General features: G+C 72.8%; 48 protein-coding genes (1 of these 48 only partly in view). 15 read left to right on the forward strand and 33 right to left on the reverse strand.

Going from position 1 to position 57,201, the window contains the following annotated elements; genetic code table 11:
* The coding region (locus tag PUR61_RS40835; protein WP_329880120.1) for a transposase at positions 1-144 on the reverse strand (144 nt) is incomplete at its 3' end.
* A gap of 597 nt (positions 145-741) precedes the next feature.
* Here PUR61_RS40835 and PUR61_RS40840 point away from each other — a divergent pair.
* On the forward strand, positions 742-1,080 hold the full coding sequence (locus PUR61_RS40840; protein ID WP_329885019.1) for an RNA polymerase-binding protein RbpA: 339 nt from the start codon (positions 742-744) through the stop codon (positions 1,078-1,080).
* Positions 1,081-1,630: 550 nt separating this feature from the next.
* Here PUR61_RS40840 and PUR61_RS40845 read toward each other — a convergent pair.
* Entirely contained in the window at positions 1,631-1,915 is a 285-nt protein-coding gene (locus PUR61_RS40845) for a helix-turn-helix domain-containing protein (protein ID WP_329885068.1), read from the reverse strand.
* A gap of 1,249 nt (positions 1,916-3,164) precedes the next feature.
* The gene (locus tag PUR61_RS40850; protein WP_329885020.1) at positions 3,165-3,497 is read right to left on the reverse strand and encodes a MerR family transcriptional regulator; all 333 of its coding nucleotides are present in this window, start codon (positions 3,495-3,497) and stop codon (positions 3,165-3,167) included.
* A gap of 920 nt (positions 3,498-4,417) precedes the next feature.
* Here PUR61_RS40850 and PUR61_RS40855 point away from each other — a divergent pair.
* The gene (locus PUR61_RS40855; RefSeq protein WP_329885021.1) at positions 4,418-4,624 is read left to right on the forward strand and encodes a hypothetical protein; all 207 of its coding nucleotides are present in this window, start codon (positions 4,418-4,420) and stop codon (positions 4,622-4,624) included.
* A 636-nt stretch (positions 4,625-5,260) separates the two neighbouring features.
* On the opposite strand, the gene PUR61_RS40860 is transcribed toward PUR61_RS40855, so the two are convergent.
* Positions 5,261-6,256 carry a 2-hydroxyacid dehydrogenase gene (locus tag PUR61_RS40860; RefSeq protein WP_329885022.1) on the reverse strand — a complete coding sequence of 332 codons (996 nt, stop codon included), beginning with the start codon at positions 6,254-6,256 and terminating at the stop codon, positions 5,261-5,263.
* 321 nt (positions 6,257-6,577) lie between these two features.
* On the opposite strand from PUR61_RS40860, the gene melC1 reads away from it, so the two are divergent.
* Together melC1 and melC2 are read left to right on the forward strand one after the other, a co-directional pair.
* Positions 6,578-6,985 carry an apotyrosinase chaperone MelC1 gene (melC1, locus tag PUR61_RS40865; protein WP_329885023.1) on the forward strand — a complete coding sequence of 136 codons (408 nt, stop codon included), beginning with the start codon at positions 6,578-6,580 and terminating at the stop codon, positions 6,983-6,985.
* A gap of 45 nt (positions 6,986-7,030) precedes the next feature.
* Entirely contained in the window at positions 7,031-7,858 is an 828-nt protein-coding gene (gene melC2 / locus PUR61_RS40870; protein WP_329885024.1) for a tyrosinase MelC2, read from the forward strand.
* Positions 7,859-7,968: 110 nt separating this feature from the next.
* On the opposite strand, the gene PUR61_RS40875 is transcribed toward melC2, so the two are convergent.
* The 7 genes from PUR61_RS40875 to asnB form a co-directional block, all read right to left on the reverse strand.
* Positions 7,969-8,994 carry a 6-phosphofructokinase gene (locus PUR61_RS40875; RefSeq protein ID WP_329885025.1) on the reverse strand — a complete coding sequence of 342 codons (1,026 nt, stop codon included), beginning with the start codon at positions 8,992-8,994 and terminating at the stop codon, positions 7,969-7,971.
* A gap of 359 nt (positions 8,995-9,353) precedes the next feature.
* Positions 9,354-10,082 (reverse strand): type 1 glutamine amidotransferase, encoded by a 729-nt coding sequence (locus PUR61_RS40880; RefSeq protein ID WP_329885026.1) that lies wholly within the window; start codon positions 10,080-10,082, stop codon positions 9,354-9,356.
* Positions 10,083-10,134: 52 nt separating this feature from the next.
* Positions 10,135-11,397, reverse strand: a complete 1,263-nt coding sequence (locus PUR61_RS40885; protein ID WP_329885027.1) for a MurT ligase domain-containing protein — start codon at positions 11,395-11,397, stop codon at positions 10,135-10,137.
* A 458-nt stretch (positions 11,398-11,855) separates the two neighbouring features.
* Positions 11,856-13,307, reverse strand: coding sequence for a GNAT family N-acetyltransferase (locus PUR61_RS40890; protein WP_329885028.1), 1,452 nt, complete (start codon positions 13,305-13,307; stop codon positions 11,856-11,858).
* Positions 13,308-13,363: 56 nt separating this feature from the next.
* Positions 13,364-14,863: a pyridoxal phosphate-dependent decarboxylase family protein gene (locus tag PUR61_RS40895; RefSeq protein ID WP_329885029.1), complete on the reverse strand. Its 1,500-nt coding sequence runs from the start codon at positions 14,861-14,863 to the stop codon at positions 13,364-13,366.
* A 118-nt stretch (positions 14,864-14,981) separates the two neighbouring features.
* On the reverse strand, positions 14,982-16,112 hold the full coding sequence (locus tag PUR61_RS40900; protein WP_329885030.1) for a hypothetical protein: 1,131 nt from the start codon (positions 16,110-16,112) through the stop codon (positions 14,982-14,984).
* 303 nt (positions 16,113-16,415) lie between these two features.
* Complete coding sequence (gene asnB / locus PUR61_RS40905) at positions 16,416-18,266, reverse strand: asparagine synthase (glutamine-hydrolyzing) (RefSeq protein ID WP_329885031.1); 1,851 nt, start codon at positions 18,264-18,266, stop codon at positions 16,416-16,418.
* 316 nt (positions 18,267-18,582) lie between these two features.
* Between asnB and PUR61_RS40910 the strand changes: the two genes are divergently transcribed.
* The 3 genes from PUR61_RS40910 to PUR61_RS40920 all read left to right on the forward strand — a co-directional run bounded on the left by PUR61_RS40910 (position 18,583) and on the right by PUR61_RS40920 (position 21,343).
* Positions 18,583-18,867: a hypothetical protein gene (locus PUR61_RS40910; protein ID WP_327683601.1), complete on the forward strand. Its 285-nt coding sequence runs from the start codon at positions 18,583-18,585 to the stop codon at positions 18,865-18,867.
* Positions 18,868-18,989: 122 nt separating this feature from the next.
* Positions 18,990-20,816 (forward strand): glutamine--fructose-6-phosphate transaminase (isomerizing), encoded by a 1,827-nt coding sequence (gene glmS, locus PUR61_RS40915; RefSeq protein WP_329885032.1) that lies wholly within the window; start codon positions 18,990-18,992, stop codon positions 20,814-20,816.
* Positions 20,817-21,139: 323 nt separating this feature from the next.
* Positions 21,140-21,343: a cold-shock protein gene (locus PUR61_RS40920; RefSeq protein ID WP_042388274.1), complete on the forward strand. Its 204-nt coding sequence runs from the start codon at positions 21,140-21,142 to the stop codon at positions 21,341-21,343.
* Positions 21,344-21,472: 129 nt separating this feature from the next.
* Here PUR61_RS40920 and PUR61_RS40925 read toward each other — a convergent pair whose 3' ends face one another.
* The 5 genes from PUR61_RS40925 to PUR61_RS40945 all read right to left on the reverse strand — a co-directional run bounded on the left by PUR61_RS40925 (position 21,473) and on the right by PUR61_RS40945 (position 28,894).
* Entirely contained in the window at positions 21,473-23,119 is a 1,647-nt protein-coding gene (locus tag PUR61_RS40925; protein WP_329885033.1) for an amidohydrolase, read from the reverse strand.
* Positions 23,116-24,549: an APC family permease gene (locus PUR61_RS40930; RefSeq protein ID WP_329885034.1), complete on the reverse strand. Its 1,434-nt coding sequence runs from the start codon at positions 24,547-24,549 to the stop codon at positions 23,116-23,118. The genes PUR61_RS40925 and PUR61_RS40930 overlap by 4 nt, the downstream gene beginning before the upstream one ends.
* Positions 24,550-24,664: 115 nt before the next feature.
* Positions 24,665-25,609: an Lrp/AsnC family transcriptional regulator gene (locus PUR61_RS40935; RefSeq protein WP_329885035.1), complete on the reverse strand. Its 945-nt coding sequence runs from the start codon at positions 25,607-25,609 to the stop codon at positions 24,665-24,667.
* A gap of 129 nt (positions 25,610-25,738) precedes the next feature.
* Positions 25,739-26,917 carry a serine hydrolase domain-containing protein gene (locus PUR61_RS40940; RefSeq protein ID WP_329885036.1) on the reverse strand — a complete coding sequence of 393 codons (1,179 nt, stop codon included), beginning with the start codon at positions 26,915-26,917 and terminating at the stop codon, positions 25,739-25,741.
* A gap of 186 nt (positions 26,918-27,103) precedes the next feature.
* On the reverse strand, positions 27,104-28,894 hold the full coding sequence (locus PUR61_RS40945; RefSeq protein WP_329885037.1) for a glycoside hydrolase family 35 protein: 1,791 nt from the start codon (positions 28,892-28,894) through the stop codon (positions 27,104-27,106).
* Between the two features lie 300 nt (positions 28,895-29,194).
* Here PUR61_RS40945 and PUR61_RS40950 point away from each other — a divergent pair, with 300 nt between their 5' ends.
* Positions 29,195-30,595, forward strand: a complete 1,401-nt coding sequence (locus PUR61_RS40950; protein ID WP_329885038.1) for an amidase — start codon at positions 29,195-29,197, stop codon at positions 30,593-30,595.
* A 103-nt stretch (positions 30,596-30,698) separates the two neighbouring features.
* Here the strand turns inward: PUR61_RS40950 and PUR61_RS40955 are convergent, their stop codons facing one another.
* The 5 genes from PUR61_RS40955 to PUR61_RS40975 form a co-directional block, all read right to left on the reverse strand.
* Positions 30,699-32,780, reverse strand: coding sequence for an FUSC family protein (locus tag PUR61_RS40955; RefSeq protein ID WP_329885039.1), 2,082 nt, complete (start codon positions 32,778-32,780; stop codon positions 30,699-30,701).
* 162 nt (positions 32,781-32,942) lie between these two features.
* Positions 32,943-34,295 (reverse strand): MFS transporter, encoded by a 1,353-nt coding sequence (locus PUR61_RS40960; RefSeq protein ID WP_329885040.1) that lies wholly within the window; start codon positions 34,293-34,295, stop codon positions 32,943-32,945.
* Complete coding sequence (locus PUR61_RS40965) at positions 34,292-35,056, reverse strand: ArsR/SmtB family transcription factor (RefSeq protein WP_329885041.1); 765 nt, start codon at positions 35,054-35,056, stop codon at positions 34,292-34,294. Before PUR61_RS40965 ends, PUR61_RS40960 begins: the two co-directional genes overlap by 4 nt.
* Positions 35,057-35,190: 134 nt before the next feature.
* A complete protein-coding gene (locus PUR61_RS40970) occupies positions 35,191-35,610 on the reverse strand; it encodes a MerR family transcriptional regulator (protein ID WP_329885042.1) in 420 nt (139 codons plus the stop codon).
* Positions 35,611-35,639: 29 nt separating this feature from the next.
* Positions 35,640-36,680, reverse strand: a complete 1,041-nt coding sequence (locus PUR61_RS40975) for an MDR family NADP-dependent oxidoreductase (protein ID WP_329885043.1) — start codon at positions 36,678-36,680, stop codon at positions 35,640-35,642.
* A 339-nt stretch (positions 36,681-37,019) separates the two neighbouring features.
* Here PUR61_RS40975 and PUR61_RS40980 point away from each other — a divergent pair, with 339 nt between their 5' ends.
* Positions 37,020-37,763 (forward strand): PIG-L deacetylase family protein, encoded by a 744-nt coding sequence (locus PUR61_RS40980; RefSeq protein ID WP_329885044.1) that lies wholly within the window; start codon positions 37,020-37,022, stop codon positions 37,761-37,763.
* 266 nt (positions 37,764-38,029) lie between these two features.
* Here PUR61_RS40980 and PUR61_RS40985 read toward each other — a convergent pair whose 3' ends face one another.
* The 3 genes from PUR61_RS40985 to PUR61_RS40995 all read right to left on the reverse strand — a co-directional run bounded on the left by PUR61_RS40985 (position 38,030) and on the right by PUR61_RS40995 (position 39,913).
* Positions 38,030-38,785, reverse strand: a complete 756-nt coding sequence (locus PUR61_RS40985; protein WP_329885045.1) for a DedA family protein — start codon at positions 38,783-38,785, stop codon at positions 38,030-38,032.
* Between the two features lie 47 nt (positions 38,786-38,832).
* Positions 38,833-39,027 (reverse strand): DUF1918 domain-containing protein, encoded by a 195-nt coding sequence (locus PUR61_RS40990; RefSeq protein WP_329885046.1) that lies wholly within the window; start codon positions 39,025-39,027, stop codon positions 38,833-38,835.
* Positions 39,028-39,235: 208 nt separating this feature from the next.
* Positions 39,236-39,913, reverse strand: a complete 678-nt coding sequence (locus tag PUR61_RS40995; RefSeq protein ID WP_329885047.1) for a TetR/AcrR family transcriptional regulator — start codon at positions 39,911-39,913, stop codon at positions 39,236-39,238.
* Between the two features lie 258 nt (positions 39,914-40,171).
* Between PUR61_RS40995 and PUR61_RS41000 the strand changes: the two genes are divergently transcribed.
* Positions 40,172-40,567, forward strand: coding sequence for an STAS domain-containing protein (locus PUR61_RS41000; RefSeq protein ID WP_329885048.1), 396 nt, complete (start codon positions 40,172-40,174; stop codon positions 40,565-40,567).
* A gap of 127 nt (positions 40,568-40,694) precedes the next feature.
* On the opposite strand, the gene PUR61_RS41005 is transcribed toward PUR61_RS41000, so the two are convergent.
* A complete protein-coding gene (locus tag PUR61_RS41005; RefSeq protein WP_329885049.1) occupies positions 40,695-41,672 on the reverse strand; it encodes a hypothetical protein in 978 nt (325 codons plus the stop codon).
* A 124-nt stretch (positions 41,673-41,796) separates the two neighbouring features.
* Positions 41,797-42,669 (reverse strand): class A beta-lactamase, encoded by an 873-nt coding sequence (gene bla, locus PUR61_RS41010; protein ID WP_329885069.1) that lies wholly within the window; start codon positions 42,667-42,669, stop codon positions 41,797-41,799.
* Positions 42,670-43,219: 550 nt separating this feature from the next.
* Here bla and PUR61_RS41015 point away from each other — a divergent pair.
* Both PUR61_RS41015 and PUR61_RS41020 read left to right on the forward strand, forming a co-directional pair.
* Positions 43,220-44,188, forward strand: a complete 969-nt coding sequence (locus PUR61_RS41015; RefSeq protein ID WP_329885050.1) for a hypothetical protein — start codon at positions 43,220-43,222, stop codon at positions 44,186-44,188.
* Positions 44,185-45,213, forward strand: coding sequence for a hypothetical protein (locus tag PUR61_RS41020; protein ID WP_329885051.1), 1,029 nt, complete (start codon positions 44,185-44,187; stop codon positions 45,211-45,213). The genes PUR61_RS41015 and PUR61_RS41020 overlap by 4 nt, the downstream gene beginning before the upstream one ends.
* Before the next feature lie 66 nt (positions 45,214-45,279).
* On the opposite strand, the gene PUR61_RS41025 is transcribed toward PUR61_RS41020, so the two are convergent.
* Together PUR61_RS41025 and PUR61_RS41030 are read right to left on the reverse strand one after the other, a co-directional pair.
* The gene (locus tag PUR61_RS41025; RefSeq protein WP_329885052.1) at positions 45,280-46,653 is read right to left on the reverse strand and encodes a hypothetical protein; all 1,374 of its coding nucleotides are present in this window, start codon (positions 46,651-46,653) and stop codon (positions 45,280-45,282) included.
* The gene (locus tag PUR61_RS41030) at positions 46,641-47,489 is read right to left on the reverse strand and encodes a hypothetical protein (RefSeq protein WP_329885053.1); all 849 of its coding nucleotides are present in this window, start codon (positions 47,487-47,489) and stop codon (positions 46,641-46,643) included. Before PUR61_RS41030 ends, PUR61_RS41025 begins: the two co-directional genes overlap by 13 nt.
* A 481-nt stretch (positions 47,490-47,970) precedes the next feature.
* Here PUR61_RS41030 and PUR61_RS41035 point away from each other — a divergent pair, with 481 nt between their 5' ends.
* Both PUR61_RS41035 and PUR61_RS41040 read left to right on the forward strand, forming a co-directional pair.
* A complete protein-coding gene (locus tag PUR61_RS41035; RefSeq protein ID WP_329885054.1) occupies positions 47,971-49,218 on the forward strand; it encodes an RCC1 domain-containing protein in 1,248 nt (415 codons plus the stop codon).
* A gap of 33 nt (positions 49,219-49,251) precedes the next feature.
* Positions 49,252-50,496 carry an RCC1 domain-containing protein gene (locus PUR61_RS41040; RefSeq protein WP_329885055.1) on the forward strand — a complete coding sequence of 415 codons (1,245 nt, stop codon included), beginning with the start codon at positions 49,252-49,254 and terminating at the stop codon, positions 50,494-50,496.
* 80 nt (positions 50,497-50,576) lie between these two features.
* Here PUR61_RS41040 and PUR61_RS41045 read toward each other — a convergent pair whose 3' ends face one another.
* Positions 50,577-51,032, reverse strand: coding sequence for a hypothetical protein (locus tag PUR61_RS41045; RefSeq protein WP_443035328.1), 456 nt, complete (start codon positions 51,030-51,032; stop codon positions 50,577-50,579).
* A gap of 400 nt (positions 51,033-51,432) precedes the next feature.
* On the opposite strand from PUR61_RS41045, the gene PUR61_RS41050 reads away from it, so the two are divergent.
* Positions 51,433-52,785, forward strand: coding sequence for a GH1 family beta-glucosidase (locus PUR61_RS41050; RefSeq protein WP_329885056.1), 1,353 nt, complete (start codon positions 51,433-51,435; stop codon positions 52,783-52,785).
* 165 nt (positions 52,786-52,950) lie between these two features.
* Here PUR61_RS41050 and PUR61_RS41055 read toward each other — a convergent pair whose 3' ends face one another.
* The 4 genes in view from PUR61_RS41055 to PUR61_RS41070 are tightly spaced (at most 20 nt apart) and all read right to left on the reverse strand, a layout consistent with a single transcriptional unit that may run on beyond the window.
* Positions 52,951-53,292 carry a CU044_2847 family protein gene (locus tag PUR61_RS41055; RefSeq protein WP_329885057.1) on the reverse strand — a complete coding sequence of 114 codons (342 nt, stop codon included), beginning with the start codon at positions 53,290-53,292 and terminating at the stop codon, positions 52,951-52,953.
* A 20-nt stretch (positions 53,293-53,312) separates the two neighbouring features.
* Positions 53,313-54,662 (reverse strand): ABC transporter substrate-binding protein, encoded by a 1,350-nt coding sequence (locus tag PUR61_RS41060; RefSeq protein WP_329885058.1) that lies wholly within the window; start codon positions 54,660-54,662, stop codon positions 53,313-53,315.
* Entirely contained in the window at positions 54,659-55,798 is a 1,140-nt protein-coding gene (locus PUR61_RS41065) for a hypothetical protein (protein WP_329885059.1), read from the reverse strand. The genes PUR61_RS41060 and PUR61_RS41065 overlap by 4 nt, the downstream gene beginning before the upstream one ends.
* On the reverse strand, positions 55,795-57,201 hold the 3' portion of the coding sequence (locus PUR61_RS41070; protein ID WP_329885060.1) for a vWA domain-containing protein. The gene runs 84 nt beyond the window's last position; 1,407 of the gene's 1,491 nt are visible here — the last part of the coding sequence; its start codon lies beyond the right edge, outside the window; it ends in the stop codon at positions 55,795-55,797. The genes PUR61_RS41065 and PUR61_RS41070 overlap by 4 nt, the downstream gene beginning before the upstream one ends.

Here is a 57,201-nt window from a genome sequence, read left to right on the forward strand (position 1 = left end):
CCGGTGCACACCGGTCCGCACCCGGTGCAGGATCCCGTCGATCACCTGCCGATGGTCCCGCCACCGACCACAACGCCTGTTGCCGACCGGCAGGAACGGCCGCAGCCGTTCCCACTCGGCATCCGTCAGATCACCCCGCCCGATGCCCCGACCAACGAGCACGGTGGGCGATAGTCACATGATCGACCGGACAAGTCCTAGACGATCGGCAGGATGTGCTCGCGCTGCGCCCAGTGGGGCGAGTGGGCGCCGGCGGACACGGGCTAGGCATCTTCCTGCGGGCGATGTGCGGCTTCGGCCCTTCGGATCGGCGGCCCGGTACGCGGCAACAGCTCGCTGCCGCAACTCGGGCGGGTACTTCATCGGTGCAGCCATGGCGGAGGCTTCCTTCTCACGGCCTATCAGGCCATGTCCGGCAACCTTCCGCACCTCGGGGGAGAGACGCAAGGGTTGGCCACAATAGCCGGGCAGACCGGGCTACGACGATCCAGGGACCAGGATGACCCGCCGCCCGTTCGGCGGAAAGGCTGTAACAGCCTTTCTCGCCCGGTAGACCAAGGCCGCGGTGCCGGCCGCCGAACCCCGCCTACGCTGCCGGCTGCTTCGTCTCCGGATGTCCAGTGAGGCGTGGTTGTCCTCGGTGGTGCCGGCGCTCTGCTGCGCGGAGGAGTGGTCGTCGTACGCTGAGCGCTCCTCGCGGGGTGTCCGGGAGGGGTGGGTACGGTGGCGAGGAGAGCGAACGTGGCGCAGGGACATGGCGGTCTGAGGGGTGCACGGATCGGGTCGGGCCCGATGGGTGAGTCCGAGCGTGGTGACCTGGCGCCCCGCGTTGCGGTGTCGTTCTGGTGCGGCAACGGCCACCACAGCCGGCCCCGCTTCGCGGTCGGGGTCGAGGCCCCGGAGCTGTGGGACTGCCGCCGGTGCGGCCTGCCCGCCGGCACCGACCCCGACAACACCCCGGAAGCGCCCGGCAGCACGCCTTTCAAGACCCACTTCGCCTACGTGCTCCAACGCCGCACCCGCGAAGACGGCGAAATACTCCTCAACGAGGCACTGGCCAAACTCCGCGGCACGTTCTGACCGCTGACCGCTGACCGCCGCACCAGCCAGTGAACAGCCACCACCATCCGGCCTCGCCGGCGGGCACAGCCTGACGGCGAGGCCCGAACGTGCTCGGGATGCGGCGACGCCGCTCCCCCCTCCCCGGTCAGGGCGCGGCGCGGCTCTGGTGGCTCGGCAGTGTGTCGAACCGCGGTGTGGACGCTGCGGCGGGCGCGACAGCGATCCTGTTGGGGGCTGTTAGGGCGAGGATCTGCACAGGCTGGTATCGCTGGGTTCTGCTGTCGGCCCAACCGATCCGGCCCTCAATGGGACGGCTGCCCGGCCGGTGGGAGCGCGGGGCGTGGGCCGGCCGACGGCAAAAAGCCGGGGCCGGGCCCACACCGCGGGGCACGCGTCATGAATTCGGGCAGAACGGTGGCCGATGAACGGCCCCGAGTGAACTCAAGGGAGCGCCCGGGCCGCGCCGCCGGGCAGCCCCGAAGTGGTCCTCGCGAGCGGTGTGCGTGGCGGTGAGGGCTTGGCGTGCACCGCTGACCGCTCCCCGCCGGCGGGCCGGGCGGGCTGGGGGTCAGGTGTCGGCGGCGGGAGGCTGCCCGGTCGGGCGGCCTTCGCGGAGCTGTTCGTTGATGCGCAGGGCTTCTTCGAGTTGGTCTTCGAGGATGATGATGCGGCAGGCGGCGTCGACGGCGGTGCCCTGGTCGACGAGGTCGCGGGCGCGCATCGCGATCCGCAGTTGGTAGCGGGAGAAGCGCCGATGCCCCCCGTCGGAGCGTAGGGGGGTGATGAGGCCCTGCTCGCCGAGGGCGCGTAGGAAGCCGGCCGTGGTTCCGGTCATGGCGGCGGCGCGGCCCATGGTGTAGGCGGGGTAGTCGTCGTCATCGAACGAGCTGACGGCGTCGGGGGTGGTGGGTCGGTTGATGGTCGTGGTCACTGCACCTCTTCGAATCCGGTTCTGGGAACGCGTGGAGGGGCCCCGGCGCCATTGCGGCTCCGGGGCCCCGAAGGGGAACAACACCATCTACCGGCCCTGGGCCGGTCCTTGTGTCCGCACTGCCCCATCGGATGGAGCGTGCGGGGATCGCGTATGCGTGACCGGAAACCACCATCTTTCCTACCGTGGGGTCTGCGGTGTCCGCCCGGACGAGGACTGCTCATCTGACGGGCCGGGCGATCCTGATGGCGCTTGCGCCCTCCGTTTCATCCTCTGCATCACTGACAACTGCTGGTACTGCGTACTGCCACCTGCTGGCACTGCTTGGTGTCCGTACCGGCCCACCATCGCCGGCAGCCAGCCCCGTCGCCGATCCTGCTCAACCTTCGTGGCTTGGAACCCCGCTGCCGGACAGCTCGGCACGCGCGCCCGCAGCACGGCGCCTTTACCGAGATCCAGCGCACCTCAACCACCGGTGACTGCGATCCAACTTCACCTGCTGTACTGCGCCTACTTCGGTACTGCTCGGTGGTGGCCCCTGATCACTGCGGGCCACCCGGCCCGGCTACCAGTCCCGTCGCCGTACTGCGCCAACCCTGGCTTCGGAACTCCGCAACCGCACCGAGAGTTGCGAACTCTCCACCGCCAGTTCGTGTCTGGCGGGCCTCGCTGACTGCTTGCTACGGGAGAAACACTAACCACACCCTGCACCAATGTCTACTCCGGGCAGCATAGATTTTGCCGTGTTCGAAGCGCAGGTAGCCTTCCGGCTCACACGCAGGAGTGAACTCGACCCACCGCACCAGGGGCAACGCGCAGCCGGGTGGAGACGGGAACCGCCTGAGGCGACAGCAGTCCGCACACACGTCCCAGCTCCCCTGGGGGTGGGAGGTGGCGTTGCGGGGGCAGGCGGGGCTGCTCCGGGTCGGCTGCACGATGGTGGCCGGCGGCTTGTTCCGGGACCGTGGGGCGGGCGTTCGTGGCGGATGTTCAAAGGACGTGGTCGACGCCGACCACGTCCAGGCGGATCGGCGGAGCCTCGGAGGGGCGCCCCACTCTTTGCTCCGGTTGGCGCCGCTCCAGTCCGATACCCGGTCGGCGCAGCTGAGCGGGTCGCCGTGCCGCGCCGGTGGGGTTGGCGCCACCGCCTCTGCGGCGGCGCCGGTGCTGTTCAGATGCTGCTGTGCTGCCTGCGGGAACGGTCGAGTTGTTCGCTGGTGCGCCGGGCCCTGTCGAGTTGGTCTTCGAGGATGATGATGCGGCAGGCGGCGTCGACGGCGGTGCCCTGGTCGACGAGGTCGCGGGCGCGCATCGCGATCCGCAGTTGGCGGCGAGAGAAGCGACGATGGCCGCCGCCGGAGCGCGCAGGGGTGATCAGGCCGTGCTCGCCGAGGGAGCGCAGGAAGCCCGCGGTGGTGCCGGTCATCTCGGCTGCGCAGCCCGTGGTGTAGGCGGGGTAGTCGTCATCGTCGAGGCCAAGGGGGTGGTGGATGGTTGTGGTCACTGCACCTCTTCATATGAGAGTCGGCTTCCTATGGTGGGCGGGGACGCGGGAGGGGCCCCGGTGCCGTATCGGCTCCGGGGCCCCGAAGGGGAACTTCACCATCTACCGGCCCTGAGCCGGTCCTTGTGTCCGCAACTCCTCGGGGGAGGAGGATCGCGGGGATCGCAAATGCGTGACCGGAAACCACCAACCTTCGTACCTTGAGGGGTCTGCGGTGTCCGCCCGGACAGCAACTGCTCAACTCCACGCCCGGGCGATCCTGATGGCGCTAGCGCCCTCCGTCTCTTCCTCTACAGCACTGCACATCCTGCGAACTGCTGGTACTGCACCTGCTGGTCCTACGTGATTCACACCTGTACTGCTTGGTGCTGCGAACTGCATTGGTACCGCTGTGGTGTCCCTGAAGGCCCACCACCTGTCCGGCAGCCAGCCCCGTCGCCTGCCCTGCTCAACCTGCTTGGCTTAGAACCCCACTGCCGGATCTCCCAGCACGCGCGCCCGCAGCCGGCGCCTTTGCTGGAGACCTCGCACACCTCAACCACCGGTGACTGCGACGCAACGTCAACTTCACCTACTCGTCATGCACTACTTCTTGTCCTGCGGTACCGGCTGGCGGCGGCCCCTGATCACTGCGGGCCACCCGGCCCGGCCGCCAGCCCTGCCGCCGTACTGCACCAACCCTGGCTTCAGGACTCCGCAACCGCACCGAGACTTGCGAACGTCCGTACTGCTACCGCCAGTTCGTGTCTGGCGGGCCCCGCTGACTGCTTGCTGCGAGAGAAACACTAACCAGACCCTTCGCCAATGTCTACTCTGCCCGGCATAGATTTTTCGGTGTTCGAAGGGGAGGTAGCCTGCGGCCCGCACGTAGAAGCGACCCACGCCCCGGCCGACCAGGGGCAACGAGCAGGCGGGTGACCATGGAAGACGCACAGAATGTGGCGACGGCTCGCACGCCCGTCCACACGCAAGCATCCCTACTGACCGCCCTGGCCGAGGCCGTCCACGACCGCGACGAACGTGCGCTGCGCAGGCTCCTGGCCCGCTTCGCCGAACAGGCCACCCTCGCCGACCTCCCCGCCCTGCGCCGAGCCCTCCAGCCCCGCACCCGTGATGGCAAGCGATAGAACCCCACCCCACCCCGAGTCAGGGACCTCGGGAACGGAGACGGGGGACTCGCCATCGGCCGGGGCCGCAAAGCAGGGAAGGCCTTGCCGCAGGTTGCCCACTCGGGCGAGGCGTGCGCCACGGCGCCGACTCCCGTCACTTGCCCACCAGAGTGGGCTGCCGCTTTGCGTCGCCTTCGTGAGGACCAAGCCGTGGCCAAGGCGGGGGGCTTCGAGTCGGCCGCCGCGAAGGCATGCTCGGGCGGGCATCTATGGACGAACGTGAACCCGACTGGGTATCGAGCGGGTTCGAGTCCGATCGACCTTGGATCCTCACGCTGAGCGTCAACGTCCCATGTTTTTAGCGCAGTTGAGCAACAAAAAAGCCGAGGCCCGCAGGCGTCGGCTGTCGACAATAGTTGAACCCCTTGACTGGGGGGCAAGGGGTTGTCGATGACAGTCGGGTGGCGGGATGGCGCTCGAGATGCCCGGAGCAGCCTTCGCTGTCTCTGAGCGTGGTCGGTGGCCCGTGCGGAGTTGCGTCATGGGTTGGTCTCGGCCGGGAATCGTGGGCCGTGGTCTTCCCGAGGACGGGGATTCGGTCGTGCTGGTGTGTCGCGTGGCGTGTGGTCGTCGGAGGCGTCGTGGCCTGTCGGGTCAGTTCTTCGGGACGAGGACGTTCTCGCCGCGGCGCCCGGCGGCGTAGTCGTCCACGTTGCGGACGGTGGCGTCGATGATCTGGCCGACCGCGGTGCGGGTGAAGTAGGCCTGGTGCGAGGTGACCAGCACCTGGGGGAAGGTGACCAGGCGGGCGAGGGTGTCGTCGGCGATCCCCTGGATCGAGCGGTCGGTGAAGAAGACGCCGGTCTCCTCCTCGTAGACGTCCAGGCCGACGCCGGAGAGCCGGCCGGCCCGCAGCGTCTCGACCAGGGCCGCGCTGTCGACCAGGCCGCCGCGGCTGGAGTTGACGAGGATGGCGTCGTCCTTCATCCGGGCCAGCGCGGCGGCGTCGATCAGGTGGTGGGTGGCGGGCAGCAGCGGGACGTGCAGGCTGACCAGGTCGGCGCGGGAGAGGAGCTCGGGCAGTTCGGTGTAGGTCATGCCGAGATCCAGACAGGCCGGGTTGGGGGCGATGTCCCAGCCGAGCAGCTCGGTGCCGAAGCCGTGCGCGATCCGGGCGAAGCACTCGCCGATCTTGCCGGTGCCGATCACGCCGACCGTCATGCCGTGCACGTCCCGGCCGAGCAGGCCGTCCAGGCGGAAGTCGAACTCGCGCGAGCGGCTCGCGGCGCGGGTGAGGCGGCGGTTGACGGCCAGGGCCAGCGTCCAGGCGTGCTCGGCGACCGCGTAGGGGCTGTAGAAGGAGACCCGGGCGACCGTCAGTCCCAGCTCGGCGGCGGCCTCCAGGTCGATGTTGTTGAAACCGGTGGAGCGCTGGGCGATCAGCTCGGTCCCGCCGGCGGCGAGCAGGGCGAGTGTCTCGGCGTCCAGCTCGGCGTTGACGCTGCTGCTCACCGCAGGGTGGCCGGCGGCCAGCGGGGCGGTGTCGCGGTTGAGGAAGAGGTCCAGGCAGCGCAGTTCGTGCCGGTCTGCGAACGCCTCCTCCAGGAGCGGCCGCTCGTCCGCCTGGACGCCGTACGCGAGGATCTTCATCGGCTGTTTCCTTCCCGGGTGGCCTGCGCCGGCGGTGGTCCGGCGCATCGTCACGCTAGCCGGACGTGACGGGCGTCGCACCGTGCGGCCCGCCGGTGTCCGTCCGTTCCGGTTCGAGGCCCGTTCGGTCGCGACCGAAATTTGACTGGATTCGTACGCAACCATCCACACCCCCGCCGAGTGGCTGTTCCCTAGGTCAAAAAGCCTTGCGAGCATCGAAACAGGGAGTGCGATCAAGAAATCGCCTCCGATTAACGATTAAACAATCGTTCGTGAACGGTGCCCTAACAACAATGCAGGGCACCTGAGGGGGGTATCACCATGTCCGAAGAGACCCATGCGTCGGAGCTCACCCGTCGTCGGATGCTGCAGGGGGCCGCGGCCGCGCTGACGGTCGCCGCCGGCACCGTCGTGATCGGGGTGGCCGGCCCGGGCGGCGGGTCGGCCACGGCCGCCGACCCCGGCGCGTCCGACACCTTCGACGAGGTCTTCCAGGGGCGCCGCATCCAGGGCCGCCCCGTCACCGGGGGCGGTCACCAGCACGGGGGCACCGGCACCGGCTACGAGGTGCGGATCGACGGCGACGAGCTGCACATGATGCGCAACGCCGACGGCACCTGGATCAGCGTCGTCAACCACTACCAGACCTTCGCGACGCCGCGTTCGCTCGCCCGGGCCGCCGTCAGCGATCTTCAGGGCGCCACGCTCGTCCCGATCGTGACCGCCTGAGTCCGTCCGCCACCCGTACCGCACACCATCATCGAGGGGGGACTCATGGCAGTCCGAAAGAACCAGGCGACCCTGACGGCCCAGGAGAAGCGGGCCTTCGTCAACGCCGTGCTCGCACTCAAGGCGTCCGGCGGCTACGACCCGTTCGTCACCACCCACAACCAGTTCATCGTCAGCGACGTGGACAACGGCGAGCGGACGGGTCACCGCTCGCCGTCCTTCCTGCCGTGGCACCGCCAGTACCTGCTCCAGTTCGAGCGGGCGCTCCAGGCCATCGACCCGAGCGTGAACCTGCCGTACTGGGACTGGACGGCCGACCGCTCGACCACCTCGTCCCTCTGGGGCGCGGACTTCCTGGGCGGCAACGGGAGGAGCGGCGACAACCAGGTGACCACCGGCGCGTTCGCCTTCTCCGGGGGCAGCTGGCCGCTCAACGTCAACATCGACAGCCGGACCTACCTGCGGCGCCAGCTCGGCGCCGGGGTGGCCCAGCTGCCGACCAGGGCCGACGCCGAGTCGGTGCTCGCCATCACCACCTACGACGCCGCGCCGTGGAACAGCTCCTCGTCCGGCTTCCGCAACAACCTGGAGGGCTGGCGCGGCGTCAACCTGCACAACCGGGTGCACGTCTGGGTGGGCGGCCAGATGGCCACCGGGATGTCGCCCAACGACCCGGTGTTCTGGCTGCACCACTGCTTCGTCGACAAGCTCTGGTCGGAGTGGCAGAAGCGCCACCCCGGGGCGACCTACCTGCCGACGGCCGGCACGCCCGACGTCGTCGACCTGAACGAGACCATGAAGCCGTGGAACACCGTCACGCCGGCCGGACTGCTCGACCACAGCAGCCTGTACACGTACGACACCGGCTTCTGATCCGGTCCCGGTAGGGCGGCTGCCGGGAACGCGAAGGCCCCGGCCCCCGAGCATGCACTCGGGGGCCGGGGCACCGGTCCGCGGGCGGAGCGGCCGGACGGGCGGAGCGGTCAGATGACCGTCTCGGCCTCCAGGTAGCGGTCGGCCGGCACGGTCTTCAGCTCGGCGACCGCCTCGCCCAGCGGCACCAGGTTGATGCTGGTGCCCTGGAGGGCGGTGATGTGCCCGAACGCGCCCTTGTGCACGGCCTCGATCGCGTGCCAGCCGAAGCGGGTGGCGAGCACCCGGTCGTACGCGGTCGGGGTGCCGCCGCGCTGGGTGTGGCCGAGGATCACCGGGCGGGCCTCCTTGCCGAGCCGGTGCTCCAGCTCGCGGGAGAGCTGGGTGGCGATCCCGGTGAACCGCTCGTGGCCGTAGATGTCACGGCTGCCCTCCTCCCAGTGCATGGTGCCGGCCTCGGGCTTGGCGCCCTCGGCGCAGACCACGATGGCGAACTTCTTCTGCCGGTCGAAGCGCTCGCGGACGACCGCGGTCAGCTTGTCGATGTGGAACGGGCGCTCCGGGACGACGATCGCGTGCGCGCCGGCCGCCATGCCCGCGTTGAGCGCGATCCAGCCGGTGTGCCGGCCCATGACCTCGACCACCATGACGCGCTGGTGCGACTCGGCGGTGGTCTTCAGCCGGTCCAGCGCCTCGGTGGCGACCGAGACGGCGGTGTCGAAACCGAAGGTGACGTCGGTGCAGGCGATGTCGTTGTCGATGGTCTTCGGCACGCCCACGATCGGCAGGCCCGCGTCGCTCATCAGCTTGGCGGCCTTCAGGGTGCCCTCGCCGCCGATGGGGATCACCGCGTCCAGGCCGAGGTCCGCGCAGTACTGCTTGGCGCGCTCGACGCCGTCGCGCAGGTGGCTCGGCTGCACCCGGGAGGAACCGAGGATCGTGCCGCCCTGGGCGAGGATGCCGCTCACCGAGTCGAGGGTCAGGGGACGGTGGTGGCCCTCAAGGAAACCGCGCCAGCCGTCCTCGAACCCGATGATCTCGTCGCCGTGGTCGACCACCCCCCGGTGGACCACGGATCGGATCACCGCGTTCAGGCCGGGGCAGTCACCGCCGCTGGTCAGCACTCCAATACGCATTGCTTTGCAACTCCCGAGCAGAACCGAGGAACGGCCGGACTACAGGCTGGTACGACGAACCGCCACCGTAACCGCCGCCTCCCACGCCGGATCGACGGGGAGATGGCCGTGGGGTGAAGGACCGGCCGATCCGGACAGAACATCCGAAACCGGCCGTGCAGTCGAGCATACGACCCCTGCGTCCGGCCGGGCAGGAGCCGACGCGGGAGCGGCGCCGTCGGCGCCCCCGCGCGGAAGTGCAGCCTGCTGCCGAGGAGGGTGTGCAGCCGGCAGCCCCATTGTCGTACGTTCGGGCCCGCCTGTGGACCGGGTGCCCGCATGGCGGGCACCCGGTCCGTCGCGAACGGACCGTGGACGTACTACGCGGGGCGCGAAGTGGCCGCGATGCGCTCGGTGCGCAGCGCGTCGTACCAGGTGGTGTCGGCCGGCGGCAGGGCGTTGACGTCCAGTGCCAGCTTGATCAGCATGTCCGCGACGGCGGGGTTCCGCGCCATCACGGGGCCGTGCAGGTAGGTGCCGAAGACGGTGTCCCGCCAGGCGCCCTCGGTGCCGTCACCGGTGCCGTTGCCCCGGCCCGCAGTGACCCGGGCCAGCGGCTGGACGCCCTGGCCGAGGTGGGTGACGCCCTGGTGGTTCTCGAACCCGGTCAGCTGCGGCAGTCCGAGCCGCGGGTCCACGTCGGCGAGCACGTCGCCGACGCACCGGGCGCCCTCGCCGCGGGCGGTCCAGACGTCGAGCAGGCCGAGGCCCGGCTCGCGCTGCCCCAGGTCGTTGACGAACTCGTGGCCGAGGATCTGGTAGCCGGCGCAGACGGCGAAGATGATCGCGCCGTTCTCCGAGGCCCGGACCAGGCCGCTGTCGTTGCGCAGCCGCTCGGCGGCCAGTCGCTGCGGTCGGTCCTCGCCGCCGCCGATCAGGTAGATGTCCCCGCTGGTGGGGACCGCCTGGTCGGAGCGGACGTCGATCCGGGTCACGTTGAGGTGGCGCTGGCGGGCCCGGCGCTCCACGACCAGGGCGTTGCCCCGGTCGCCGTACGTGCTGAGCAGGTCCGGGTAGACCCAGACCACGCGCAGGCTGCTCTCACTCATCCTCGAAGGCCTTCCGTGCGTGACGTGCGTGCTGTGGGCTGCTGGACCGGCATCAGCCGGCCACGACCTTCCGCAGCTGCTGGAAGGCGGTGTAGTTGGCGATCGCCTCGATCCGGCCGGGCGGGGCCATCCGGACGGCCTGCTCCAGCGAGTCCACCACGTGGAACTGCAGCCCGGCGACCTCCAGGCGGACGGCCAGGTCCAGCTTGCGCTGGCCCATCACGAACACCGGGTGGCCCGCGAGGCGCTCGTAGTCGACGTCCCAGAGCCAGGAGGTGTCGGTGCCGTCCGCGTCGAGCGCGTTGACGGAGAGGATGACCGGCGCGGGCGGGCCGTCGATCAGCGAGAACGTCTCCAGCCAGCCGGCCGGGTTCTTGGCCAGCAGGAGCCTGATGTCGCGGCCCTGGTACTGGACGACGTCGTAGCGGCCGGCCACCGCGGTGACGGACTGCATCCGCTCCAGCGCGACCTGCGGGGAGACGCCGAAGACGGCGGCGACGGCGGCCGAGCTGGTGGCGTTGGCGAGGTTCGCCCGGCCGGGCAGCTGGAGCCGGATCGGCCAGGCGCCGCGCTGCGGGTCGATGACGTGGGTGCCCTGGAGCGCCCAGTGCGGGTTGGGGCGCCGGAAGCCGCACTCCTGGCAGAACCAGTCGTCGCCGGGGCGCTGCATCACGCCGCCGCAGGCGGGGCAGGACCAGGCGTCCTCCTTCCACGCCTGTCCGGCGGCCACCCAGACCACCTTCTTGCAGGAGGACGCGGCCCAGGTCACCAGCGGGTCGTCCGCGTTGGCGATCACCACGGCCTCGGTGTCCTGCAGCCCCTCGCGCCACTTCTCGGCCATCATCCGCGTCTCGGCGGCACGGTCGAGCTGGTCGCGGGAGAGGTTGAGCAGGGCGATGGCCTTGGGACGGGTGTCCCGGGCGACACCGGCCAGGTACTTCTCGTCGACCTCGATGACGCCGAAGCGGGCCTCCGAGCCGCCGGCCAGGGCGGAGGTGATGCCGGCCGGCATGTTGGCGCCCAGAGCGTTGGAGACCACCGGGCCGGCGGCGCGCAGCGCCTCGGCGATCAGCCGGGTGGTGGTGGTCTTGCCGTTGGTGGCGCTGACCAGGACCACGTCCAGGTGGTCGGCGAGGGTGGCGAGCAGATCGGGGTCGAGCCTCAGCGCGATCTTGCCGCCGATCACCGAGCCGCTGCCTCGGCCCGCCTTCTGGGAGAGGGCGGCGGCCACCTTGCCGGCCGTGACCGCGATCTTGGCGCGGGCGGGCAGCGAGGCGTCGCGTGCGCCTGTGGGCTCCGATTCGGTGCCTGCCATGCTCAGTGGTTCCTCCTTGCTGCGGCACCGCCCGGGACCGGACAACGGGTCGTCGGGCGGCGGGGACGGGATCAGCCTACCGACTCCGCCACCCGGGTCGGTGCTCCGGACCCCGCGCCGCCTGCTGCGACGCCCCCGGAGGACCCGGTGGGGACGTCCTGACGCGACGTCAGGGTCGACGGTGTACGGAGGGGCCGTTCGCCGTCGGGGACGCGGTTCCCGGGCCCGGTGGTTCCCGGGCGTCCGGTGGCCGGGCACGACCGCCCCGGGCCGGACGGCGGGGGTGCCGTCCGGCCCGGGGCGGTCGTGGTCCTTGGTGAGGATGTGGTGAAAAAATGACCTTCCGATGACCGCTTGGGTGCCGGATCCGCGGACCGGGACCGGCGCTCCGGCCCGTCCCGGCGCGGGTCCGGCGGAACGGGCGGCCCCGTCCTACCGTCCAGCCCTACCGTCCAGCCCTACCGCCCCGGCCTGGTCTGCCAGGGCACCGGAAGCTCCTCGGCGGCCTCCGCCAGGTGCGCGGTGATCACCAGGGTGCCCTCGTCGACCTGGTAGTCCAGCGGCGCCGCCAGCTTGCGCATGGTGGCGATCAGCCCGGTGTTGGAGGAGTGCGTGACGGCGTACACCGTCTCCACCCCGGCCTCCAGCGCCAGCGCCGACATCCGCCGCATCAGGTCCAGGCCCAGCCCGCGCCGCTGCCAGGCGTCCTCGACCAGCACGGCCACCTCGGCGCTGTCGTCGTCCCACATCAGGTGCCCGAGGGCGACGATCCGCCCGTCCGCCGACTCCACCGCCAGCGTCTGGCCGTGCCGGGGGTCCAGCAGGTGGTCCAGGTAGCGGTCGGCGTCCCGGACCGGTCCGTGGTACCGCTTGCGCAGGGTGTCGGGGGAGCAGCGGTGGTGCATCGCCAGCGCCGCCGCCTTGTCGTCGGCGTCCGCGCGCCGCACGGTCACGTCGGCTCCGGTCGGCACGGTGAGCCGGGCCCGGACGTCCGGCACCCGGGGGCCGAGCAGGGTGTCCAGCTCGACCAGGGCCTGGGCCCGGGCGAACTCGGTCGGGGTGAACGGCAGGTGCGGGCGGGTGAGCTCGATCAGGTCCCCGGACGGCACCGGCAGGCGCATCACGTGCCCGTCCACCCCGGCGGGTGACCGTTCGGCCGCCCGCGGGTACTGCCGGATGCTGCACTGCCCGAACAGCTGCCGCAGCGCGATCGGCAGCTCGGCCGCGTCGAGCGCGGTCCGGGTGGCCAGCGCCAGCACGTGGGTGGGGACGTCCACCAGGTCGTGCGCGTCCGCCGGGCCCGTCCAGATGTCGTGCCCGCCGGCCGCCGCGACGAGGGCGACCAGCTCGGTGCGGCCCAGTGAGCGCGGCGCGCGGACGAAGAACTCGTCGACGGCCCCGGTCGGCAGGGGGTGGGACTGCATCGAGACGATGTTCACCTGCCGCTCGGCGAAGGCCGTGCACACCCGCGCCAGGCTGCCGGGGGAGTCCTGCACCGTGGTGCGGACCCGCCAGAGCGCCGTCTCCTCGAAGTCGTGCAGCGGGCCCCGCAGGGGGTCTCCCGCCGGTCCCGCCAGGGATCCCGTCGCCTGCCCGGCCGTTGCCCGCGGAGGCGCGGGCGCGTCCGGCGCCGGTGGGCCGTGCAGGTGGTGACGGTGTGACCACCAGGTGTGGAACAGCGCCGTGGCGAGCAGGACGACCGCCGAGGCGGCGAGCATCACCGGGCCGTCCGGGCCGTGCAGCACGAACTTGGCGACCAGGTCGGCGGCGGTCACCGAGAGGAAGACGGCGGCGAGTTCCACCGTGTCGCGGCGCCAGCGGTGCGTGCGGGCGCCGCGCCGTTGGGCACGGGAGGGGGTCGGGTTCCGGTCCTGGGCGGTTTCGGTCGTCAGCTGCTCCGTGTGCTCCATGCCATCAATCTGCCGCCTGGGTGTTTCACGGTCACGAATCCCCCGTGACCTGACGGTTAATGGTGCCGACCGACCGTCTCACGGGCGGCGGCCCGGACCTCGTCGAGGAGCAGGAGCAGGTCCTCCTCCGTGGTGCCCGCGTTGAGGAGGCAGGCGCGGAGCATCTCGCGCTCGCCGAGGCGCGCGCCGGTGACGAAGACCCGGCCGCGCCGCTGGACGGCGGCCGGCAACCGGTGGTTGAGCTCGTCGAGCGCGGCCTCGTCCAGCCCCGGGGGGCGGAGGCGGAACGCCACGATCGACGTCTGCACCTCGGCCAGTAGCTCGAACTCCTCGTCCGCCGCGACCAGTTCACCGAGCCGCCGGGCCAGGGCGGTGCACCGGGCGATGTCCGCGGCCACGCCGTCGCGGCCCCGGTGGGCGATGGTCGCCCACACCTTGAGCGCGCGGAACGGGCGGGTCTGCTCGGTGCCGTACTCGGAGAACCAGCCGAGCTCGCCGGCCGCCTCGTCCCGCAGGTAGGAGGGGACGAGGCTGAAGGCGGCGCGGAGCTCGTCGGTGTCGCGGACCAGCGCGCAGCCGCAGTCGACCGGGACACCCAGCCACTTGTGCGGGTCGAGGGCGAGCGAGTCGGCCCGCTCCAACCCCGCGTAGCGGTGCGCGATCGCCGGGTCGAGCACGCCGAACGCGCCGTACGCGCCGTCCACGTGCAGCCAGAGGCGCTCCTCGGCACAGAGGTCGGCGATCGGCTCGAAGGCGTCCACCGCGCCGGTGCCGACCGTCCCGGCGGAGGCCACCACCAGGAACGGCAGCAGCCCGGCGGCCCGGTCGCGGGCGACGGCGGCCCGCAGGTCGGCGATGTCCAGCAGGCCGTCCGGGCCGGTGGCCACGGTCCGCAGGTGCCGGCTGCCGAGGCCGAGCAGCTCGGCGGCCTTGCGGACGCACGAGTGGGTCTCGCCGGTGACGTAGCCGACCAGCGGGGGCATCCCGGCCAGTCCGTCCGCGCGGACGTCCCGGCCCGCCTCGCGGGCGGCCCGGTTACGGGCCGCGGCCAGGCAGACGATGGTCGCCATCGAGGTGCCGGAGGTGAGCAGCCCGCCGCCGGCCGGGTGCGGGAACCCGACCAGCTCGGCTATCCAGCGCACCACGGCCCGTTCCAGGTGGACGTCGGCGTGGTCGCCGCCGGCGGAGCTGGGGTTCATCGCGGCGGCGGCGAAGGTGGCGAGCACGCCGGCCGGGGCCGGGGCCGAGTTGACCCAGCCGAAGAACCGCGGGTTCCCGTTGCCCATCGGGTACGGCAGCACGTCCCGGCCGACGTCCGCCAGCAGCTCGGCCAGCGGACGCCCGTCCCGCGGCAGCGGGGCGTCCAGCAGGGTGCGGCGGGCGTCGTCGTCCATCGGCTGCCAGACCGGGCGGCCGGGCAGTTCGGCGAGGTGGTCGGCGACGAGGTCGGCGGCGGTGTGGGCGGCGGCGCGGAAGTCCTCGGGGGTCACGGCGGTGCTCCAGCGGGTGGGGGAGGAGGCCTGGTGGCGCGGCGTCCTCGGCGCACCTGGGATCAACGGGCCGATCGTACGAGAAAGGCCCGCGCCGTGCGGCGCGGGCCCACCACCTGGGACGGAACTGTTCCGGCGGGCCGGCCGAACCGGCGACCCGGTCGGGCGAGCGAGGACGGGCCGGTCAGTCGAGCGAGGAGGAGAGCCCGCCCGCGGAGCGGCAGTAGCCCTGCATCTCCGAGCTGGTGATCTTGGCGCAGAGCCGCCCGGCCGCACCGCCGTCCGTGTAGTTGACCGTGTAGTAGCTGACCAGGCCCTCGGCACAGGCCTTGCGCTGCCAGCCGTCGGCGGCGGTGGCGCACTGCTGGGCGGCCCAGTCCTCGCGGTCCAGGTTGTACTTCATGGTCCGCGAGCCCACCCCCCGGCTGCAGTCCACCGACCCGCCGCTCGCCTTGCCGTTGAGGCACCACTTCAGCGCCTCGGCGTAGACCTCGGGGTGGTTCGGGTAGTCGTGCGAGGAGAGGTAGAAGGTCGGCGCGTAGAAGAAGCAGGCCGACTGGAACAGCGAGGGCTGCTCCTTGCACGGGTAGAGCGGGTCCTGGGCGATCTTGTCGGCCGGCAGGTTCGCCTTCGCCTTCTCGTCCTCCTCGTCCGGGCCGAAGAGCTGCATGAACAGGCCCTCCGAGCAGCGGATCCGGTTCTGGTCGGTGGGGAACTTGTTGCACAGGTCCCGCGCCTTGGCCACGTCCTGCTTGGCGACGAACATGGTGCCGTGACCGACGCCGTGGATGCACGGGCCGCTGTTCTTGGGCGCGCAGAGCTTGAGCAGGTCCGTCTCGGGCTGGGCGGAGGCGTTCAGCATCTCCTCGACGGCGCCGTGCAGGTAGCCCGCGGCGCAGGTCTCGTGCGGGAAGGAGATGACCTTCTGGAAGTCGGCGTTGAAGCGCTTGACCGCCGCGTGCCCGAGCTCGTGGGCGATCGGGTGGCAGAACCGGACGGTGTACGGCAGCTGCTTGGTGATCCTGTCCAGGTCGGCCAGCGCGACCCCGGGATCGGTGGACTCCATCTCGGCCATCAGCTTGTTGCGCAGCGTCGAGCGGGTCCACACCGCCGGGTCCCCGGTCGGGGTGGCGCTCACGGCCGGCTGCGCGGTGCCGGCGGGCGCGGCGCCCGCCGTTCCGGCGGTGCCGTCCGCGGTGTTCTCCCCGGCCGTCGCGGCGACCGGAGCGGGCGTCCAGTCGGTGACGGCCACCGACCCCAGGCCCAGGACCCCCAGCAGCAGGGCGGTGAGAATCGCGAATGCTCGCGGATGCATGGCGGAGATCCCCCGGCGGATCGAGACGGACGGGTCGCTCCCCATCCTGACGGCACGGGGGTGGGATTCCGCGTTTTCGACCGCCATTCGGGAGGTGTCGGCGACGCTATCGCACGTCCGGGCCGGTCGGCGACGCGGGCCGCCCCCGGTCGCCGGACCGCCGGACGACCCGTCACCCGGCCCGTCCTACGACCTGTCACCCGGCTCGGCGCCGGTCCGTCACCCGGCCCGCTGCGCGGTTCGCCGTGAACCCGGACGGCGCAGCGGGCGACGTACGCCGTCCGGGTGAACGCCGGCGGGCGGTCAGAGTTCGAGCGACACCTGGTACTCCGTCAGCCAGGCGTTCAGGTCCAGCGCCAGATCGGCCGCCAGCCGGACCGACTGCGGATCGGTGTCCGGTGCGAGCGCGTCGGCCAGTGCCCGCCGGTCCAGCAGGTCGAGCACCGGGGCGGCGCGGTCGGAGGTCAGCTCGGCCAGTTCGCTGCGGAGCATCTCCGGGTAGTGCGGGTCCTGCACGCTCGGGTAGGGGCTCTTCATCCGGTCGGCGATCTCGTCCGGCAGCACGTTCCGGACGGCGGCGCGCAGCAGGCTCTTCTCCCGGCCGTCGAAGTGCTTCATCGACCACGGCGTGTTGAAGACGTACTGCACCAGCCGGTGGTCGCAGAACGGCACCCGCACCTCCAGCCCGTTGGCCATGCTCATCCGGTCCTTGCGGTCGAGCAGGATGCAGACGAAGCGGGTCAGGTTCAGGTACGAGATCTCCCGCATCCGCCGCTCGAACGGGTCGGCGTCCGGCAGGTGCGGGACTTCGGCGAGCGCCTCCCGGTACCGGGCGTGCCGGTAGCCGGCGAGGTCGAGCTTGCCGAGCAGCTCCCGGTCGATCAGCTGTTCGCGCGGACCGGCGCCCGTCCCGCCGAGCCTGGTCAGCGAGGCCGCCCAGGGGAAGTCGTCCGCGTTCACCGCCTGCGGGTCGTGGAACCAGCTGTAGCCGCCGAACAGTTCGTCCGCCGACTCGCCGGACAGCGCCACCGTCGACTGCCGGCGCACCTCCTTGAAGAGGAGCAGCAGCGAGGTGTCCATGTCGCCGAAGCCGCCCGGCAGGTCCCTGGCGCGCAGCGCGGCCATCCGGTGCGTCCGGTCGGTGAGTGCGGCGCTGTCCAGCTCGATCACCCGGTGGTCGGCGCCCACGTACCGGGCGAGCAGTGCGGCGTACGGGCCGTCCGGCGTGGAGCGGACCGCGTCCGCGAGGAAGTGCTCGCTCTGTCCGGCGAAGTCGACCGCGAAGGAGCGGACCGGCCCGGCGCCCGCCGCGCGCAGCGCCTTGGCGGCCAGCGCGGTGACGGCGCTGGAGTCGAGGCCGCCGGACAGCAGTGAGCAGAGCGGCACGTCCGAGTCCAGTTGGCGGTGGACGATGTCGTCGAGCAGGGCCCGGACGGTGGCGACGGTGGTGGCGAGGTCCTGGGTGTGCCGGCGTGCCTCCAGCGCCCAGTAGCGGCGGACCGTGACGCCGCTGCGCCGCACCCGGACCACGTGGCCGGGCCGCACCTCCGAGATACCGCGGTACGGGGTGAGGCCGGGGGTCCTCGTCAGGGCCAGCAGTTCGCGCAGCCCGTCCAGGTCGACCACCGCGCGCACCGAGGGGTGGGCGAACAGGGCCTTCGGCTCGGAGCCGAAGACCACGCCGTCCGGGGTGGGGTGGTAGTGCAGCGGCTTGACACCCATCCGGTCGCGGACGAGCACCAGCTCCTCGCTGCGGGCGTCCCAGATCGCGAAGGCGAACATGCCGTTGAGCCGCTCGGCGAGGTGCTCGCCCCACTCCAGGTAGGCGTGCAGCACCACCTCGGTGTCGCTGCGGGTGCGGAACCGGTGGCCGGCCGCCTCCAGCTCGGCGCGCAGCTCGCGGTGGTTGTACACCTCTCCGCTGTACGTGAGGGCGGCCAGCGTCCGGCCGTCGTGCTCGGCCGTCATCGGCTGGACACCGCCCTCGACGTCGATCACGGCGAGGCGGCGGTGACCGAGTGCGGCGTGCCGTTCCAGGTGGATGCCGCCCGCATCCGGGCCGCGGCAGAGCTGGGTGGCCGTCATCGTGTCGAGCACTGGCCGTTCGAGGGTGAGGTCGCGGTCGTAGGCGACCCATCCGGTGATGCCGCACATCAGCAAGCCTCCGGTTCTTCCGACACGAATCTCCGAGACGAATCCGGTGTCCTGATCCGTCTCCCCCGATGCGTAGTCGGGGAATCACGCTACGTGGTGGTACGTGCTCGCACAAGGGTGCGCGGGCGGGGTGGGCGGGCTCGCCGGGCGTCCGCCGTGCCGATCGTTCGCCCGCCCGTTCGCCCGTCCGATGCTTCGTTCGACAGGCCGGCGCGGGCCAGGATCAGGCCGGGTGGGCGTCGAACCTCGCGAGATCTGCCCGAATTCGGGCAAGATCTTTGAACTCGGTGCCGGATCCGGCCTAGGCTCCCTCTTCGTGTCCAGCTCACCCGGTCCCTCGCACCCTCACGAAGACCTGCTCGCCCACCTCACCCGGACCAGCCCGCTCGGGCCCCGCGAGGCGGCGCGGGTGGTGGCGGAGGTGCTGGCCTACTTCTCCGAGACCACGGAGGAGTACGTCCGCCGCCGCCACGGTGAGCTCCAGGCGCGCGGTCTGACCAACGAGAGGATCTTCGCCCGGCTCGCCGAGGAGCTGCCCGCCCGCCGTGTCGCGGCGCCGGGACTCTCCGCGCGACAGCTGCGCCGGATCGTCTACGGCTGACGGACCCGTCCGAAGTCATTCGTCCGAGGCCCGCCGACCGCGGTCGGCGACGGCCTCCCGGCCCGACCCTCCGGGCCCCGCCCTGCCTCCCGCCTGCCCCCTGTCTTCGAGGAGTCCACCCCATGTGCGGAATCGTGGCCTACATCGGCCCCAAGGACGCGACCCCCTTCCTGCTGGAGGGCCTGGCCCGGCTGGAGTACCGCGGCTACGACTCGGCGGGCGTCGCGGTCGCCGGGCGCACCGGCGGGCTCAAGGTCCGCAAGGTCAAGGGCCGGGTCGCCGACCTCGCCGCGGCCGTCCCGGCCCGCTTCAAGGGGACCACCGGCATCGGCCACACCCGCTGGGCCACCCACGGCGTGCCCAGTGACGCCAACGCCCACCCGCACCTGGACAACGCCGGGCGGATCGCCGTCGTCCACAACGGCATCATCGAGAACGCCGACGAGCTGCGGGCCAAGCTCGCCGCCGACGGCGCGGTCTTCCGCTCCGAGACCGACACCGAGGTGCTCGGCCACCTGATCGCCGCGCACGCCGCGGAGGGCGTGGAGCTGGAGGACGCCGTGCGCGCCGCCCTCGCCATGGTCGTCGGCACCTACGGCATCGCCGTCCTCGACGCCGAGCAGCCGGACCGGATCGTGGTCGCCCGCAACGGCAGCCCGATCGTGCTCGGCATCGGGGAGAAGGAGATGTTCGCCGCCTCCGACGTCTCCGCGCTCGTCCGCTACACCCGCCAGGTCGTCCACCTGGAGGACGGCGAGCTGGCCACCGTCCGCGCCGACGGCTTCCGCACGTTCACCGAGGACGCCCGCACCACCCATCGCCAGCCGTCCACCGTCGACTGGGAGATCGACTCCTACGACACCGGCGGCTTCGCGCACTTCCTGCTCAAGGAGATCCACGAGCAGCCCGGCTCGGTCGAGCGCACCCTCGGCGGCCGGCTCGACGAGCGGTTCGCCACCGCCCACCTCGGCGGCCTCAACCTCGACGCCCGGGAGCTGCGCGAGATCCGCCGGGTCAAGATCCTCGGCTGCGGCTCCGCCTACTACGCGGGCGAGATGGGGGCCCAGCTCATCGAGGAGCTCGCCCGCATCCCCGCGCACAGCGAGCCCGCCTCCGAGTTCCGCTACCGCAACCCGGTCATCGAGGCCGACACCCTCTACATCGCGGTCAGCCAGTCCGGTGAGACCTACGACACCCTCGCCGCCGTCCAGGAGGTCAAGCGCAAGGGCGGGCGGGTGCTGGGCGTCGTCAACACCGTCGGCAGCGCGATCGCCCGCGAGTGCGACGGCGGCATCTACCTGCACGCCGGTCCGGAGATCTCGGTCGCCTCGACCAAGGCGTTCACCTCCACCGTCGTGGCGTTCGCCCTGATCGCCCTGCACTTCGGCCGGATCCACGACCTCTCCCCGGCCGACGGCCGCCGCATCGTCACCGCCCTCAAGGCGCTCCCCGACCAGATCCGCGAGGTCCTCGCGCAGAGCGACGCCATCGCCGAGCTCGCCGCCGAGTACGCCGGGTCCGAGGGCATGATGTTCATCGGCCGGGTCCGCGGCTTCCCCGTCGCCCGTGAGGGCGCGCAGAAGCTCAAGGAGATCTCCTACGTCCACGCCGAGGCGTACCCGGCGAGCGAGCTCAAGCACGGACCGCTGGCCCTGATCAGCCCCGAACTGCCCACCGTGGCCCTGGTCCCGGACGACGAGCTGCTCGACAAGAACCTCACCACGCTCGGCGAGATCAAGGCCCGCTCCGGCCGGGTGCTCGCCGTCGCGCACCGCCGCCCCGACGCGAAGCTCGCCGACCACTGCATCCTGGTGCCCAGGAGCGAGCCGGAGCTCGACCCGCTGCTCCTCAACATCCCGCTCCAGCTGCTGGCGTACCACGCCGCGGTCGCACTGGAGCGGGACGTCGACAAGCCCCGCAACCTGGCGAAGAGCGTGACGGTGGAGTAGCCGACCGAACAGCCGGTCCGGGCCCGAACCGGGTCCGGACCGGGTCGGAGAACCCGGGACGGCGGGGCGCGGCGGAACCCGGGAAGAAAGACCCGCCGTTCCGCCCCGGGACCTGCTACAGTCGATGTCAGTTGCAGTTTCGGTTCCCATGAACTTTGTGTGCGCCTGCCGGTTGTGACCGCTGGCGCATTTTTTGTTTCTCCGGAATTTTCCTCGAATTTCTTCGGATTTTCTAGGAGTCTTCTTCTGGGTGGGTACTCATAGCGGCGACGCGGATCCTGCGAGGTGCGGGCTCCGGGAATTGCCTTTCAAGGAGAATTTTAATGGCTAATGGCACCGTGAAGTGGTTCAACGCGGAAAAGGGCTTCGGCTTCATCGAGCAGGAGGGTGGCGGCCCGGACGTCTTCGCCCACTACTCGAACATCAACGCCCAGGGCTTCCGTGAGCTGCTCGAGGGCCAGAAGGTCGAGTTCGACGTCACGCAGGGCCAGAAGGGCCCGCAGGCGGAGAACATTCGCCCGCTGTAGTACCACCCGCTGATCGGTCACCCGCCGAACAGCCAGGGCCTGCACCGCGTTCCGCGCGGTGCAGGCCCTTCGGCATGTCCGGGCCCGGGTGTCCGGGGCATGTCCGGCCCCGGACACCCGACCCGGGTGTCAGCCGGCGCGGTGGACCACCTCGCCGCCGACGACCGTCAGGTCGGCCCGGGCTTCCAGGAACGCCTTCGGGTCCACGGCGAAGAGATCCTCCGAGAACAGCACCAGATCGCCCAGCTTGCCCGGAGTGATCGAACCCAGCCGGTCCTCCAGGAAGTTCGCGTGGGCACTGCCGAGGGTGTAGCCGCGCAGGGCGTCGGCCAGCGGGACGGTCTCCTCCGGCACCCAGGGCTCCCCGCCGGCCAGCCCCTGGCGGGTGACCGCCGTGTAGAGGCCGACCAGCGGGTCCATCTCGGCCACGTTCCAGTCGCTGGAGAAGGCCAGCACCGCGCCCGCGTCCCGCAGGCTGCGCATCGGCCACGCCTTGGACCAGCGCTGCTCGCCGACCGCCTCGGCCCAGTCGCGGCCCGGCCCGGCGATGTCGGGGGAGCAGTGCCGCGGCTGCATGCAGGCGACCACGCCGAGCCCGGCGAAGCGGGGCACGTCGGCCGGGTCGAGGCACTCGACGTGGACCACCTGGTGCCGGGCGTCCCGGGGGCCGTTCACCCGGCGGGCGTGCTCGACGGCGTCCAGGACGGTACGGATGCCCCGGTCGCCGGTGGCGTGCACGAAGGCCTGGAAGCCGGCCGCGTCGAGCCGGGTCAGCACCTCGGCGAACTCCCCGGCCGGGTAGAAGGTCTCGCCGCGGTGGCTGTGGTGGCCCGCGTACGGCTCCAGCAGGGCGGCGGTGTGCGGCTCGACCACGTCGTCGATGTACAGCTTGAGCGGCCCGACCCGGAAGCGGTCGCCGCGGTGGCGGCGGGCCGCGGCCGCGAACTCCGCGAGGTCCGCGTCGGTGGTGCCGCGGGGGTGGAACAGCGCGGCGACCAGGCGGGAGCGCAGCCGGCCCTCGGCGATGGCCCGCTCGAACAGCGCCAGGTCGTCCAGCGAGTTCTGCGGTTCGACGACGGTCGTCAGGCCGTACCGGGCGGCCAGGTCGAGGCTGGCGCAGAGCCGGCCGTACTGGCGGTCCGGCGCGGCCCAGGGGACGCCGGCGGCGCGCAGCGCCCGGTGGCCGTCGCGGGAGAGGCCGCGGACCGCGAAGTCGGTGAGGAACCCGGTGGGCTCGCCGGTGGCCGGGTCCTTCCGGACGGTGCCGAAGGCGAGCTCCTCGGTCTGCGCGGTGATGCCGAGGCGGCGCAGGGCGGCGGTGTTCAGCCAGGCGGTGTGCACGTCGTAGCTGAGGACGAAGGCCGGCCGGTCGCCGGTGAACGGGTCGAGGTCGGCGGCGGTGGGCATCCGCCCCTCGGGGACGGCGGAGTAGTCGAAGGCCTCCGCCTCGATCCACTCGGCGTCGGGGTTGCGGCGCAGCCAGTCGGCGATCCGGCGGCCGATCTCGGGGAGGTCGGCGGCGCCGGCGAGCTGGACGCAGGCCGCGTCGGACCCGAGCCGGACGTGGTTGTGGCTGTCGATGAAGCCGGGCACGAGCAGCCGGCCGCGCGCGTCGACCACCTCGGTGCCGGGGCCGGTCAGGTCGCGCCAGCCGTCGCCGTCGCCGACCCAGGCGATCCGGCCGTCGCGGACGGCGACGGCTTCGGCGCGGGGGCGCCGGTCGTCGACGGTGTGGACGTGGGCGTTGTGGACGATCAGTTCGGCGGGGCGGTTCACGGGTGCTCCGGGCTGGTGGTGGCGGCGGCGAGGGCGGGAGCGGTGGTGGTGGCGGGTGACTGGTCCGCGGGGAGGCTGAGCACCCAGTGGGTACCGGTCCGCGGGCGCAGGTACGCGAACCAGTAGAGGACGCCGGCGGCCAGCACCGCGAGGGTGATCAGCAGGTCGCGCCAGGACTGCTGGGTGAGCGTGTACCCCAGGACGACGGTGGTGAGGACGGGCGCGAGCGGCCAGAGCGGCATCCGCCAGGCGTCGGTGGAGCGGTGCCGCCCGCGCCGGGCGGCGAGCGCGGCGACGCCGAGCAGCAGGTAGATCACGGCGACCACCACACCGGTGAAGCCGAGCAGCGCGTCGATCGGCACGGTCAGTGCCAGGACCGCGCCGGGCAGGCCGATGGCCAGGGTGGCGACCCAGGGCGAGCCCCAGCGCGGGTGCAGGGTGCCGAGCGCGCGGTTGACCGGGTCGGGCCAGGTGCGGTCACGGGCCGAGGCGTAGAGCACCCGGCCGTTCTGGATCACCATCACGATGACGGCGTTGAGGATCGCGGCGGCGATGCAGAGGCTCACGAAGGTGCCCACGCCGCTGCCCGCCCAGTCGTCGACCACCGCGACCAGGTCGCCCGCCGCCAGCTGGTCCGGGGAGGCGACGCCCAGACAGATCGCGACGACCGGCAGGGTGATCACCAGGACCCCGGCGAGCAGTGACCAGAGCACGGTCCGGGCGACCGAGCGGCGGGGGTCGCGCAGGTCCTCGGACAGGTAGACGGCGGTGCCGAAACCGTTGTACGTGAAGATCGCGACGGCCAGCCCGGAGATCAGCAGGCCCGCGGTGAACGGCGAGGTGCCGCCCTGGCCGTCCGGTACGACCGCGTGCACCAGGGTCGACACCGGCTGGCGGACGTGCGTCAGGCCCAGCACGGTGACGATTGCCGCGGCGAGGACCTCCAGCCCCAGGAAGACACCGGTGATCAGCGCGTTCGACTTGATGTCCAGGACGCCGACGGCGACCGCCACGACCATCACCAGGGCGCCGGCGACGGCCGGGTCCATGGTGAGGACCGAGCCCAGGTAACCGGCGGTGCCGAGCGCGATGATCGGTGGGATCACCAGCAGCGAGACGATCGAGATCACGAAGACCAGCCAGCCGGCCGGCCTGCCGAGCACCTGTCCGACGATCGAGTACTCGCCGCCCGCGCTGGGCACCAGAGTGCCGAGTTCGGCGTAGCAGAGGCCGACCCCGAGCGAGAGCACCGCGGCGACCAGCAGGCTGATCACCGCGCCGCTGCCCTGCGACTGGAGCAGCGGCGGCACGACGATGAAGAGCGACGACGCGGGCGTGACGCAGGACAGGGTCAGCAGGACCCCGCCGAACACGCCCAGGGAACGCGGCAGCGCCGCGACCTGGGACGGAGGGGGTGGGGAGGACGCCATCGGGGACCGGACTCTCTCGCGGGGGAAGGTGTCCGGCCATTGAAGGTTGGCGAAAAGAACGCGTCAAGGACGTGTCGGTATCGTTTCACCTGCTACTTGCAAGATGTCCGGCGGATCATTCGCGCAGTGGCGTCCCGGGCGATCCGATCGCCTGGTCGATGGGTAGATCGTAGGTGTAGGACTCCTTCACGATGTCCAGGTGCACCCACGTCTCCGAGCGGGTCACGCCGGGCAGCGCGCGCACCGCCTCCAGGCCCGTGAACAGCGCGGGCCGGTCCGGCGCGTCGAGACCGCAGACCACGTCGAACCGGCCGTAGCCGGAGGCCACGTAGTTCACCCCCGGCAGCGCGGCGGCGGCCTCCGCCACCGCCCGGGCCGGCCCCCGTACGCCCAGACCGACCCCGGCCGCCTCCCGCACCCCCAGTGCGCGCGACTCCACCAGCCCGGTCACATGGACCGCGCCCACCTCCAGCAGGCGCAGCACCCGCGCCCGGGTGGCCGGCTGGGAGAGGCCGATCCGCTCGGCCAGCGCGGTGAAACTGGCCCGCCCGTCCAGCTGAAGCATCCCGAGCAGCCGCCGGTCCGTGGTGTCCAGCTCGGGCGGCGGCCCCGCCCGGACGCCCGCCACCACGGGGGAGTAGGCGTCCCGGACCAGCTCGGCGCACCGGAACACCTCCAGCCCCCGGACGCCGGGAACCGCCCGGAGCGCCGCGAACTCACGCTCCAGCGCGCCCTCGTCGGCGACCCGGACCTCGGTGATCACACTCTGCGGGCCGGCCGTGCAGGAGACGAAGCTGGCCGCCCGGCGCCCGGCGGCCATCGCCGCCACCGCCCGGACCGGGCCGGCCACGTCCAGTGACACGTGGGCCACCGTCTCGATGCCGGCGACCGAGGGCGGCACGATCCCGACGATCCGCACCTCGCCCCGCTGGAGCAGCCGTTGCACCCGGGCCCGGGCCGCCTCGCGCGAGATGCCGAGCAGCTCGGACAGCCGTTGGTAGCTGACCCTGCCGTCCCGCTGCAGCTCGTGGACGAGGGCGGCGTCGGTCGTGTCGAGCACGCGGGGCTCCTGGGGACGGGGCGGGGGAGTCCCGGCAATCTACCCCGACCGCCCGCGGAGCCCGGCCCGCCCGCCCCGGCCCGGCCGCTCCCCCGGCCCCGGCTCGTCCGCCCCGGCCCGGCCCGCCGGTCAGCCGACCGTGCCGCTGCGCGCGGCGTCGGTCCGGGAGACCGCCGCGGCCCGTACGGCCGCTGCGGCCAGGCGGTGGTTCTCGGCAGCACCGCCGCCGCCACCGGCGCTGAAGCTGCGGCGGGTGTAGCTGTAGGCGACACCGCTGCGCGGGTCGGCGAACGACTGGGCGCCCACCGCGCCGCTGTGCCCGAAGGACTCCGGCCCGAGGAACGCGTAGCGGGAGCTCTGGGCCTCGAAGCCGAGGCCGAAGTGGTCCTGCTCGCCCGTCACCAGGTCGGTACCGCGGGTGCGGACCGGACCGAACTCGGCGATCGTCCCGGCCGTGAGCAGGGGCGGACGCCCGTCCAGGCCGTGCGCCGCCGCCGCGTACATCGCCGCCAGCCCGCGCGCGTTGCCCACCCCGCCGGAGGAGGCCGGGCCCTGGGCGCGGACCGAGCGGGTGTTGGCGAACTCCACCAGATCGGTGGGCGGGGCGGCGTTCAGGTTGAAGGCGATCCCGGTGATGCTGTCGGGCGCGGGCCCGTCGGCCTGCCGCCCCGGGGCCGGACGGGCCGGCCGCACCGGCAGGTAACGCGGTTCCAGCTCGGCGGGCAGCCCGAGATGGAAGTCCAGCCCGAACGGCGCCCTGACCCGCTCCTCGAACAGCTCCTGGAGCGAACGGCCGGTCCGTCGGCGGACCACCTCGCCGGTGAGCGCGCCGATCACGAAGGCGTGGTAGCCGTAGGCGGTACCGGGCTCCCAGAACGGCTTCTGGCGCGCCAGCCGTTCGGCGAGCCGGCGGTCGTCCGCCAGTTCCTCGGAGGTGAACCCGCCGTCGACGCCGATCAGCCCCGCCCGGTGTTCCAGCAGCTGCCGCAAGGTGATTCCGGCCTTGCCCTCGGCGGCGAACTCCGGCCACTCCCGGGCCACTTCCTCGTCGAGGTGCAGCACGCCCTCCTGCACGAGCAGCGCCACCAGCAGGTGCGCCGCGCCCTTGGCCGAGGAGTAGAGGGCGAACAGCGAATCGCCGGACACCCCCTCGCCGGCCCAGAGGTCCACCACCCGCCGTCCGTCCAGGTGGACGGCCAGCTGTGCGCCGCCGCCCTCCGGCTCCTCGGCGACGACGGCGGCGAACTCCGCCCGTACCTCCTCGAACCCGGGCGCGACGCTCCCGCTCACACCGGTGCTGCTGGACATGGTTCCCCCTCGGACGGCGACCGCAGGCCGTGATCACCGGCCTGCCGCTCCGTCAACCACGGCGGGGGTGGAGTGATTCCGGGGCGGACGGGGAGATTCCGCGCCGTCCGGCCGCCCTCGGCCCGAGGGCGGCCGGACGCGGACCGCACCCGGCCGACCCGCGGCGACCCCGGCAGGGGCCGGGGGTCAGTAGTCGGCGCTGGGGGCGCGGGTGGTGTCACCGAGGTCGGGCCGGTCGCGGAGCTCCAGGACCTCGCCGTGACGGTCGAATTCGAGGACGACCAGGGTGTTGCGGCCGGCGCGCCAGAGCGGGCCGGGGGCGTAGAGGGTGCGCTGCGGCCCCTCGTGGGTGTAGCGGCCGAGGAGGAAGCCGTTGAGCCAGAGGAGGCCCCGGCCCCAGGCGGGGAGCGCGACGAAGGCGTCGGCCGGGGCGTCGAGGTCGGTCTCGAAGCGGTGGAAGGCGGGGTCGCCGTCGTCCACCCCGGTGGTCCCGTCGAAGACCAGGGCGTCGAGGTCGGTGAGCGGCAGCGGGCGGATCTCCCAGCCGAAGAGCCGCTGCCGGTCGTGCGAGACGCCGCGGCCGATGCCCTTGCGGTCGTCCATCTGGGGGCCGTAGTTGGTCCGGCCGAGGGCCTCGACCAGGATGTCCAGGGTCACGCCGGCCGGGCCGGTCTCCAGCGGGACGGTCTCGCCCGGGGTGTTGCGGTCCAGGACACCGATCGGGCGGCCGTCGGCGAAGATCTGGGCGCGGTCGCCGATGCCGTCGATGCGCAACGGCATGGCGGGCCGCGGACCGGGGACGTGGGTGCGGTAGTGGATCAGTCCGAGGGACTGGCCGACGTTCTCCATCGGCTCGGGCGCGGCCCGGCGTACCGGGGCGGAGAGCGCGTCGAGGGAGTCCAGCAGGCGGGCCCGGCCGGTCGGACGGTCGAGTTGGCGTGGCGTCAGGCGGGGCGGGAGATCGGGGAGTTCACCCTCGGGCAGTGGCACGTACCGGCCGATCACGGCGCGCAGGGCGTGGAACTTCTCCGTGAGCTCGCCCGCCTCGCCGATCGGCGCGTCGTAGTCGTAGCTGGTGACCGTCGGCTCGTACCCGGAGTCGTACGGGTTCGCGCCCGAGTGGTTGGCACCGGCCCAGAAGCCGAAGTTGGTGCCGCCGTGCGCCATGTAGAGGTTGACCGAGGCGCCGGTGGCGAGCAGTTCGTCCAGCGAGCGGGCGGACTCCTCGGCGTCCCGGACGTGGTGCGGCTCGCCGGTCCGGTCGAACCAGCCGATCCAGAACTCCATCGCGGCGAGCGGGCCCTGGGGCTGCTGGCGGCGGAGCACCTCGAACCGCTCGGGGGCTCGGGAGCCGAAGGTGGCGGTGGCGAGCAGGCCGGGGATCGCGCCGCCCTGCTGCATGTAGTCCTCGGAGCCGTCCGTGGTGAACAGCAGGCAGTCCACGCCGCGCGTGACCAGGCCGTCCCGCAGGTGCGCCAGGTAGGCGGCGTCGTTGCCGTAGCTGCCGTACTCGTTCTCGACCTGGACCGCGACCACCGGGCCGCCCCGGCCGGCCAGCAGGGGCAGCAACTCGGGTGCCAGGGCGTCGAACCAGCCGTCCACCTCGGCCAGGAAAGCCGGGTCGGAGCTGCGCAGCCGCATCCCGCCGGCGGCGAGCAGCCGGGCCGGCAGACCGCCGAACTCCCACTCGGCGCAGATGTACGGGCCGGGGCGGAGGATGACGTCCAGGTCGTGCGTCTGCGCCAGCCGGACGAACCGGGCGATGTCCCGCCAGCCGGTGAAGTCCACCTCGCCCGAGGGGAGCTCGTGGAAGTTCCAGGGGATGTAGGTGTCCACGGTGTTCGCACCGAGGGCACGCAGTCTGCGCAGCCGGTCGTCCCAGAGGTCCGGATGGACGCGGAAGTAGTGCAGGGCACCGGAAACGATGCGGTGCGGCGCGCCGTCGCGGCGGAATCCGGTGTCGTCGTAGTCGAGCATGCGGTGACCAGCTTTCGATGGTGCGCGGGCTGCCGGGCGGCGCCGGCTGTCGGTCCTGGGCAGTCGGAGGGCCGAACGGGTGGTGCGGCGCGATCGTGCCCGGAGCGGATCTCCGGTCGGCCGCCGCGAAGCCGCCCCGCCCTTCGGGCTTCTCCCCCCGTCTGCCCCGGCTGTCGCTCGTGACACCCCCTGTGGGGCACCCCCGTGGGACACCTCTCGTGGGGGTGTCCCACGGGGCCCGCCAGCCCTAGACTGCTCAGCTCGCGCGGTATTACCGACTGGTAGGGATGGGGAGTCCGGATGGCCGACGACCGGGTGCACGCGTTCGGGGACGACGCGCTGGGCGAGCACGACGCGGTGGCGCTGGCGGCGCTGGTACGGGCCGGCGAGGTCAGTCCGGCGGAGCTGGCGGCCGCTGCTGCCGCGCGCGCCGAGCGGATCGACGCGGCCCTCGCGCCGGTCGCGTTCGCCTCGTACGAACGGCCGCACACGGCGGCCGGCGCCGACCGGGACGCGCCGCTCCACGGCGTGCCCAGCTACCTCAAGGACAACGTCGACCTGCGCGGCATGCCCACCGGCCAGGGCAGTTCGGCGTTCCGGGCCAAGCCCGCCCGCCGCACCGCCGGCTTCGCCGAGCAGTTCCTGAGCACCGGCCTGTCGGTGCTGGGCAAGACCCGGCTGCCGGAGTTCGGCCTCAACGCCTCGACCGAGTTCGCCGAGGCCCGCCCGGTGCGCAACCCGTGGAGGCCCTCGCACTCCCCGGGCGCCTCCTCCGGCGGCTCGGCCGCCCTGGTCGCCGCCGGCGTCGTCCCGATCGCGCACGCCAACGACGGCGGCGGCTCGATCCGGATCCCGGCGGCCTGCTGCGGCCTGGTCGGGCTCAAGCCCACACGCGGCCGGATGGTCGCCAACGGTCAGGGCCGCCTGCTGCCGATCGACCTGATCACCGACGGCGTGCTGACCCGCTCGGTCCGCGACACCGCCGCCTTCCTCGCCGCCGCCGAACGCCACCACCGCAACCCCGCACTGCCCCCGCTCGGCCTGGTCGAGGGGCCGGGCGACCGTCCGCTGCGCGTCGGCCTGGTCGTCGACTCCCCGCTCGCCGTCACCGACGGGCCGACCCGGGCGGCGGTCGAGGAGACGGCCGCCCGGCTGGCGTCGATGGGCCACGAGGTCACCCCGGCCACCCTGCCGTTCGGCGAGGAGTTCTCCCGCGACTTCACCATGTACTGGGGGTACATCGCCTTCCTGATCGCGACCACCGGCAAGCTGGCGCTCGACCCGAGCTTCCAGGCGCGCAAGCTGGACGGCCTCACCACCGGGCTCCGGCGCAGCTTCCACCGCCAGTTCACGCGGACCCCGGGCGTGCTGCGCCGCCTCCGCCGGGCCGAGCAGGCGTACACGGCGATGTTCGACGCGTACGACGTGGTCCTCTCGCCGGTGCTGGCGCACGTCGCACCGCCGATCGGGCACCTGAGCCCGAACGTGGCGTTCGACGAGCTGATGGCCCGGCTGGTCCGGTACGTCGCGTTCACGCCGGTCAACAACGTCACCGGCGGCCCGGGGCTCGCGCTGCCGGCCGGGGCCACCGCCGACGGCTTGCCGATCGGGGTGCACCTGTCGGCGGCGCACGGCGGGGAGCGGGTCCTGCTGGAGCTGGGGTTCGCGCTGGAGGCGGACCGGCCGTGGCGGCGGATCTAGGACGGCGGGGGGCACCGGGAGCGGCAGGCCGCGCGGGTGGGGCTGGACTGAGCGGGCCCGGTCCGGGGCGGGCGCGGGCGGGCGCCGGGGGCGGGCGGGAGTGTCAGCGCAGCACGGGAGAGGCGATCGCGCGGGCCGCCAGGACCTCGCGGCGCAGCGGGCCGAGCACGTCGTCCGTATCCTGCGGCGCCGCGTCCTCGGGCGGCCCGGACGATCCGGGAGGCTCGGACCTGTCGGCCGGACCGGTGCTCCCGGGCAGCGCGGTGCCGGTCCGCAGGGCGGTGGCGAGCGCGTCCAGGTCGCGGGTGATCGCGCCGACCCCGGCCGACGGCGGCGCCGGTTCGCCGTGCTCGACCCGGACCCGGGTCGCGGTGGTGGCCTCCACGACCCGCTCCACGGCGATCACCAGCGGCCACCAGGCCGCCGCCCGCGTCGCCGTGGGCGGCGGTTCGGTGAGCGCGCGCTGGAACTCGGAGCGCACCGCCGAGAGGTCCCGGTAGAGCCGCCGCCGGTGGCGCAGCCGGGACGTCTGGTCCCGGCCGGGCCCGGCGGCGAACGCCATCGCCACGTATGCGGCGGTGTCCCCGACCGCGTCGGCCAGCCGGTCGCCGATCCGGGTGTGCCAGGACTCGGGCCAGCACAGGTAGCCCGCCACCAGGACGATCGCGCAGCCGATCAGCGAGTCGTACAGCCTGGGCAGGACCAGCCGGAAGCCCTGGTGGTTCAGCAGGTCGGAGAGGAGCAGGATCACCGGGGTGATGGCCGCCGTCTGGAACGCGTAGCCCTTCGCGGAGACGGCCGGGACCAGCGTCGCCAACAGCGCCATGGTGGGCACGTCCCACCAGCCGATGGGCACCTCGGCGAGTACCGGGGCGGCGATCAGGAGCCCGGCGGCGGTACCGAGCGCGCGGAGCACGGCCCGCGAGAACACCGAGCCGAAGTCGGGTTTGAGGACGAAGGTGACGGTCAGCGCGACCCAGTACGAGCGCGGTACGGGCAGAACCGAGACCACCGCCTGGGCGAGGCCGATGCAGAGGGCCAGCCGCAGCCCGTACCGCCAGGACGCACCGGAGAGCAGGGCCGCCCGGGCCGTGCGCCGGAGTCGGACCCGCGGGCCGGCCGGCCGGCCGAGCGGGTCGGGTGGGTGGACCGCGTCGGACGGGTCGGGCGCGGGGGGTGCGGCGTGGTGCGGTCCGTGCGGGGTGGAGCGGTGCGGGCCGCGCGGGTCGGGCACGGGTTCGGCGACGACGGCCGCCGCGTACCGGAGCGCCTGGTCGAGGGCCCGCTCCGACGGCCCGGTCGGCGGTGGCAGACCGAGGTCGGCCGGCACGGCGGCGGAGCCCTGTCCGATCGCGTCGGCCAGGGTCAGGACCGCCGCCGGGTACGCCTCCGGAAGCGGTCCGAGCCGGGTCGGGCGGAGCTTGGCGGCGGAGGCCGCCTCCACGATCGGGATCACCGCGTTGAGCCGCGCGACCAGCCGGGCCAGCCCGGGGGAGCGGCCGTGCCGGCGGGTGCGGTGGGCGAGCAGCAGGTCGTACGAGCCGTTGAGCGACTGGGTGACGGCCTGCCGCCGCTCGTCGTGCGCCGGTGTGCCGGCGGCGCGCAGGAAGCCGGCGACGGTCCGGTACGTGCCGGCCACGGCCTCCCGCTCCGGCACGCCGCCGCGCAGCGGCCAGGCGAACAGCGTGAGGACCAGCACCACCAGCCCGCCGAGACTCAGCAGCAGCGGGGCCTTCCACCAGGGCTGCGGCATCGGCAGGCCGGCCCCGACGACCGCGTTGAGCAGGAGCAGCAGCCCGGAGACGGAGGCGACCGCGCCGATCGAGGAGATCATCCCGGAGACCAGCGCGACCACGGTCAGCACCACGACCGCCGGCCAGCCCTCGCCGTACACCAGGGTGCCGAGCGTCACCCCGACCGCGCCGAAGAGCTGCGGCACGGCGATGTTGAAGACCCGCATCCGGTAGGCGTCGGCGGTGTCGCCGATGACGGCGGACAGCGCGCCCATCGAGACCAGCGCGCCGTACTCGGGCCGGTCGGTCGCGAAGCCGACAGCGAGCGGGGCGGAGAGCGCGACCGAGGCGCGGGCCACCGCCGCCCAGGGCACGGGTGCGGGGTGCGGGCGCAGTCCCGCGGTCAGCCAGCTGGGAGGGGTGAGCCGGGCGGCCCTGGTGCGCCGTGCCATGGAGCCAACCTACGGCCCGTCGGCGGACGGGGCCCGGTGGGCGTGACCGGGGCCTGTGGTCCGGCCCGGCGTCCGGCCCGGCCTCCGGCCTGTCCCCCGGCCCGGCGCCCGGCCTGTGGTCCGGCCCGGCGTCCGGCCCCGGCCGGTGGGTGGGACGAACGGTCAGTTCGCCGTACGGGTGGGCCGGGCGGGCGGGGCCGGGTGCGCGGGCCGGCCGGGTTCCTCGGCGGCCCCGACCGCGGCCCCCGGCCGTGCGGTCGCCCCGTCGGCGGTCCGGCGCCCGGTGGGGAGGTCGCGGACGCGGCCGACGGGTGACAGGAGCAGGATCAGCGCCGCCAGGGGCACCCCGGCCGTGGCGATCCACATCGCCGGGCGCAGCCCGAGGGTGGTGCCGAGGACGCCGGCGAGGACGGCGCCGAGCGGGATGGTGCCGAAGTTGAGGACGGCGGTGCTGGCGGTGAGCCGGCCGAGCAGCTCGGGCGGGCAGTAACTCTGTTGGAAGCCGGACTTGATGACGTTCCCGGCCACCACCCCGGCCGAGACGCTGAACCCGCCCACGGCGTAGCAGAGGACGCCCGCGCCGCCGCTGGTGAGGGGGATGAGCAGGGCGAGCACGGGCAGGCCGAGTTCGAAGAGGACCATCGCCCGGGCGGTGCCCGTCCGGGCGGCGACCCGGCGGGCGGCGAACGCCCCGGCGACGCCCCCGCTCCCGGCAGCGGCGACGAGGCCGCCCACCGTGCCGGCGTCGAGCCCGACCTCGCGCACCAGGAAGGCCACCTGGATCGACTGGTACCCCATCAGCGCCAGATTGGAGGAGGCGCCGAACAGGGCCAGGGCGCGCAGCCAGCGGTCCCCGGCGAGCAGCCGCAGTCCCACGGCGACCTCGCGGCCGAGCGCGCGGTCGGTGGCCCGCGCCGCCGGCGTCTCGCGGTGCCGGATCCGGCCCAGGCAGAGCAGCGAGACGAGGAAGGTCGCGGCGTTGGCGAGCATGCCGTTGGCGGCGCCCGCCAGCTGGGCGATCAGGCCGCCGGAGCCCAGGCCGACGATCTGCGCGGCGGAGGCGCTGCCGTGGAGCTTCGCGTTGCCCTCGGGTTGGTCCTCGGGGGCGAGCAGGTCGGGCAGGTAGGCGGTGTAGGCGGTCTGGAAGAAGACGGCCGCGGTGCCGGTGAGCAACGCGACGGCGAGCAGCAGGCCGGTGCTCAGCAGGTCGAACCACCCGGCGACCGGGACGGCCGCGAACAGGAGCAGCGAGACGGCCGCGGCGGTCAGCATGACGGGGCGGCGCGGTAACCGGTCGACCCAGACCCCGGCCGGCAGGCCGATCACCAGCCAGGGCGCCCAGGCGGCCGCGCTGAGCAGGCCGATCTCGAAGGTGGAGGCGTGCAGTTCGGTGACGGCGATCAGCGGCATGGCCACGCCGGTCACCGAGGCACCGAACTTGCCCGCGGTCTCGCCGCACCAGAGCAGCCGGAAGTCGCGGTGCCGGCGGAGGAGTCCGCCGCGGGCGCCGCTCATCGGGTTTCCTCCTGCCCGTCGCGCGGGCCGTCCTCGGCGCCGGCAGGTCCGAGGGCGGTCGGTCCGGCGGCGGTCGGTCCGGCGGCAGCTCCGGCGCCGACGGCCTCGTGCGGACGGCGGGGGAAGGACTGGAGCTGGACGACGACGGGCAGCGCCTCCGGGTCGGGTGCGGCGTCCGGGTCGGGGGCGTACCGTTCGACGACGGCGGCCAACTCCTCGTTGAGCGACTTGAGTCGGGCCGGATCGAGGCGCAGGTGGCTCCAGTCGGAGATGCTGCCGACGTTGCGCCACTCGTCCGGCCAGTCCTCGGAGATGTACTCGTCGACCCGGTCGAAGAGGCGCCGGACCACCCCCTGGAGGTAGACGGAGAGCGGGCCGTGGCTCTCCGGGTCGTCGCGGAAGTCGGCGGTGTCGAGCCGGTTGGGGACGGGGACCCGCCGCCACCACCGTTCGCGCTTGGTGCCGCGGCCGGTCTCCTCCTCGATGAACCCGTGCTCGGCGAGGTGGCGCAGGTGCCAGCTGACCGTCCCGGTGTTCTCGCCGAGCCGCTCGGCGAGCAGGGTGGCGGTGGCGGGGCCGTCGAGGTTCAGCAGCTCGAAGATCCGCATCCGCAGCGGGTGGGCCAGTCCGCGCAGGCTGCGGGCGTCGAGGCGGCGGTGCGGGCGCGGGGCCGCAGGGGCTGAGGGGGTTGCCGCGGGTCGTGACGGGGCCGGGGGACGGGCATCGGGGGAGCCGGGATCGCCGGGCTGCTCGGGGGGCATGCCGGAATCCTAAGGTGCAGAGACTTCTCTGCATAGAGGTGTCTGCAGAGAAGTCTCTGTAAGTTGAGCGGACGCTCCGGGCGGGCCCTGGGACGGGGCCCGGCGATCACCCCCCGGCGCCCCGTCCGCCGCCGCTACGCTGCGCCGTCCGCCTCCTGACCCGGCGTCGGCTCAGCCGCGCCGCGCGTCCTCGCATGCCGGGCCAGGCTGTCGCGCAGCCGGGTCAGGCGGCGGATCTCGGCGTCCAGCGCGGCCAGCCGCTGCTGCACCACCGGGGTGAAGGTGTCCGGCTCGCGGTCGCCGGTCGACGGGCAGCCGCGCGGCGGGTCCTCGGTGAGCAGGGCAAGCCGGTGAGCCTTGCGGGCCACGTCCTCGACGGTCAGGCCGAGCGCCAGCAGCTCGCGGATCACCCGCACCCGGGCCACCTCCTCCGGCCCGTACCTCCGCTGGCCGGACGCCGTCCGCGCGGGCGGCGGCAGCAGCCCCCGCTGTTCGTAGAACCGCAGGGCCCTGGGCGTCGTGCCCGCCGCCGCCGCGGCGTCACCGATCCTCATGCGCGTCCGTCCTCCCGCTCACGCCATGGCTACACTTCGACGATCGTCGCGCCGAAGATGCCGTCACCGTCGATCAGTCGGGGCAACGCCGACGGCGCCTGTTCGATGCCCGACACGACCGTGGTGGGCACGACGAGTTCGCCGGCCCGCAGCCATCCCCCCAGCCGCTGCCGCCACTCCGCCTCCAGGTCCGGGTGCTGCAGCCCGGCGAACCCGCGCACGGTGACGCCCTGGGACAGCAGACGGAAGCTGTCGACCACGGCCGGCGAGCTGCCGCCGCGGCGGTCCGGCGCCATCTGCCCGGAGAGCGCCCCGACCAGCGCGAACCGCGCCCCCGGCCGGGCCGCGTCGACGGCGGCCGTGAGCTGCTCGCCGCCGACCAGGTCGAGCAGCACGTCGATCCCCTCCGGTGCGGCCGCCGCCAACTGTTCGGCGAACGGCCCGGCGCCGCGGACCAGGACGGCGTCGTAGCCGAGCTCCTCGGTCAGACGCTTCGCCTTGGCGGCCGAACCGGTGGTGCCGATCACCCGTGCCGCCCCCAGCAGCCGGGCCACCTGCCCCGCCACCGTGCCGACCGCTCCCGCCGCGCCCGTGACCAGCACGACGTCCCCCGCGCGGACCTCGGCCGAGCGGGTCAGCGCGCCGTACCCGGCGGACGCGGGGGAGAGCAGCGCGAGCGGGTCCGGGACGGCGCCGTCCACACGGGTGAACGAGGCCGCGTCGCCCACCGCGTGGTCCCGCCAGCCCTGGAGGTGGGTGACCAGGTCGCCCGGGCGGAGCGCCCCGTCCGCCGGCCGGTCCGGGCCCACGGCCAGGACCTCGGCCAGCGCCGGACCGAACAACGCCTGACCCGGCCCTATCGACGGCAGCGGAGTGTCCGTCAGCTCGCCGCCGATCAGGGTGCGCAGGCCGGGGAAGACCAGGAAGGCCCGGTTGCGCACCAGCACCTGGCCGGGGCCGGGGGCGGCCAGCGGCGTCTCGGCCAGCGCGAAGTGCTCGGGGCGGGGGAGGCCGGAGGGCGCGGCGACGAGCCGGACCTCGCGTGCGGTGGTGGGCAGGGGGAGGGACATGGCGGACTCCGAAACGGGAGGGCGCGCGGCGGTCGGTCCGCCGCGGAGATGCGGGGACGGTAACCCCTGACGCGCGGGTCAGGGGCAAGGCCGTCGTGCCGTCCCTCTCCGTCGCGTCGTCCTCGACACCGGTGACGGCCTCGTCCGCTGTCGCTCCGTCACCGGCCGTCCTGTCACCGGCCGTCCTGTCACCGGCCGTCCGTGCGCCGCCACTCCGTGGAGGCCGTCATCGCCCACCGGGCGGTCCGATGATCTTCTAGAGTCGCCTCCGGTGCGACCGTACGACCGCACCGGACGCATCCCTGCGCACACCTGCACCACGGAGAGGCAGCACCCACCATGAGCGAGCAGCAGGCACCCGAGCCCTTCGAGCCCGTCGTCGAGGACTGGCAGACCGCCCTGGTCGTCGTCGCCCACCCCGACGACATGGAGTACGGCGGCGCCGCCGCCGTCGCCCGCTGGACGGCGCAGGGCAAGAAGGTCGTCTACGTCATGGTCACCAGCGGCGAGGCCGGGATCGACACCCTGGAGCCCGAACGGTGCGGCCCGCTGCGCGAGGCCGAGCAGATCGCCTCCGCCGCCCTGGTCGGCGTCGACACCGTCGAGTTCCTCGGCCACCCGGACGGCGTGATCGAGTACGGGGTGCCGCTGCGCCGCGACATCGCCCGCGCCGTCCGCCGCCACCGCCCCGACATCGTCATCACCAGCAACTTCCGCGAGACGTACGGCGGCGTCTTCCTCAACCAGGCCGACCACATCGCCGTCGGCCGGGCCACCCTGGACGGGGTGCGGGACGCGGGCAACCGGTGGGTCTTCCGTGAGCTGACCGCCGAGGGCCACGAGCCCTGGGAGGGCGTCCGCCAGGTCTGGGCGGTGGCCTCCCCGGACTCGCGGCACGCGGTCGACACCACCGACCACTTCGACGACGGCGTCGCCTCGCTGGAGGCGCACAAGGCGTACCTGGCCGGGCTGGGCGGCGCGATGGCCGACGCGCGCGGATTCCTGGAGAGTCTCGGGCGGTCGGCCGGCACCCGGCTGGGCACCCGGTTCGCCGTCCCGTTCGAGGTCTTCCCGCTGCGTTAGGCGGACGGAAGGGCGAGCAGCGGTATCCCTCCTTCCTCAGGAGGAATACCGCTGCCGGCGGGTCGGGCGGATACGGGGGCGTCCTCTCCGGAATCCTCGATATCGGACCCCCGGATTCCCCGGCCGCCGGATTTCCCGACCCCCGAACATTTCGCTTTCGGAGCGGCATTCGGTCGGATCAGGGCCGGGCGAGTCCGAACGAGACCGAATCGGCCGAACCGGGACGGGAAGGCCGGCCGGGACCGGTCGCGCCGCGGAGTGGCAGGTCATTCCTCCGAGTGTCCGGGGTGTGCGGAGCCGTCGCCGACATCGCCCCCGCCGTCGCCGTCACCGCTCTGCCCCCGGCGACCCCGTCGACGGAGCAGCCGGTGCAGCACGAGCGCGGCGACGAGCAGGCCGAACCCGGCCAGCAGCCAGAGCTGGTACCGCACCGCCGTCCGGTACACCGCCCCGATGTTGGCGCCGGCCAGGTAGCCGAAGGCGGACCAGACGCCCACCCAGAGCGCGGCCCCCAGGACGTTGAACGGCTGGAACCGGCGCCACGGCATCCCGGTGGTGCCGGCGATGATGCCGTTGGTCTGCCGCAGCCCGTCGATGAACCGGGCGACCGTGACCACCTTGCCGCCGTGCCGCGCGAAGAAGCCGTCCGCCCGCGCCATCCGCGCCGGTGTGAGCAGCACGTACGGTCCCCACCGGTGGACGAAGGCGCGTCCGCCGGTGGCGCCGATCAGATGACCCAGGCTGTTGCCGACCACCGCCGCGGCGAAGGCGATCGCCACCACGGCGGCGAGGCTCAGGTGCCCGGTGCCGGCGTAGACGGAGGCCAGTACGAGGATGGTCTGGCCCGGCGCCGGGATTCCGCAGTTGTCGAGCAGTACGAAGAGCGCCACCGCCGGGTAGCCGTACTGCTCCAGCAGCGGTGCGAGAGCCGCGAGCGGCCCGGGCAACGCCGGGTCGGCCGTCGCGAGGGCGGTGGTGGTCGCCGCCCCGGTGAGCGGTGCGGGAGGGAACGCGAACGGCACGACTCACCGCCCCGGGCCGCTGCGGCGCGGGGCGGCGGCCGCTGGGATCAGTGGATCGCCTTGCGGGGTTCGATGTTGCAGTCGGGGCCGGGGTAGATCAGGCCGGTGTGACCGTCCTCGAAGCGGACCATGTACGGCGGCTGGCCGTCCTGACCGCGCACTTCGACGATCTCGCCCTTCTGGTCGACCATACCCACCGCTCGGCTGTGGACGTGGAGCTGGTCACCTACCGCTGCGTGCATGGTCTTGCTCCTCGGGTAGCGGTGGCCGCACGGGCGGCCGTTCTGCCTTCCACTGTGCTGCGGGGGTGGCCCGCCCGCAACGGCGCACCGCGGCCCGGGGTCGTCTCCGGGGCCGACGCCGGGGCCGCTTCCGGGCGCCGACGCAGGGAGACGCTGCCGGGAGGTGCCCCCGGTCTCCGCCGGCGGGTCCGGCCCGGAGACCGGCCGCTCAGCGCGGGCCGAGGTGTTCGGCGAGGTAGCAGCGGACCAGCCGCTTGCACTCGGCGATCAACGCCGGATCGCCCTCCGGGTCGCCGCGGAAGGCCAGCTTGAGCACCGCGTCCGCCGCCTCCAGCGCCACGCGCAGTCCGAGCGTCAGTGCCGCCGGGTCGGTCGTGGCGAACAGCTCGCCACCGAGCGCCTGGAGGCGCAGCGCGACGGCGCCGTTGTTGTCCAGCTCGGCGTCCAGTAGATGCCGGTCGTCGTGGACGCCGGTCGGCCCCGCCGCCCCGGCCAGCCCGAAGTCCACCTGGCCGAAGCCCGGCACGCTCCGCTTCATCGCGACGAACTCCTCGACCGCCAGGTCGGTGAACCCGGCCGTCCCGGTGGGCGTCCCGGACCGCAGCCGGGTGTCGAGGCGGTGCAGGTAGTGGTCGAGGTTCCGGCCGGCCAGCGCGGCCAGCAGGTCCTCCTTGCCCGCGAAGAACTGGTAGAGCGTGCCGATCGGCACCTGGGCCCGCTGGGCCACCTCCTTGGTGGTGAGCGCGGCGGCACCGGCCTCGTCGAGCAGGGCGGCGCAGGCGTCGAGAATCCGCTCGTACCGTTCCTGGCTGCGCTGCTGCACCGGCCGCCGCCGGCCGGCACCGGTCCGCCCGGGGGCCTGGTGACTCCTCGTGTCCGCGCTCATGGGGCCACTGTGCCGCATCCGGCGCACGTCGGGCCAATCACCCGCGCGGACGTGGGGCGTGCGCCCGGAGCCCTGTTCGGCCGCCCGTCTTCGCGCCGGTACCGCCCCCTCCCGCTCCCCTCCCGGCGCCGCCCGCCGCCGTTCCGTCACCGCCGGCCGCCGTTCCGCCACCGCCCCGCCGCCGTCGGGGTGGCCGGTCCGGGGGCGGCGGAGGGATGATCGGAGACGTACCGCTTCCCCTGCCGGAAGGAAGCCCGGATGTCCGGCCCGACCGCCTCTCACCCCGACGCCGGGGGCGCGGGTGGCGCGCGCCTGAGGGTCACCACCAGCGAGCACGCCGTCAAGACGCTTGTCTGCCGGATCGAGGGCGAGGTGGACCACGAGAGCCGGCACGTGCTCGACGAGTCGCTGTCGAGCGCTGTGGCGGCCGGTCCGGTGCTGCTGGTCGTCGACCTCGCCCCGCTCACCTTCGTCGACTCCGCCTGCCTCAACGCGCTCCTCCGGATCCGCCAGGAGGCCGAGGAGGCGGGGACCAGACTCGTCCTCGCCGGGCCCGGCCCGCAGATGCAACGGCTGTTGGCGGTCACCGGCACCGACGAGGTGTTCACCGTCTGGCCCAGCGTGCACGCGGTGCCCGGACTCGGCGCGCCGTAGGGCCGACCTTCACGGCGGGCGCCCCCGTGCGCCCGGCGCCCCGCGTGCCCGTGCCTGTCCGGGCGCGCGCTGTGGGGACCCGGCCGGTGTCGGTTTCGGTGCCGGTGCCCGTGGCCGTGCCGGCCGGTCAGGCCGCCGGATACTGGTCCGGCGGGTGGATCGAGGAGAGCAGCGCGATGAAGCGCTCGGAGCCGCTGATGACGCCCGGCTGGTTGCTGCCGGGAGGGGCGGGTTCGACGGTCACCGTCTCGATCTCGCCTTCGTGCACCCACAGGATGTCCGGGGACAACCGGTGCTCGGCGGAGGCGCCGTCCCAGTTCTGCCGGATCACCATCGAGAAGGCGATCAGCTGGATACGGAGGTCGGTGCCGTCCACGGCCTGGAGGAAGAGGAACTCCTCGTGGGGGACCATGGCGAGGACGCCGAGGGGCGCGGGCCGGGCCAGCAGCTCGGGCGCGCGCAGGACGTGGGTGCAGGTGAAGCCGCTCTCACCCTCCACGGACACCATGGGGTTCGGCTTGCCGTCGTCGTCGAGGTCGACCGGGTGGGTGCGCAGGTTCCCCAGAGCGGCGTCCCACACCTCCTCCGCGCCGAGGTTCCAGGACTCGAACTGGGCCGGGGGCACCGCGGCCGACAGGTTGTCGGCGAAGCGCAGCACGAGGACGGCCGCCAGGTCGCCGGTGAGGGAGAGCGCCAACCCGTGGTGGTCGCCGACCGTGTCGGCGCGGACCAGCCTGGGCATGAGCAGGTGGCGCACCTCGTCGAAGCCCGCCCGGTAGAGGGCTTCGCGGCGGTCGCGTAGGGAGAGCTGCCCGTTGAGGTAGTCGACGGTGGCGCTGCGCCACTGGTCGTGGGGCAGGTCGCTGACGAGCCGGGCGATCTCGGCGAGGTCGAGCGCGATGCCCGGTTCGTCGGCTGCGCCGAGCCGCAGGTGCTGCCGGTCGCCGAAGTTCATCGGCGGACCGGAGTCGCTGCCGTCGAGGAAGATGTCGGCCAGTACGTCCTGGAACGCCTGCCACTCGGCCGGGCCGAGCCAGGAACACCAAGGAGGCACAGGGGAGTTACCGAGGTCGCCGGACTTCTTGGCCCGTCGGAACAGAGGCATGCCGCACAGCGTAGAGGGCTTCGCCGCCGTGCGGGAGTGCGCAGACGTACCGGTTCGGGTGCGGCTTCCGGGGCCCGGAGTGACGCACACTCCGGTCGTGGCGAGAAAGGCATGTGACGCTCCGTCAGGTCGAGTTCGCCCGTGGACTCCGGAGGGCTTCCGCCAGCACGGCGGCGGCCCGCGCGACCAGCGGTTCGTCCGCCGGCGCGGCGGCGTCCCACCTGGTGGACAGGACGGCCAGGACGACGTGCGCCCCGTCCGGGGTCCGGGCGACGCCGACGTCGTTGGTGGTGCCGTAGGCGCCGGTGCCGGTCTTGTCCGCGAGGGACCAGCCCTCGGGGAGTCCGGCGCGGAGGCGGGCGGCGCCGGTGGTGTTGGCGCGCAGCCACGCGGTCAACTGCCGCCGGTCCTGCGGGGGGAGGGCGTTCCCGAGCACCAGCTCCCGGTGGCTGCGTCCGATGGCGGCCGGGCTGGTGGTGTCCGTCGACCGTCCCGGTTCGGCGGAGTTCAGCTCGGGCTCCCACCGGTCGAGCCGCGTCACGCCGTCGCCGAGGGACCGGGCGAAGCGGGTGATCGCCGAAGGTCCGCCGAGCTCGCGGAGCAGGAGGTTGTCGGCGGCGTTGTCGCTGTGGGTGATGGCGGCGGCGCACAGCTCCGCGACGGTCATGCCGTTCGCGAGGTGCTCGGCCCTGCCCGTGATCGGAGCGTACCCGGCGTTCGTGACGTCCTTCGCGGTGTACCGGATCCGCCGGGCGAGGAACTCGCCGTCCCGGTCGAGGTCCCTGAGGATCGCGGCGGCGGTGAGCGTCTTGTGCACCGAGCAGATCGGGAAGAGCTCGTCGGCCCGGTAGGCGACGATCCTGCCGGTGACGGTGTCCTGCGCGAACACGCCCAGGCGGGCGTCGTGCTGCCGTTCGAGGTCGGCCAGCCTCCTGATCGCCGCGTCGCCGCTCGGCCGGCCGCCGCCCGAGGCGTGGGCCGCCCCGCCCGCCGGCATCGCCGCCGTGAGCGCCGCGCCCGCACCGAGGGCCAGCACTGAGCGACGGCCCGGGCGTCCCGCGAAGGTCTCCACGACCGTGTCCTCTCTCTCTTCGGTGACCGTTCCTCGGAGCGGACGGACGTCTCCGCGGTCGGACCGGTTCGTCCACCTCCCGCCCCTTCTACCCCACCCGGCCGGACGTCCACCCCCGACGTCGCCGGCCGCCCGTCGGACGCGTCTGGCGGTTCGTCCACAGACCACGAACATGAGTACCCCTCATGAGCACGTAGACGACCCGTGGTCCTCGACGCAAAGCCGGGCGGTGCCGGGATCGGGCCCCCGGGGCTGACGTCCCATCGAATGGCGCACGATCACATGACGACCGTTCGCCGACGATGCGACTCTCGCCGAGGATGGGAAGGCCGAAGGGCATCCCGTGCCCCGTGCCCCGGGCGCCGGAGCACGCCGGGCAGAGGTGCGGCCGAGGCCGGGGGTCTGGGTGCGTGGCTGCCCGGACCAGCGGCTTCCCTGCCTGCAACCGCCTACTTGACGGATGAGGAGAACACCCGTGGCCGTTTCCGCCTGCCCGCCGCCGTGGCGGCGCGCCGCCCGGTTCACCCTTTGGGTCCCCGGGGTCGCGATAGCTGTGCTGGTCCCGTTCGCCGCACCGAGCAGTGCTGCCGGCGGGGACGGCACGCCACCGCCGCCCCCGGTGGCCCGGGCCCTGGACGGGGAGAGGTCGCTGGCCTCGACCAGGGAGGTCACCGGCCTCTGCACCAAGGCCACGGCGTGCAGCTTTCGGATGTACGACCGGGCCCCGCGCGAATACACGGCCGCCGTGCTGTCGGTGGGCAACGCGGCGATCAACTGTACGGACAGTGACATGGAGATCGACCGCACGGTCACCTTCGTGACCAGCAGTACCGACAACATCGGCGGTGAGATCTCCGGCAGCGCGGCCCTGGAGGGCGGAGTGGACACCACGGTGACCGCCTCCGGCACGGCGACCGTGAAGCCGGGCGCGACGAACAGCGTGAACCAGAACGGGCCGAACAAGGACAAGGGCCCGTACACCGAGGACAAGGTGCAGAACACTTTCGAGGCCCCGGTGACGGTGGCCGGCTCGAACGCCCTGCACCTGGGGGCGAAGGCCACCTTCGCGTCGGCGTTCAAGGCCTCCTTCTCGCGCGAGTGGCAGGTCCAAACGACCGAGTCGACCCGGGTGGCCTTCACCGTGAGCCCCGGGGACGAGATCCAGTTCGGGGTGCTGAACGCGATGTCCCGCACGGCCGGCGAGCTGAAGGTGAACGACACCGGCAAGCTGATCAAGAACGTGACGGTGGACAGCCCCTCCACCGTCAACGTCAGCTCGGTCGTCGCGCAGACCTTCTCCAACCCGGACAAGTGCCTCTCGCTGCGTCCCAGCGGGAGCCGCTCGGGCGGGGTCGGCCTGGTCGAGACCGAGCCGGTGAGCCCGGGGCGGGTGCCGGACGCCGTCCACGTCCGTACCGCCGAGGGCACCTGGGAGCAGCGGTGAAGCGCCGGGAGGGGACCGCCGTGCCGTTGTCCTGGTCGCCGGTTCTGCCGGCCGCCCTGACGGCCCTGCTGCTGTGTGCCGGGCCCGCCCGCGCCGACGACGGCGGCGCGGCCGCCGCTCCTGGTGACCCCGATGCCCCGGCGGTGGCACGGGCCTTCGACGGTGACGCCCCGCTGCCGGACGCGCCGGCGCTGGCCCGTGGCTGCGGGAAGGACTACGGGTGTGAGTTCCGGATCATCCCGGGGCTCTCGCGCGAGCTCACGACGGCGGTGGTCTCGGCCGGCAACGCCGCGATCAACTGCACCAACAAGCCGATCGTGGTGGAGCGCACGGTGACGCTGGAGTCGAGTACCACCGACAACATCGCGGGCGAGATCTCCGGCAGTGCGACGCTGGAGGGCACGATCGACAACACGACGAACGTCTCCGGCAGCGCCGGTGTCGACAACAAGACCGAGATCAGCCACACCGACCACACCGCTCCGACCGACAAGGGGCCGAACGCGGACATCGTCAACGGTGCCTCGCTGGGCGTCGCCGGTTCGGTGTCGGGGGCCGCCGAGCTCAAGCTCAGTGCGAAGGCCACCTTCGCACTCGCCTTCCAAGCCAGGTACTCGCACACGTGGAAGCGGACCAGCACCGAGACCACCCAGGTGAAGTTCACCGTAAAGTCCGGTGACGAGCTGCAGTTCGGCGTCCTGAACGCGATGACCCGCACGGTGGGCGAGCTGACGGTGAACGGTACCGGCAAGCTGATCAAGAACATCGTCGTCGACAGCCCGTCGAGCGTCAACGTGAGCACGGTCGTCGCGCAGACCTTCAGCGCCAGGGACCGTTGCCTGTCGCTCCACCCCGGCTTCACCCCGGCACCGAACCCCGCCCCGACGCCCGCGCCGGCCCCTCCGCCGGGGAACCGCGGGGTGGCCGGGGGAGGCGTCTTCGAGGCGCCGCCGCGCACCGACGGCGCCCGGCCCGTCGGGCAGTACCGGCTGACCTCCGACGGGAGGTGGGCATCCCCGGCCTGACCCCACCGCACACGACTCGGCCGCCTGCCCGGCATTCGGGAAGGCGGCCGAGTCCTTGCGCCCGGCTCAGGGACCGAGCGGTACGGACCTCGTCCGCACCCCCGCGGGCGGGCTGTCGACGGCGAGAAGGCGCTTGTCCGGCCCCGCACCGTTGTCCGGCGTGCCGGCGGTGGGACGGGCGGAGCCGCAGCGCTGGAGTTCGACGTCGGTGAGCGGTCCGGTGCGCTGGAAGTAGCGGTCCGGGAGGGAGGCGGCCGGGACATCGAAGGTGGCGTCCAGCCGGTACCTGTTGCGGGCGTTGCTGAAGGTCCCGGTCACCCGCTCGCGGGCCGGCTGCACCTCGATCCAACTCACCTCGCCGGGCTGGATGGTGGGGTTCAGCTTCTTGCTGCCGGTCCGGCTCCAGGTGAGCGGATTGTTGGTGGAGACGGCAGCCGTGTTGCCGCCCGCGGCGCTGAACCCGGCGGCGGCCTGGGCGGCCAGGTTGGGGCGGCTCGTCGAGATGTCGGAGCGGCTGGGGACCAGCGGGGTGCCGTTGCGCGCGTAGTACTGGGTGAGGCTGTCGTACGGGGGCTCGGTGGACTCGATCCTCCGGTCGTCGACCACGGCGTTGCGGCTGCAGTTGATGTACACCTCGCCGACGATCCTGGTCTGGCCGTAGTACTGGTAGGAGTACCGGTTGTCCACGGTGAAGACGCAGTTGGTCGCGGATCCCTCGCAGTCGTCCACTGCGACGCCGGGCTCCATCCGGTCGTTGCCCCGGTAGGCCTTGGGCGCCGGCAACTGTTCCTTGCGGATCTTCTGGTCGACCGGGGCCGGGGTCTGCTTGGCGGCGACGTTGGTGATCAGCGGACCGCAGGAGAGCGAGTCGCGCCGCTCGTCGGAGTCGAAGGAGACCATCGGGTTGTCCTCGGTGGCGGTGAACTCGAAGACCCGGCCGGTGGCCCAGTTGGCGGTGCCGACGGTGTCGGTGCCGTTGGTGGTCACCACCGGGTCGGGCGCGGGCCCCTCGACGATGAGGGAGACGTTGTAGGTCTGGCCGTCCTTGACCTGCTCGGGCTTGCACCGACGGTCGACGCCGGGGCTGTCGTCCCAGGTCAGCGTGACGTGGGAGCCGGCCTTCACCCCCCACAGACGGGTGCGCATCGAGAGCGCGGCGCCGTTCCAGTTGAGCGCGGCGGCCTGGTAGCCGAGGGGGTGCTGGGCGAGGGCCTTGCCGAAGACCACGCCGGTGTTGTCCGGGGACCAGTCGGTGTGTCCGGCCGCGGTGCCGTTGTCGGGCGCGACGGGCTGCGCGAAGGTGCCGTTGGGCACCTGGGCGTCCAGGGTGTCGGCGGCCCGCGCGGGCGGGGCGGCGGCGAACGTCAGGGCGACCAGGCCGGCGGCGGTCGTCGAGCACCCGATGCGGCGCAGGGACCGGCGCCCCATCAGCAGAGCCACCAGTCGCTCGGCGGGACGACCGCGTCGCCGGGCTTGACGTCGGCGGTCAGCGCGTTGGGCAGGGCGCACAGCTGGGAGGCCGCGGTGTTGGGGTCCTGGTCGCGGGGGATCTTGCCGAAGTCCTCGACGGCCTGGGTCTCCTTGGCGATGCCGTCCTTCTCCGCCTTCCCGTCACCGGCCACGCTCGCCAGGCACTCCTTGTTCGAGGGCGGGCACTTGTCGATCTCGCCCTTGTTGTCGGCGACCGACGAGCACTGCGGGCTGCTCGCGGCCTCGCCCGCGCACGGGTCGTTCTGCTGGGGGGTCGGGGGCGAGTCCAGGGGCGGGGCGGTCTGCTTGGCCGCGACGTTGGTGATCAGCGGGGTGCAGTTGGGGCGCTCGGTGCTGGTCCCGGTGAAGGTGATCTGCGGGGCGTCCTCCGCGGCGGTGAAGGAGTACGTCCTGCCGAGGAACCAGTCCGTCCTGCCGGCCGAGGGGTTGGTGGTGAAGGCGCCGGGCGAGTTGGCGGTGCCCGCCACGGAGATGGTGTACGTCCGATTGGCGAGACCGGCCGCCGCGCAGGCGTCGGGGCTGTCGTCCCAGCTGAGGGTCACGGTGGCTCCGGTCCGGACGCCGCGCAGCCGGGTGCGGATGGACCCGGTGGGGACGTAGGCGGCCTGGATGCCCAGCCGGTGGGCGGCGCGGGTGGCGGAGACGCGGCCGCCTCCGGTCCAGCCGTCGATGCCCGACGCGAACGGCTCGTTGCTGGGCACCGTGGGCGAGGAGAACGTCCCGTTCACCACCACGGCCGGCTCGGTGTCCTCGGCCCCCGCGGGCGCCGGGGCCGCCAGGGCCACGGCCCCACTCAGGCATACGACCAGAAGTCTCGCTCGCTGTCTCCGCAGCACGGTGTCTCCCACTGAAGTCGGCTGGAACGCAGGCACATGCCCCACTGTCAGCTGGTGATCACTGAGGCTCAGCCGCCCATGCTTCGGGAGTCGATCAAGGTCTGCAACCGCTGACGGTCCGATAGGGCGACGGCGAACGACCGTGCTGGGCCAACGGTATGGAAAGCCGTTCGAAGTCGCGCAACCGTTCTGATCATGGGGCAGGTATTCCCGTGTTCCCCCCGTGCCTATCCATCTGCGGCCGCGCGGCCAGGGCGTCGCGCGGCCTGGATCACGAGGAACCCGCACCCTCACGGGAACCGCGACGGCGGCCCTGCTGCCGTACACCCCCGTCCCCGTCCGTGCCCCCGTCCCCGGCGGCCGGCCGGTCGTGCCCGCCGCCACCCTCCACCCCATCCTGCCTGTCCTCCCCCCTGTCCGAGAGGAAGAGATGCACCCGCTGCACCGCACGCTCCGCCGCCTGCCCGCGACGGCCGTTCCCGCGCTGGTCGCGAGCCTGACCCTGCTGGGCTCCGTCGCGCTGCCCACCTCCGCCGCCTCCGCCTACGACCTGCGACTCCGTGCCTGGGGGCTGAACACCAGCGGCCAGCTCGGCGACGGCACCAAGACCCAGCGCCTCACCCCGACTTCCGTCGTCGGCCTGTCGGGGGCCGAGCTCAACGACGTCGCCGCCGGTGGCACCGGCGGCTCCACCGGCTCCGGCTTCGGCCTCGCCCTGCTCGCCAACGGCACCGTCGAGGCCTGGGGCAAGAACGACAAGGGCCAGCTGGGCAACGGCGCCACCAGCGCCACCGACGAATGGGCGGTGCCCGGCCTCGTGGCCGGGCTGGGCGGGGTCGAGGCGATCGCCGCGGGCGGCTCGCATGCCCTCGCCCTGCTGAAGGACGGCACCGTCAAGGCGTGGGGCCTCAACGACAAGGGCCAGCTCGGCGACGGCACCGTCGTCAACGCCACACTACCGGTGACGGTAGCCGGACTTGAGGACGTCAAGGCCGTCGCGGCCGGTGACACCTTCAGCATGGCCCTGCTGAGGGACGGCACGGTGAAGACCTGGGGCAACAACGACAAGGGCCAGCTCGGGATCACCCCGAGGCCGGCCAGCTCGACGGCCGCGGTGCCCACCGCCACCCCGGCCACCCGCAACACCGCCGTCGCGGTGCCCGAACTGACCACCGTCAAGGCCGTCACCGCCGGCGCCTCCCACGCCTTCGCGCTCCTCGCCGACGGCACCGTCCAGGCCTGGGGCCTCAACGACAGGGGCCAGCTGGGCGACGACACCGCGGTCGGCAAGCCCTATCCGGTGCCGGTCCTGGAGCTCCGGAACGTCACCGCCCTGTCCGCAGGAGCACAGCACAGCATCGCCCTCCTGCAGGACCGCACCCTGCGCGGCTGGGGCAACAACGCCAACGGCCAGGTCGGCGACGGCACCACCACCCAGCGCAACACCAGCGTGCCCGTCCCCGGCGTGTCCGGCGTGGTCGGCATCGCCTCCGGCTCCGCCCACAACCTGGCGGTGCTGTCCGACGGCACCGTCCAGGCCTGGGGCCTCAACGACAAGGGCCAGCTCGGCGACGGCACCACCACGCGGCGCCTCGCCCCGGTGCAGGTGCTGGCCAAGTCCGGCAGCGTCTCCATGGTCGCGGCTCCCTCCAGCGGCAGCTTCAGCCTCGCGCGCTGACCCTCCGTCCCCCCCCCAGCAGGAAGGATTCACATGACGAACTTCCGTACCGAAACCCGAGGCCGGTTGCGCCGGCTCCTCGCCGCCGGCGTCACCGCCACGGCCGTGGTCAGCCTCGCGGCGCTGCCGGTCGGCAGCGCGCAGGCCCAGGAGAAGCGGCTGAAGTCCTGGGGCAACAACCGCGCCGGCCAGCTCGGCGACGGCACCTGGACCGACTTCCGCACGACCGCCACCACGGTGCTCGGGCTGACCAGCGCCGAGGTGGTCAAGATCGCCGCGGGCGGGGCCGGTCCCGCCGCCGGGCACGGACTGGCCCTGTTGACCGACCGCACGGTCCAGTCCTGGGGCGCCAACGGGTCCGGGCAGCTGGGCGACGGTTCGGTGTTCAGCCACAACGCGCCCGGCCAGGTGGTCAACCTCTCCAACGCCACCGACATCGCCGCGGGCGGCGCGCACAGCCTCGCCCTGCTGGCCGACCAGACCGTCGTGGCCTGGGGGCACAACAACTACGGCCAGCTCGGCAACGGCACCAACGCGAGCAGCAGCGTCCCCGTCCGGGTCGAGGGCCTCAACAAGGTGATCGCGATCGCCGCCGGCCTCAACCACAGCCTGGCGCTGCGCGAGGACGGCACCGTGTGGGCCTGGGGCTACAACATCAACGGCCAGCTGGGCGACGGCACTTCGGCCAGCCGCAATGTGCCCTCGCGGGTCACGAACCTGACCGGGGTCAGCCGGATCGCCGCCGGCTGCAACCACAACCTCGCCCTGGTCGGCCCGCCGGCTGGTGGCACCGGTCCCACCGGTCCCACCAGCGGGAACGCGCTGAAGGCCTGGGGCTACAACGCCACCGGCCAACTCGGCGACAACAGCACGATCAGCCGCTACACCCCGGTCGACACCCAGGGCATCTGGCTCGGCGGAGTCTCGCAGATCGCGGCCGGCTGCAACCACAGCCTGGCCGTCACCGACAGCGACAACAAGCTCAAGGCATGGGGCCAGAACACCTCCGGCCAGATCGGCGACGGCACCACCGACTACCGGATCACCCCCGTCCCGGTCCCGGGGATCACGGGCACCCGGTTGGTGGCCGCCGGGCGCGAGCACACCATCGCCCTGCTCGGTGACAACACCGTCCGCTCCTGGGGCAACAACGGCTCCGGCCAGCTCGGCAACGGCACCACCACCGACAGCAGTACCCCGGTCACCTCGCTCACCGCACTGACCGGCGTCGACAAGATCGCCGCACCCGTCGGCGGCGACTTCAGCCTCGCCAACTGACGCCCGGCCGAACGCACCTGGCCCGCCTTGACGGGGCAGGTGCGTTCGGCTGCGGGGCAGACGTCGAGGGTGCCCGCGCCCTACTGCGCCGTGGATCGGTCGCGCCGCAAGTCCGGCAGGGCCGGCGCGTCGAGCCTTCGCACGACATCTAATTCAGGAAGTCCCGGATCAGCAGCAAGTACGCTGGTACCGACCGGTTTTCCCGGAAGGAGACTGGTCTCGTCGGCCCGCCACATCGCCGCGTGCGACGCATCCCGCCAAGCCAGTCCCGCGTACCGGGTGGGCTTGTCGATCGCCGTGCGGATCGCTGCGCACTCGGTGCCGTTCCAGCCCTGGCCGTCGATCCTGTCGAGCCGACGCCGTTCGATCCGGACCCAGGTATCACGCTCCGTCCGGGCCCCGGCGGAGCGGCGCTTACGCAGCACCGTGTCCCGCTGCAGGCGAACCCGGAGGGCCTGCTCAACGCCGTCTAGAACCTCGTCGACCGGCTCAACTCGCAAGTCGACAAAAGGTGCAGAGGGCATGGGGAGCGTCATGCGTGTGACCGTACCAGCGGGTCAAGTTCGGCTTCGGCTCTTGAAGGAATAGGGCCTGAAGCACCTCGCCAGTTGTTGACCTTCTGGTGGTCGGATGTGCTTCCCGTTCGCCGGCGGCCAGGCGCACTCGCTGGGGAGGGCCGCGATCGGGACGCCCCGAGGACATCTGGCAGATCATGGGCAAGGCGCGGAACAACCTCGCACACGGCAGTCCGCCCCCACGCCGGAGCAGACTACGTTTCCGCCTCCCCCGCCTCCCCTGACCACCGCAACGACACCCGATCACGCTGTCCGAGTCTGCTGCCGCGCTTCATCGGCACGGGTGGGGCGTTCTCTGGTGTTTCGACGGCCAGGCGCTAACATGAGTGCTCCTCATCTTTGCTGGAGAGGGTGTGGTGAGGTGCCGAATCGGCATGATCTTCCGGCGGGCTTCCGGTGGGGCGTCTCCACGGCGGCGTACCAGATCGAGGGAGCGGTGGAGGAGGACGGTCGTGGGCAGTCCGTTTGGGACGTGTTCGCGGCTCGGCCCGGGGCCGTCCTGGACGGCCGGAGCGGGCAGGTCGCCTGCGACCACTATCACCGGTATCCCGAGGACATCGCTCTGATGAAGGGCCTCGGCCTGGACGGGTACCGGTTCTCGATCGCCTGGCCCAGGATCCAGCCCGGCGGCACCGGCCCAGCCAACCCCGCCGGACTCGCCTTCTACGACCGGCTGGTGGACGCCTTGCTCGCCGCCGGCATTGCCCCGATGCCCACCCTCTTCCATTGGGACCTGCCCCAGGGCCTCGAAAGCCGCGGCGGCTGGCTCGACCGCGACACCGCGTACCGTTTCGCCGAATACACCGAGCTGGTGGTGGACCGGCTGGGCGACCGGGTGCCGGCATGGATCACGCTCAACGAGCCGTTCGTCCACATGGTCTACGGCTACGCGCTCGGCATTCACGCGCCCGGACGTGCCCTGATGCTCGATGCGTTGCCCGTAGCCCACCACCAGCTTCTCGGGCACGGGCTCGGGGCCGCCGTCCTGCGCGAGCGTGGTCGGGAGGTGCTCATCGCCAACAACCTCACACCGGTCTGGCCGGCGAGTTCCTCGGCAGCAGACCGGGCGGCCGCCGCCGCGTATGACGCCTTGCATAACCGGCTGTTCACCGATCCGCTGCTGTTGGGGCGCTACCCGGACCTGAGTGCGTACGGCGTCGGCGAGGACCTCGGCGGGAGCGTCCGTCCGGGCGACCTGAAGCTGATCGAGGGCCCGGGCCTGGACGGGCTCGGTGTCAACTACTACAACCCGACCCGCATCGCCGCTCCGACCGACCCCGGACTCCCCTTCGCCGAGGCCGAGATCGAAGGTGTCCCACGGACCGCCTTCGGCTGGCCCGTCGTTCCGGACGGCCTGCGTGAACTCCTCGTCGGCCTTCGGCAGCGCTATGGCGCCGCACTGCCGCCGATCACTGTCACCGAGAACGGCTGCTCCGTCACGGACGAACCCGGCCTCGACGGCGCCATCCACGACCGGTCACGGATCGACTTCGTGTCCGGCCACCTCGACGCCCTCGCTGCAGCGGTCACCCAGGGTGTGGATGTTCGTGGCTACTACGCCTGGTCTTTGATCGACAACTTCGAGTGGGCCCAGGGGTTCGAGCAGAGATTCGGTCTGGTGTATGTCGACTTCGAGACGCAGCGCCGCACGCCGAAGGCGTCGTACGGCTGGTACCGCGACCTGATCGCGGCCCACCGGGCCCGGTGGGCCTGAGACCGGCTCACCGAGGGGTCGAGGCACCGCGCGAGCGGGCGTGGCCGGGGCAGGGTTCGTCGTGGAGACCGCCGGCCGCCTGCTCGGACGCGTCCCGCCGTGGCCGCGCGATGCCGGGTGCGAGTCGCGGGGCCGGGGCCTGCGGCTCGCACCGGGCAGCTGCGGTCACTCCTCCTCGTCGGCCTCGCCGGCGGGTTCTTCGGGGGACCAGCGGAGCGTCACGTTGAAGTGGACGCCGGCGGTGCCGCCCGCCAGGATCACGCCGACGCTGCCGTCCAGCTTGACGCCGAACCCGACCTCGATCTCGTCAGGCCGGCGCGGCAGGGCACGGAACGCGTCGATCACGTCGGATGCCGTGTTGACCACGGTGTGCAGCGAGTCCCGCACCGTGGCGCCCGCTCGCTCCAGACTTCCCCGGCCGGCAGGCGCGACGCCTGCGCCGGTGCTCTCGCTCTCGACCACCACCATCCCGCCGGACGCGAGGGTGAATTCGGTACGTGTTGTCACTTGGCCTCCTGGCCTGGGGTTCAGGATGTGCAGACGGAGCTCTGCGTCGGCTGCGGATACGCGTCGGCCCGGACCTTGTCCAGCCCGGCGAGGATCGTCGGCAGTCGGGTCGGGTCGTTCAGGTAGTCGAGCACCGCGTGGTTGAACGCGGCCGCCATGGTGCTGGGCATGCTGTCCGAGGCGTCGAAGCAGAGGGTGGCGGACGAGGTCAGCAACTCGTCGATCCGGCGGGCGACGCTGCCGGTGGCGTGACCGGACGCCGACCGCGTGGTGACGGCGCGGTTGGCGGAGAAGGCCGACTCCGGCTGCAGGCTCGGCCAGATCTGCTGGGCCTGCGGGCTCGCGAGGAAGGCCATGAACCGCTCCGCCTCGGGCGAGTCGTGGAACATCGCGACGAGGTCTCCCGACACCTCGTACGCCGGCGTCGACGTCGTCCGGAACTCGGGGAACGGGACGAAGTCGTAGTCATTTCCCGGAAGGGGCTTGGTCGCTGCCGGGCCCGGGGTGATGGGAGCGCCGTGTTCGAGGTAGCAGCCGGGCGGTGCGGTGAAGAGCGGATAGGCCCCCTCGCCGTAGCCGGTCAGGAGCGCGGTCAGCGGGCCGCCATGGATCGAGCCCTGGGCGGTGAAGATCTGGCCCCACGCCTGCCAGGCCTCTCCGACCTGCGACGATGTCCAGCTGAGATTGCCGTCGACCCAGTCCGTGTAGATGTCGGCACCCGACTGGTGCAGCAGGATGTCCTCGATCCAGTCGGTGCCCGGCCACCCCGAGTTGGGCGGGTCGGCCAGGGCCAGGCACCAGGGCACCTCGCCCCGCTGGACTATCGACCGGCCGATGCCCACCAAGCCGGCCCAACTGTCGGGCGGCTGGGTGCCGAGTCGCTGGGGGGCGTACCAGATGAGGCTCTTGACGGACGCTTTGACCATGACGGCGTACGGATCGCCGTTCACGGCCTCCCCGGCGTGGGACCACGGGGGGCCGTAGTCGGACCTCAGTAGGTCGACGAGTTCGCGGCCGAGTTTCTCGTCCCGGAAGCGGTCCAGCCGGACCAGGTCGCCCTGCTGCGCGTAGGAGCGCAGCGCCCCGGGGTTCGCCATGACAGCCAGGTCCGGTGCCTCGCGCTTCTGGACGGCGGTCCGCAGCACCTGATCGAGCGCCCGGGTGGGGGAGGCGCGGACGGTGATGCCGGTCTCGACCTCGAAGGCCGTGAGCACCGCTTGGAAGGCGTTCATCTCGGCCTCGGCGGTCCAGGGTGTCATGATGACCAGGACGCGCCCGCCGGACGAGCCGCCGAGGCAGGAGGCGGACGCCGTCAGCAGGGTGAGGACCAGCAGGAGCCGGAGAGCTGCCTGGCGCTTCTGCCGCATCATTGGCCTCCGAACCGGTACTCGTCGATGCGCGGATTCAGCGCGAGGGCGGCCGTCGTGACGGCAGCCGAGGTCAGCAGCACGAGAAGCGCCAGGAGGACGGCGGAGTAGGCGTCCGCGTCGGTGACACCACGGGTGAACGCGGCCTCGGCCTCGGCCTGGCGGTGATCTGTCCGCCCCGCCTGGACGGTCGCGGGTCCGGACGTCTGCGGTGTCAGGTGGGTCCCGCAGGACCCGGCGTCCGGGCATGCCTGCGTGACGATGGCGGACAGGTCCCTGTCGGCCTGGGCGGCGGACCGGCTCGTCTGCTCCTGTGCCAGGGTGACGGCTTCGGCGAACGGACCGTCCAGGGCCGAGCGCAGGCGTCCGTCCGAGACATGGAGCGACAGACCGCACAACAGGGCCGTCGCGGTGAGGGCGAGCACGGCAGCCGTCAACCGGATGCTCAACCGACGCCGGAACCGGCGGCGCAGCACCGACTGTGTCCGCGCGAACAGCGCCAGCACCAGTGCGAACGGCACCAGGAACAGCAGATCTGCGGGGCCCGCCAGCCACACGGAGCTGCGTCGGTCGGTCAGCGCGGCGTTCTCGGCCGCCCGCAGCCGGTCCAGCGTGTTCGAGACCTCCCGGTACTGCAGGGTTGCGTACCACAGGGCCGGCAGGGCGCGGGTGAGCTCACCGGTCTGCTGGTAGTCGGCGGCGGCCTGTTCGAGCTCGGCGTTGTAGTTGACGACGAGCCCCTCGACGAGTTGCAGATCACTGGTGGCCGCCGGGCCCGCCACGTGGTCCCCGGCCAGTTCCGCCAGGTTCTGGTTGATCGCGGCGATGTCGTTCCGGTACTGGTCGCCGAGTCCGCCGAGGAGCACGGTGCCCTGCCGGAAGCCGTGCACCGCCACGCGTTGGGCATCCGCGAGCGCGCCGTACGCGGCCTCGGCCCGGAGTACCGAAGGGGCGGCCCGCTCGCCGACGGCGTCGGTTCCGGCGTGTGCCCGGCTGAACGCCACCAGGCACAGCGCCCCGGTCAGCAGGCTGCCCGCCACCAGCGCCCCGCGGAGGCGGCGCAGGGTGCGCGCGGTCGTGGAGGGCGCCGCCGGTTCGTCCGCCACCGGTTCGGGCGCCACCGCGCCGGGGGTCGTCATCCGCCCATCACCGGTGAGCTGTCGGTGAACTCGTAGTCGCATTCGAGGTTCTCGCAGTACCGGGCGCCGGCCACCGCGACCCGGCCGCACCTCGGGCAGTCGGGCCCCGGGGCCGACGGGCGCCCGGGCGCCGAACCGGCCCGCGTCGTCGGGTTGCGGGAGAGGCCGTACGAGGTGCTGGTGGCCGTGCCCATCATGGCCTGCAGGACGTAGTCCGGATCAAGCTCCGGTAGCAGGCTGACCACGCCGCGCACGGCATCCTCGACCCGGACGACCTTGCCCAGTCGCCGGAGCGCGTCCTCGTTGCGCAGCTCGGTGGCCAGCGCCACGGCCCGGCCCCAGGCGTCGCACGCCCCGGGGCGATCCCCCTGGCGGAACAGCGCCCCACCCCGCCATCTGAGGTCGTACAGCTCCTTCTCCCGCTCGTGGCGGCGCCGATCGGCCCCGAGGACGGTTTCCGGGGCCGGCTGGTCGAGCCAGCGCGCGCTGATCACCTCCACCGAGCTGACGGGCGTGGCGAGTTCGGTGCCGATCGTTCCGGTGACCACTTCGACGGAAGCCAGGGTCTCCGCGTCGGCGCCGACCGTCCGGTCGCCGGTCACGGCGAAGGTCGCGACATACCGGCGCGCCTCGCTGCTCCAGGGGCCGGTCGGATAGTCGGCCGCCGCCGTTCCGGCCAGCGGCAGGCGGTGGCCGACCAGGTCGGCCAGCGCCGGGTGGGCCTGTTCGAGGACCGACACCGACACTCCCGGTGCGCAGCGCACCCGCAGGGCCAGGTCGGACAGCGTCCGGCCCATGGCGGTGCGGATCAGCGCGCGGAAGTCGGGCGCCAGGTCGGCCAGGTCGGGCACCGCGTCCGCCGTGCCCTGGAGTTCCTCGGCGATCCGTCTCAGTTCGGCGGGCTCCCAGTCCGCGCCGATGCCGCGGGCGTCGCAGGTGAACACGGAACGGCAGTCGGCGAGCACGGTCTCCATCGACCGCGCCGACCGGTCCTGGTGCTCGTTGCGTCCATCGGTGAGCAGGAGCGCGTGGCAGATCAGGTCGCCGTGCGGTTCGAGCAGTTCACGGGCCTTGTCGAGCCAGGCGCCGATGACCGTGCCCTGGGCGCCGGGGGCGATCCGGTTGACGGCCTGCCTCGCCTCCGCACGGGTGACGGCGTTCGCCGGGGCGAGGAAGGACTCCCGAGGGTAGATCATGGTTGCCTGGTGGGTGCCGGCGACGACCGCGAAGCGGGTTCCCTCGCGCAGGGTGTCGATGGCGGCGCAACTCGCCTCCTTGGCCCGTTGGAGCTTGGTGCGTGGATCGCTCATCGATCCCGATTGGTCCAGCAGGATGACCTCGGCGAACCGCGCGTCGCCCGGCGGGCTCGCCCGCAGGTCGGCTGCGGTGCTCGCGGCCACGCT

It is taken from the genome of Streptomyces sp. BE20 (assembly GCF_036322525.1).
GTDB lineage: Bacteria > Actinomycetota > Actinomycetes > Streptomycetales > Streptomycetaceae > Kitasatospora.

Coding starts and splice junctions, on each gene's coding strand:
- PUR61_RS40845 (WP_329885068.1), bottom strand. CDS start 1,915: ATGGGCCGCGCCGCCGCCATGACCGGAACCACGGCCGGCTTCCTACGC.
- PUR61_RS40855 (WP_329885021.1), top strand. CDS start 4,418: ATGGAAGACGCACAGAATGTGGCGACGGCTCGCACGCCCGTCCACACG.
- PUR61_RS40860 (WP_329885022.1), bottom strand. CDS start 6,256: ATGAAGATCCTCGCGTACGGCGTCCAGGCGGACGAGCGGCCGCTCCTG.
- melC1 (WP_329885023.1), top strand. CDS start 6,578: ATGTCCGAAGAGACCCATGCGTCGGAGCTCACCCGTCGTCGGATGCTG.
- melC2 (WP_329885024.1), top strand. CDS start 7,031: ATGGCAGTCCGAAAGAACCAGGCGACCCTGACGGCCCAGGAGAAGCGG.
- PUR61_RS40875 (WP_329885025.1), bottom strand. CDS start 8,994: ATGCGTATTGGAGTGCTGACCAGCGGCGGTGACTGCCCCGGCCTGAAC.
- PUR61_RS40880 (WP_329885026.1), bottom strand. CDS start 10,082: ATGAGTGAGAGCAGCCTGCGCGTGGTCTGGGTCTACCCGGACCTGCTC.
- PUR61_RS40885 (WP_329885027.1), bottom strand. CDS start 11,397: ATGGCAGGCACCGAATCGGAGCCCACAGGCGCACGCGACGCCTCGCTG.
- PUR61_RS40890 (WP_329885028.1), bottom strand. CDS start 13,307: ATGGAGCACACGGAGCAGCTGACGACCGAAACCGCCCAGGACCGGAAC.
- PUR61_RS40900 (WP_329885030.1), bottom strand. CDS start 16,112: ATGCATCCGCGAGCATTCGCGATTCTCACCGCCCTGCTGCTGGGGGTC.
- asnB (WP_329885031.1), bottom strand. CDS start 18,266: ATGTGCGGCATCACCGGATGGGTCGCCTACGACCGCGACCTCACCCTC.
- glmS (WP_329885032.1), top strand. CDS start 18,990: ATGTGCGGAATCGTGGCCTACATCGGCCCCAAGGACGCGACCCCCTTC.
- PUR61_RS40920 (WP_042388274.1), top strand. CDS start 21,140: ATGGCTAATGGCACCGTGAAGTGGTTCAACGCGGAAAAGGGCTTCGGC.
- PUR61_RS40930 (WP_329885034.1), bottom strand. CDS start 24,549: ATGGCGTCCTCCCCACCCCCTCCGTCCCAGGTCGCGGCGCTGCCGCGT.
- PUR61_RS40940 (WP_329885036.1), bottom strand. CDS start 26,917: ATGTCCAGCAGCACCGGTGTGAGCGGGAGCGTCGCGCCCGGGTTCGAG.
- PUR61_RS40945 (WP_329885037.1), bottom strand. CDS start 28,894: ATGCTCGACTACGACGACACCGGATTCCGCCGCGACGGCGCGCCGCAC.
- PUR61_RS40950 (WP_329885038.1), top strand. CDS start 29,195: ATGGCCGACGACCGGGTGCACGCGTTCGGGGACGACGCGCTGGGCGAG.
- PUR61_RS40955 (WP_329885039.1), bottom strand. CDS start 32,780: ATGGCACGGCGCACCAGGGCCGCCCGGCTCACCCCTCCCAGCTGGCTG.
- PUR61_RS40960 (WP_329885040.1), bottom strand. CDS start 34,295: ATGAGCGGCGCCCGCGGCGGACTCCTCCGCCGGCACCGCGACTTCCGG.
- PUR61_RS40965 (WP_329885041.1), bottom strand. CDS start 35,056: ATGCCCCCCGAGCAGCCCGGCGATCCCGGCTCCCCCGATGCCCGTCCC.
- PUR61_RS40970 (WP_329885042.1), bottom strand. CDS start 35,610: ATGAGGATCGGTGACGCCGCGGCGGCGGCGGGCACGACGCCCAGGGCC.
- PUR61_RS40975 (WP_329885043.1), bottom strand. CDS start 36,680: ATGTCCCTCCCCCTGCCCACCACCGCACGCGAGGTCCGGCTCGTCGCC.
- PUR61_RS40980 (WP_329885044.1), top strand. CDS start 37,020: ATGAGCGAGCAGCAGGCACCCGAGCCCTTCGAGCCCGTCGTCGAGGAC.
- PUR61_RS40990 (WP_329885046.1), bottom strand. CDS start 39,027: ATGCACGCAGCGGTAGGTGACCAGCTCCACGTCCACAGCCGAGCGGTG.
- PUR61_RS40995 (WP_329885047.1), bottom strand. CDS start 39,913: ATGAGCGCGGACACGAGGAGTCACCAGGCCCCCGGGCGGACCGGTGCC.
- PUR61_RS41000 (WP_329885048.1), top strand. CDS start 40,172: ATGTCCGGCCCGACCGCCTCTCACCCCGACGCCGGGGGCGCGGGTGGC.
- PUR61_RS41005 (WP_329885049.1), bottom strand. CDS start 41,672: ATGCCTCTGTTCCGACGGGCCAAGAAGTCCGGCGACCTCGGTAACTCC.
- bla (WP_329885069.1), bottom strand. CDS start 42,669: ATGCCGGCGGGCGGGGCGGCCCACGCCTCGGGCGGCGGCCGGCCGAGC.
- PUR61_RS41035 (WP_329885054.1), top strand. CDS start 47,971: ATGCACCCGCTGCACCGCACGCTCCGCCGCCTGCCCGCGACGGCCGTT.
- PUR61_RS41040 (WP_329885055.1), top strand. CDS start 49,252: ATGACGAACTTCCGTACCGAAACCCGAGGCCGGTTGCGCCGGCTCCTC.
- PUR61_RS41045 (WP_443035328.1), bottom strand. CDS start 51,032: ATGACGCTCCCCATGCCCTCTGCACCTTTTGTCGACTTGCGAGTTGAG.
- PUR61_RS41060 (WP_329885058.1), bottom strand. CDS start 54,662: ATGATGCGGCAGAAGCGCCAGGCAGCTCTCCGGCTCCTGCTGGTCCTC.
- PUR61_RS41065 (WP_329885059.1), bottom strand. CDS start 55,798: ATGACGACCCCCGGCGCGGTGGCGCCCGAACCGGTGGCGGACGAACCG.